Annotated in this window: 57 protein-coding genes (1 of these 57 only partly in view); 49 read left to right on the top strand and 8 right to left on the bottom strand. The window is 38.7% G+C overall.

Annotation, left to right across the window (positions count from 1 at the left end):
- Positions 1–126 precede the first annotated feature (126 nt).
- The 3 genes from IGJ50_RS14460 to IGJ50_RS14450 all read left to right on the top strand — a co-directional run bounded on the left by IGJ50_RS14460 (position 127) and on the right by IGJ50_RS14450 (position 4065).
- Positions 127–741, top strand: coding sequence for a YesL family protein (locus IGJ50_RS14460; RefSeq protein WP_207120398.1), 615 nt, complete (start codon positions 127–129; stop codon positions 739–741).
- Positions 734–2458, top strand: coding sequence for a sensor histidine kinase (locus IGJ50_RS14455; protein WP_429951052.1), 1725 nt, complete (start codon positions 734–736; stop codon positions 2456–2458). The genes IGJ50_RS14460 and IGJ50_RS14455 overlap by 8 nt, the downstream gene beginning before the upstream one ends.
- A gap of 110 nt (positions 2459–2568) precedes the next feature.
- Positions 2569–4065, top strand: a complete 1497-nt coding sequence (locus tag IGJ50_RS14450) for a response regulator transcription factor (RefSeq protein WP_429951051.1) — start codon at positions 2569–2571, stop codon at positions 4063–4065.
- A 57-nt stretch (positions 4066–4122) separates the two neighbouring features.
- Here the strand turns inward: IGJ50_RS14450 and IGJ50_RS14445 are convergent, their stop codons facing one another.
- Together IGJ50_RS14445 and IGJ50_RS14440 are read right to left on the bottom strand one after the other, a co-directional pair.
- Positions 4123–6264 carry a GH92 family glycosyl hydrolase gene (locus tag IGJ50_RS14445; RefSeq protein ID WP_429951049.1) on the bottom strand — a complete coding sequence of 714 codons (2142 nt, stop codon included), beginning with the start codon at positions 6262–6264 and terminating at the stop codon, positions 4123–4125.
- Positions 6265–7302, bottom strand: coding sequence for a GntR family transcriptional regulator (locus IGJ50_RS14440; protein ID WP_429951047.1), 1038 nt, complete (start codon positions 7300–7302; stop codon positions 6265–6267).
- A 161-nt stretch (positions 7303–7463) separates the two neighbouring features.
- Here IGJ50_RS14440 and IGJ50_RS14435 point away from each other — a divergent pair, with 161 nt between their 5' ends.
- The 4 genes from IGJ50_RS14435 (at position 7464) to IGJ50_RS14420 (ending at position 15338) form a co-directional block, all read left to right on the top strand.
- Positions 7464–8753, top strand: a complete 1290-nt coding sequence (locus IGJ50_RS14435) for a glycoside hydrolase family 125 protein (RefSeq protein ID WP_429951046.1) — start codon at positions 7464–7466, stop codon at positions 8751–8753.
- Positions 8754–8777: 24 nt separating this feature from the next.
- On the top strand, positions 8778–11468 hold the full coding sequence (locus tag IGJ50_RS14430; protein WP_429951044.1) for an alpha-mannosidase: 2691 nt from the start codon (positions 8778–8780) through the stop codon (positions 11466–11468).
- An 18-nt stretch (positions 11469–11486) separates the two neighbouring features.
- Positions 11487–12374, top strand: a complete 888-nt coding sequence (locus tag IGJ50_RS14425; protein WP_207120403.1) for an ROK family protein — start codon at positions 11487–11489, stop codon at positions 12372–12374.
- A 222-nt stretch (positions 12375–12596) separates the two neighbouring features.
- Positions 12597–15338: an endo-beta-N-acetylglucosaminidase gene (locus IGJ50_RS14420; RefSeq protein ID WP_429951042.1), complete on the top strand. Its 2742-nt coding sequence runs from the start codon at positions 12597–12599 to the stop codon at positions 15336–15338.
- A 76-nt stretch (positions 15339–15414) separates the two neighbouring features.
- Here IGJ50_RS14420 and add read toward each other — a convergent pair whose 3' ends face one another.
- Positions 15415–16422, bottom strand: a complete 1008-nt coding sequence (gene add / locus IGJ50_RS14415; protein ID WP_207120405.1) for an adenosine deaminase — start codon at positions 16420–16422, stop codon at positions 15415–15417.
- 193 nt (positions 16423–16615) lie between these two features.
- Between add and IGJ50_RS14410 the strand changes: the two genes are divergently transcribed.
- The 13 genes from IGJ50_RS14410 to IGJ50_RS14350 all read left to right on the top strand — a co-directional run bounded on the left by IGJ50_RS14410 (position 16616) and on the right by IGJ50_RS14350 (position 30283).
- Positions 16616–17101: an AmiS/UreI family transporter gene (locus tag IGJ50_RS14410; RefSeq protein ID WP_069641164.1), complete on the top strand. Its 486-nt coding sequence runs from the start codon at positions 16616–16618 to the stop codon at positions 17099–17101.
- A gap of 201 nt (positions 17102–17302) precedes the next feature.
- Complete coding sequence (locus IGJ50_RS14405; protein ID WP_429951041.1) at positions 17303–18316, top strand: LacI family DNA-binding transcriptional regulator; 1014 nt, start codon at positions 17303–17305, stop codon at positions 18314–18316.
- A 139-nt stretch (positions 18317–18455) separates the two neighbouring features.
- The gene (locus IGJ50_RS14400; protein ID WP_429951039.1) at positions 18456–19757 is read left to right on the top strand and encodes a pyrimidine-nucleoside phosphorylase; all 1302 of its coding nucleotides are present in this window, start codon (positions 18456–18458) and stop codon (positions 19755–19757) included.
- Positions 19758–19775: 18 nt separating this feature from the next.
- The gene (deoC, locus tag IGJ50_RS14395; RefSeq protein WP_069641167.1) at positions 19776–20438 is read left to right on the top strand and encodes a deoxyribose-phosphate aldolase; all 663 of its coding nucleotides are present in this window, start codon (positions 19776–19778) and stop codon (positions 20436–20438) included.
- A gap of 4 nt (positions 20439–20442) precedes the next feature.
- Complete coding sequence (locus IGJ50_RS14390; RefSeq protein ID WP_069641168.1) at positions 20443–20838, top strand: cytidine deaminase; 396 nt, start codon at positions 20443–20445, stop codon at positions 20836–20838.
- 185 nt (positions 20839–21023) lie between these two features.
- Positions 21024–22121, top strand: coding sequence for a BMP family lipoprotein (locus IGJ50_RS14385; RefSeq protein WP_069641169.1), 1098 nt, complete (start codon positions 21024–21026; stop codon positions 22119–22121).
- Between the two features lie 210 nt (positions 22122–22331).
- Positions 22332–23897, top strand: coding sequence for an ABC transporter ATP-binding protein (locus IGJ50_RS14380; protein WP_429951038.1), 1566 nt, complete (start codon positions 22332–22334; stop codon positions 23895–23897).
- Positions 23890–25023 (top strand): ABC transporter permease, encoded by a 1134-nt coding sequence (locus IGJ50_RS14375; RefSeq protein ID WP_069641171.1) that lies wholly within the window; start codon positions 23890–23892, stop codon positions 25021–25023. The genes IGJ50_RS14380 and IGJ50_RS14375 overlap by 8 nt, the downstream gene beginning before the upstream one ends.
- On the top strand, positions 25023–25985 hold the full coding sequence (locus IGJ50_RS14370) for an ABC transporter permease (RefSeq protein ID WP_069641172.1): 963 nt from the start codon (positions 25023–25025) through the stop codon (positions 25983–25985). The genes IGJ50_RS14375 and IGJ50_RS14370 overlap by 1 nt, the downstream gene beginning before the upstream one ends.
- Positions 25986–26113: 128 nt before the next feature.
- Positions 26114–27280: a phosphopentomutase gene (gene deoB, locus IGJ50_RS14365; RefSeq protein WP_069641173.1), complete on the top strand. Its 1167-nt coding sequence runs from the start codon at positions 26114–26116 to the stop codon at positions 27278–27280.
- A 10-nt stretch (positions 27281–27290) separates the two neighbouring features.
- Positions 27291–28109 (top strand): purine-nucleoside phosphorylase, encoded by an 819-nt coding sequence (locus IGJ50_RS14360; protein WP_429951036.1) that lies wholly within the window; start codon positions 27291–27293, stop codon positions 28107–28109.
- A gap of 26 nt (positions 28110–28135) precedes the next feature.
- Positions 28136–28843 carry a purine-nucleoside phosphorylase gene (gene deoD / locus IGJ50_RS14355; protein WP_010761702.1) on the top strand — a complete coding sequence of 236 codons (708 nt, stop codon included), beginning with the start codon at positions 28136–28138 and terminating at the stop codon, positions 28841–28843.
- A gap of 249 nt (positions 28844–29092) precedes the next feature.
- Positions 29093–30283, top strand: a complete 1191-nt coding sequence (locus IGJ50_RS14350; RefSeq protein ID WP_069641175.1) for an iron-containing alcohol dehydrogenase — start codon at positions 29093–29095, stop codon at positions 30281–30283.
- Between the two features lie 170 nt (positions 30284–30453).
- Here the strand turns inward: IGJ50_RS14350 and gpmA are convergent, their stop codons facing one another.
- The 3 genes from gpmA to rpiA all read right to left on the bottom strand — a co-directional run bounded on the left by gpmA (position 30454) and on the right by rpiA (position 32743).
- Positions 30454–31140: a 2,3-diphosphoglycerate-dependent phosphoglycerate mutase gene (gene gpmA, locus IGJ50_RS14345; RefSeq protein WP_069641176.1), complete on the bottom strand. Its 687-nt coding sequence runs from the start codon at positions 31138–31140 to the stop codon at positions 30454–30456.
- 207 nt (positions 31141–31347) lie between these two features.
- Positions 31348–31935, bottom strand: a complete 588-nt coding sequence (locus IGJ50_RS14340; protein ID WP_069641177.1) for a recombinase family protein — start codon at positions 31933–31935, stop codon at positions 31348–31350.
- 130 nt (positions 31936–32065) lie between these two features.
- The gene (rpiA, locus tag IGJ50_RS14335; RefSeq protein WP_207120413.1) at positions 32066–32743 is read right to left on the bottom strand and encodes a ribose-5-phosphate isomerase RpiA; all 678 of its coding nucleotides are present in this window, start codon (positions 32741–32743) and stop codon (positions 32066–32068) included.
- 375 nt (positions 32744–33118) lie between these two features.
- On the opposite strand from rpiA, the gene rpsL reads away from it, so the two are divergent.
- From rpsL to IGJ50_RS14305, 6 genes are all read left to right on the top strand, one after another.
- Complete coding sequence (gene rpsL, locus IGJ50_RS14330) at positions 33119–33538, top strand: 30S ribosomal protein S12 (RefSeq protein WP_429951033.1); 420 nt, start codon at positions 33119–33121, stop codon at positions 33536–33538.
- 56 nt (positions 33539–33594) lie between these two features.
- Positions 33595–34065, top strand: coding sequence for a 30S ribosomal protein S7 (gene rpsG / locus IGJ50_RS14325; protein WP_010761695.1), 471 nt, complete (start codon positions 33595–33597; stop codon positions 34063–34065).
- 82 nt (positions 34066–34147) lie between these two features.
- Complete coding sequence (gene fusA / locus IGJ50_RS14320; protein ID WP_069641180.1) at positions 34148–36235, top strand: elongation factor G; 2088 nt, start codon at positions 34148–34150, stop codon at positions 36233–36235.
- Positions 36236–36376: 141 nt separating this feature from the next.
- Complete coding sequence (gene tuf, locus IGJ50_RS14315) at positions 36377–37564, top strand: elongation factor Tu (RefSeq protein WP_069641181.1); 1188 nt, start codon at positions 36377–36379, stop codon at positions 37562–37564.
- A gap of 226 nt (positions 37565–37790) precedes the next feature.
- On the top strand, positions 37791–38117 hold the full coding sequence (locus IGJ50_RS14310) for a PadR family transcriptional regulator (protein ID WP_069641182.1): 327 nt from the start codon (positions 37791–37793) through the stop codon (positions 38115–38117).
- Positions 38107–38661: a DUF2812 domain-containing protein gene (locus IGJ50_RS14305; protein WP_069641183.1), complete on the top strand. Its 555-nt coding sequence runs from the start codon at positions 38107–38109 to the stop codon at positions 38659–38661. Before IGJ50_RS14310 ends, IGJ50_RS14305 begins: the two co-directional genes overlap by 11 nt.
- 288 nt (positions 38662–38949) lie before the next feature.
- On the opposite strand, the gene IGJ50_RS14300 is transcribed toward IGJ50_RS14305, so the two are convergent.
- Together IGJ50_RS14300 and IGJ50_RS14295 are read right to left on the bottom strand one after the other, a co-directional pair.
- The gene (locus IGJ50_RS14300) at positions 38950–39342 is read right to left on the bottom strand and encodes a tautomerase family protein (protein ID WP_429951030.1); all 393 of its coding nucleotides are present in this window, start codon (positions 39340–39342) and stop codon (positions 38950–38952) included.
- A 21-nt stretch (positions 39343–39363) separates the two neighbouring features.
- The gene (locus tag IGJ50_RS14295) at positions 39364–40119 is read right to left on the bottom strand and encodes a DeoR/GlpR family DNA-binding transcription regulator (RefSeq protein ID WP_207120415.1); all 756 of its coding nucleotides are present in this window, start codon (positions 40117–40119) and stop codon (positions 39364–39366) included.
- 284 nt (positions 40120–40403) lie between these two features.
- Between IGJ50_RS14295 and iolA the strand changes: the two genes are divergently transcribed.
- The 23 genes from iolA to rplE form a co-directional block, all read left to right on the top strand.
- Positions 40404–41864 carry a methylmalonate-semialdehyde dehydrogenase gene (iolA, locus tag IGJ50_RS14290; protein ID WP_069641186.1) on the top strand — a complete coding sequence of 487 codons (1461 nt, stop codon included), beginning with the start codon at positions 40404–40406 and terminating at the stop codon, positions 41862–41864.
- A 19-nt stretch (positions 41865–41883) separates the two neighbouring features.
- The gene (gene iolB / locus IGJ50_RS14285) at positions 41884–42702 is read left to right on the top strand and encodes a 5-deoxy-glucuronate isomerase (RefSeq protein WP_207120417.1); all 819 of its coding nucleotides are present in this window, start codon (positions 41884–41886) and stop codon (positions 42700–42702) included.
- 14 nt (positions 42703–42716) lie between these two features.
- Complete coding sequence (iolC, locus tag IGJ50_RS14280) at positions 42717–43676, top strand: 5-dehydro-2-deoxygluconokinase (protein WP_207120418.1); 960 nt, start codon at positions 42717–42719, stop codon at positions 43674–43676.
- Between the two features lie 21 nt (positions 43677–43697).
- Positions 43698–45611 (top strand): 3D-(3,5/4)-trihydroxycyclohexane-1,2-dione acylhydrolase (decyclizing), encoded by a 1914-nt coding sequence (gene iolD, locus IGJ50_RS14275; protein WP_207120419.1) that lies wholly within the window; start codon positions 43698–43700, stop codon positions 45609–45611.
- A 213-nt stretch (positions 45612–45824) separates the two neighbouring features.
- Positions 45825–46829, top strand: coding sequence for a Gfo/Idh/MocA family protein (locus IGJ50_RS14270; protein WP_207120420.1), 1005 nt, complete (start codon positions 45825–45827; stop codon positions 46827–46829).
- A 56-nt stretch (positions 46830–46885) separates the two neighbouring features.
- The gene (gene iolG, locus IGJ50_RS14265; RefSeq protein ID WP_207120421.1) at positions 46886–47914 is read left to right on the top strand and encodes an inositol 2-dehydrogenase; all 1029 of its coding nucleotides are present in this window, start codon (positions 46886–46888) and stop codon (positions 47912–47914) included.
- A 32-nt stretch (positions 47915–47946) separates the two neighbouring features.
- Entirely contained in the window at positions 47947–48840 is an 894-nt protein-coding gene (gene iolE / locus IGJ50_RS14260; protein WP_069641192.1) for a myo-inosose-2 dehydratase, read from the top strand.
- Between the two features lie 24 nt (positions 48841–48864).
- Entirely contained in the window at positions 48865–50466 is a 1602-nt protein-coding gene (locus IGJ50_RS14255) for a solute:sodium symporter family transporter (protein ID WP_207120422.1), read from the top strand.
- A gap of 50 nt (positions 50467–50516) precedes the next feature.
- The gene (locus IGJ50_RS14250; protein ID WP_207120423.1) at positions 50517–50822 is read left to right on the top strand and encodes a PTS sugar transporter subunit IIB; all 306 of its coding nucleotides are present in this window, start codon (positions 50517–50519) and stop codon (positions 50820–50822) included.
- A 415-nt stretch (positions 50823–51237) separates the two neighbouring features.
- Positions 51238–51546, top strand: a complete 309-nt coding sequence (gene rpsJ / locus IGJ50_RS14245; protein ID WP_002389727.1) for a 30S ribosomal protein S10 — start codon at positions 51238–51240, stop codon at positions 51544–51546.
- Between the two features lie 24 nt (positions 51547–51570).
- On the top strand, positions 51571–52200 hold the full coding sequence (gene rplC, locus IGJ50_RS14240) for a 50S ribosomal protein L3 (RefSeq protein ID WP_010766222.1): 630 nt from the start codon (positions 51571–51573) through the stop codon (positions 52198–52200).
- A gap of 25 nt (positions 52201–52225) precedes the next feature.
- On the top strand, positions 52226–52849 hold the full coding sequence (gene rplD, locus IGJ50_RS14235) for a 50S ribosomal protein L4 (protein WP_429951026.1): 624 nt from the start codon (positions 52226–52228) through the stop codon (positions 52847–52849).
- Positions 52849–53139 carry a 50S ribosomal protein L23 gene (gene rplW, locus IGJ50_RS14230; RefSeq protein WP_010761688.1) on the top strand — a complete coding sequence of 97 codons (291 nt, stop codon included), beginning with the start codon at positions 52849–52851 and terminating at the stop codon, positions 53137–53139. Before rplD ends, rplW begins: the two co-directional genes overlap by 1 nt.
- Positions 53140–53177: 38 nt before the next feature.
- The gene (gene rplB / locus IGJ50_RS14225; RefSeq protein WP_025869823.1) at positions 53178–54008 is read left to right on the top strand and encodes a 50S ribosomal protein L2; all 831 of its coding nucleotides are present in this window, start codon (positions 53178–53180) and stop codon (positions 54006–54008) included.
- Positions 54009–54050: 42 nt separating this feature from the next.
- A complete protein-coding gene (gene rpsS / locus IGJ50_RS14220; RefSeq protein WP_010761686.1) occupies positions 54051–54329 on the top strand; it encodes a 30S ribosomal protein S19 in 279 nt (92 codons plus the stop codon).
- A gap of 21 nt (positions 54330–54350) precedes the next feature.
- Entirely contained in the window at positions 54351–54698 is a 348-nt protein-coding gene (gene rplV / locus IGJ50_RS14215; RefSeq protein ID WP_010761685.1) for a 50S ribosomal protein L22, read from the top strand.
- A 211-nt stretch (positions 54699–54909) separates the two neighbouring features.
- The gene (rpsC, locus tag IGJ50_RS14210; protein WP_010766221.1) at positions 54910–55566 is read left to right on the top strand and encodes a 30S ribosomal protein S3; all 657 of its coding nucleotides are present in this window, start codon (positions 54910–54912) and stop codon (positions 55564–55566) included.
- Between the two features lie 2 nt (positions 55567–55568).
- The gene (gene rplP / locus IGJ50_RS14205; protein ID WP_002356208.1) at positions 55569–56003 is read left to right on the top strand and encodes a 50S ribosomal protein L16; all 435 of its coding nucleotides are present in this window, start codon (positions 55569–55571) and stop codon (positions 56001–56003) included.
- Entirely contained in the window at positions 55993–56181 is a 189-nt protein-coding gene (gene rpmC, locus IGJ50_RS14200; RefSeq protein ID WP_010761682.1) for a 50S ribosomal protein L29, read from the top strand. The genes rplP and rpmC overlap by 11 nt, the downstream gene beginning before the upstream one ends.
- Before the next feature lie 23 nt (positions 56182–56204).
- On the top strand, positions 56205–56471 hold the full coding sequence (gene rpsQ, locus IGJ50_RS14195; RefSeq protein ID WP_010761681.1) for a 30S ribosomal protein S17: 267 nt from the start codon (positions 56205–56207) through the stop codon (positions 56469–56471).
- A gap of 59 nt (positions 56472–56530) precedes the next feature.
- Positions 56531–56899: a 50S ribosomal protein L14 gene (rplN, locus tag IGJ50_RS14190; protein WP_010761680.1), complete on the top strand. Its 369-nt coding sequence runs from the start codon at positions 56531–56533 to the stop codon at positions 56897–56899.
- A 34-nt stretch (positions 56900–56933) separates the two neighbouring features.
- Entirely contained in the window at positions 56934–57242 is a 309-nt protein-coding gene (gene rplX, locus IGJ50_RS14185) for a 50S ribosomal protein L24 (RefSeq protein WP_010761679.1), read from the top strand.
- Positions 57243–57268: 26 nt separating this feature from the next.
- Positions 57269–57671: the 5' portion of a 50S ribosomal protein L5 gene (gene rplE / locus IGJ50_RS14180; RefSeq protein WP_429951022.1), read on the top strand. Its footprint extends 137 nt past the window's final position; the window shows 403 of its 540 coding nt (coding positions 1–403); it begins with the start codon at positions 57269–57271; its stop codon lies off the right edge, out of view.

Raw genomic sequence — 57671 nt, 5'->3', positions numbered from 1 at the left:
CTTGGTTCTTTTTTGAAAAAAAAAATTCAGCATAAACTGCGTAGTATATTAGAGACAGCAGTTTTTATATTTGGAATATCTTGAAGAGTTATTTATTATAGTAAAGAAGTAGAAAGGAAGAATTAGATGGTTGGAAAAGCGTTAGAAACGTTATTTATTAAAATTTGGGTCATTATAAAATTGAATTTATTCTTTTGGCTATTTAGTTGCTGTGGTTTACTCGTAGCAGGCATAGGACCAGCTTTGAAAACAGTGAATGAACTATTTGTCAGTCATGAATTTGAGTATAAAGATAGTACCTTGAAAGAAGGTTGGGATTGTTTTAAGCGGAATTTTATCAGAGGGAATGTCCTTTTTTATGGAGCTGTTTTGCTGTTAGTGACCTTGGCTTATAATTTGTTTTTATCTGTTCAAATCCAAGGACTGGCCTTTTTGATGATTGATTTTCTTTTGGTTTTTGCAATGGTTTACGCAGTTGTGACGTTTCAGTACACTTTGTTATTAGATAGTTATTATGAGATCGGATTAAAGAATTTGTTGAAGCTAGCTTTTATTTCAACGTTATCTAATTTTACCAATCTCTTGAAGATTGCACTTGGTCTTTGCTTGATTTTATTCATTACCTGGAAGTTCAAAGGACTGATTTTATTCGGAACGTTTTCTATGATTCAAATTTGGAGCTTTACGGCAACAAAATCATGGCGACAAACGATCGATCAACGATTGGAACTCCATGCGTAAACGAAAACCTTCTTTCTTTAATGAAAAAACGCTACTGAACCGATTACTCAAAAATTATGCATTGATCCTCGTTTCCTTGATTTTAGTCGGCATGTTCAGTATTGGGATGAATACCTATTGGCAATCGATGGGAAGAGGGAAAGTCACTGCGCAGGAAGCTGTTGATACAATTAGTCGTTCGATCAATGATAAGAATTTACAAGGAAAAACCATGCTGAATGAGCTGAAAGAAAATCAAGAGAAAATCAATAGCTTAAATCGTTATATGGATACTCCGATTTCAGATTATTTGACTTATTCATACGATCAACAATTAGAAACTGGAAATTATTTATTTTTACCTGGCCAAGTTAAAAATTTTTATACCATGTATGATAACATCGAATCGATCATCATTGTATTGAATAATTATAATGACTACTACCTTTCGACCGCACAAGATAAAAGCGGTAAGAAAATTAATGGAACACCTCGTCTAAATAATAAGTTTTATTTAGCCTATCCGATCACGAACCCAGTGACATTAGAAGTGCTAGGAAGTTTTTATGTTGAGTTTTCTCAAAAAGATATTCTTGATAGTTTGACTCATTTAACGACATTTGATGGATTATCAGCATATGTATTTTCAAGTACAGGAAATCCATTATTGACGTATACGGAAAAAAACAATACGTTAGATCAACAATTGATTCAGCAAAAAATGAAAGAAACCTCTGTCTTACCACTTCAAAAATTAATGGAAAATAATATTTTGGAACATATCCAAACAGCAAGTGAGTTTGAAATTTTAGTGACGATTTCTAAGGAAAAGATTCTGACACATGTTCTTTTTGAACTACGTATTTTGATGCTAGGCGGTTTAGTGCTGATTTTAATACTGTTATACTTACTTTATCGCACATTTACTAAGTATTCTCAGCAAGTTGATATTATTATGGGGGCAATGGCACTCGTTTCTGAAGGAGATTTAAATACCCGAATCAATGAACAGGAGACTCAGTTTGAATTAAAAGAGCTTTCTAAAGGTATCAACACGATGTTGGATAATATAGAACAATATATTTCAGATATTTATAAGTTGGAAATCAAGCAACAAGATGCGCATATGAGAGCATTACAGTCGCAAATCAGCCCCCATTTTTTATATAACACGTTAGAGTATATTCGTATGTATGCGTTAAGTGAAGGAAGCGAGGAGTTAGCGGACGTTGTATATGCATTCTCAACTTTATTACGGAACAATACCGATCAGGCTAAGACCACGACCCTAGAAAAAGAGCTAAGTTTTTGTGAAAAGTATGTATACTTGTATCAAATGAGGTATCCGGATCGAATTGCGTATCACTTTGAGATCGATGAGGCATTAAAGGATCTTGTTTTACCAAAATTCTCGGTTCAGCCCTTGATTGAAAATTATTTTGTTCACGGCATCGATTTTTCTAGAAATGACAATGCTATTAGTGTGAAAGCGCGTTTAGTTGATGGGCAAGTGAAGGTTTTGATTCGTGATAATGGTAAAGGAATCTCTTTGCAAAAGCTAGCGTTGATTCAAAGCAAATTGAAGAGTGAGCAAATCGAACTGCACGATTCGATTGGATTGCAGAATGTAAATGAACGTTTGCGAGCTTATTTCGGCCCTTCATTTTTGATGACGATTACGCCGAATGAAACAAAAGGTATTGCAATTATGCTATCTTTCAATGATCCCCTTTCTTGAAAATAGTTGATTTTAAAAGAAATCATAGAAATGATCACTTCAAATAAGTCCTCATATTTCACAGCAAAATCATGTTGCGACAAGTAGTCATAAAGTAAAGGAGCAATCGAATGAATTACAATGTTTTACTGGTTGATGATGAATATATGATCGTAAATGGATTAAAAAAAATTATTTCTTGGGAAGCAGAAGGCTTTTCCATCAAAGGGACGGCACGAAATGCAAAAGAAGCATTAACAATGATGGAGACAGAGGCTATCGATCTGGTGATCACTGATATTACAATGCCGGAAATGACAGGGTTAGAATTTATTGAAGCTGCCCAAAAAGAGGCTAGAGAGTTTGAGTTTATGATTCTCTCTGGCTATCAAAAATTTGACTTTTTAAAAGGCGGTCTGCAGTTAGGGGCAATCAATTATTTGATGAAGCCTGTTGATAAGGTCGAGCTTTTAAAAAGTGTTAAAAAGGCAAAGAAACGTTTAGATGACCGTAGTCAGCAAGAAACTAGAAATGGTTTGTATAGTGAAATTTTATTATCTCAATGGGTGAATGGTGAAATCGACAAGGACAGTTATGAAGAGTTGGACCGATTGGTCAATACGGCAGAAAAATCAGAGTGGACTGTTTTATTGATAGAGGTTAATCGTGAGAAAAAAATCACCGTTATTGACTGGCTGGAAAACCAGCTGCAATCTTTATTGTTTACTAGAAATTTAGGGGATAAAAGTCTGATTGTACATATATTTAGAGGTGGCAAGTATCAATTGAACCAACTGCTAACGGCAAATCCTTTAAAAGCAAATGAAGACGATAGTTGGTTGATAAGTGTCGGCGAGACGGTTGGTGATTGGGAAGATGTACCGGATAGCTATGAAAAAGCAAATCAGACGTTGCAACGCTATAAATTTTATGAAGCAAGTGGCAATAATGTGTTATATTCTGTTTTTTCAGATGATTTCGATCTTTCAGCAGATATTATTAATTTTAATAAAACGTTGATGGTTGGAGATTTCACTACGATCGAGAGCACGATTGCTGAAATTTTTGCTAAAACGCAAAAAATTGGTGCCCGCCCAGAAGATGTTCGCCATATTACGTTTATGCTGTTTATGGATATCTATCGCCGCTTTAATCATTTGGATGAAGGCGAGTATCAACAAGTTCTAGATGATATCAATCATTCATCGAATGCTGATGAACTGCACGATATTTTATCGACTACAGTGACTCAAATCACACGGGAAAAAATAGCATATGACTATTCAGAAAATGTGCAAAAAGTGATTGATAAAATTCGTTCTGAGTATACAAGTGAATTAACGTTGAAATGTGTAGCTCAATCATTGCATCTTAATGTAATGTACTTGGGGCAATTATTTAAAAAAGAAACTAAGAAGAGTTTCTCTCAATATTTGAACCAATATCGTATGAAAAAAGCACAAAATCTGTTACTCTATACGGACGATAATGTAAATGAAATCGCTGATAAAATCGGTTTTAACAACAGTACTTACTTCTCTCAAATTTTTAAAAAAATGAATGATCTAACCCCTAAAGAATTTCGAGAAAAATATAAACATCATTATGATTCGGTGGGTGAAGAATAATCAAGCAAGCACAAGAACAGAACTCTTGTGCTTGCTTTTTTCGTAAATCAAACGCAATTAAATGCTAAATGGACGTTGCTCTTCTTTGTATTGTCTCGGTCTAGGTACGGTCCCTAAAGTAAAGTCGATCGTACCTCCATTCATCAAGCTAGCATGAGTGAACACTAATCCCTCGTGTAAAGAATCATTGTAATGAATATGGTCCACAAATTGTTGCTGTTCTTGATTTGGACTAGTCGAAATAGTCAAGGTTTCACCAGTAGATAAATGAAGAATAGCTTTATCAAATAAAGGCATCCCGATCACATATTCACCTGAACCAGGACAAACAGGATAAAACCCTAATGAACTAAAAATATACCAACTAGCCATGCTGCCATTATCTTCGTCTCCTGGGAAACCAGTAGGACTATCATTAAATTCTTGGGTCATCAATTGTTTTAGCAATGGCTGAGCAAACTCTGGCTTTCCAATATAGCTAAATAAATAAGGAAAATGGAAGCTAGGCTGATTAGAAATGGCCAATTGACCAAACTCTGTGGCAGCCATTTCACTCATTTCATGAATTTCAAACCCGTATCCATCAGCAGAAAAGACAGGTGCTTGATTACATAAATCGATCAATTTCTCTTGGAATTTGTCTTGGCCGCCGAAAGCAGCAATCAAGCCCTTGAAATCATGATATACAGCAAAACTACTCTGCCAAGCGCTACCTTCAGCATAATCTTCGCCCCAACGATGGCTGTTGAAGGGTTCTTTGAACCTACCGTCTGTGTGTTTCGCCCGCATAAAGCCAGTGTTAGGATCGAAAATAGATAAATAATTCTTGGCTTGTTTTTCATAGTGTTCAGCAGTCGTATGCTCTGCCAAGCTTTTAGCAACTTGGCGAATACAAAAGTCACTGTAACAATAATCTAAGGTATGATTTACTGACTCGTGATAGTTAGCAGGCACATATCCATAGGTTAAATAATCGTTGGTTCCTTGTCTACCGTAGTTTGAATTCTCGCTTTGAATTGTTGCCCCTTTGATCATGGCCTCTAAAAATTCAGGCATCAGATCAGGACGGATATCTTTCACTGCGGCATCAGCTACTACCGCATCAATCAAGGTTCCGGGCATCAAGCCACGTTCATCAGGTGAAAGCCATTTAGGCAAATAGCCGCTTTCTCGATAACTATTTAAAAAACCTTCCAGCATTTCTGCATATTTTTCTTGAGCGATCAATGAATAGAGCGGATAAACAGTCTTATAAGTATCCCAAAAGCCGTTATTTGTATAAAGAAACCCTGGTTTTACTTCTTTAGCCAACGTATCATAATGAATAATTTTCTCGTTAGCATCTTTTTCATAAAAGGTTTGCGGGAATAAAAAAGCACGATATAAATTATGATAAAAAGTCGAGCGACGTTTGGTATTTTTATCTTGGATATCGATTTTACTTAAATAATGCGACCATTGTTCCTCAGAATTTTTGAGATAATCTTCAGGTTTCCAATGAATTTCACGAGATAAGTTCAGCTTGGCTTGATCGCAGCTTATAAAAGAAGTGCCAAATTGAACGGTTTGTTCTTGAATATCGCCAAAAGTAAAAGCAATACAGTCATCTTCTCCATTTTTTTTAATAGGAGTTTCAAAAGTTAATGGTTGCTGAAAGTGAAGCGTAAAATAAAATGAAAAATGAGAATCCTCACAACCTGCGTAGTTTATTATAGAGCCGGAAACTGTCTGGTCATCTTCTACCGTCAGTTGATATTTTCCAGGTAATGAAAGTAACAGATTTGCATTCGGCTGACTATAGCGAACAGTCAACACACCTCCGTACATACTAGGGATTATGCGTGTAGTCAATTGATATCGTTGTTCTTTAATTTCTAAATAGTCAGGTCTGAAAACGCTCTTATTTGGTCGGTAAGAAGATTGGGCATGAAAGAGTGTCTGTTCTTTCAATTGACCGTTAAAAGGTAATAGCACAAAGTAACTGAAATCCCCCATCCAGGGACTCGGCTGATGTGTTAGTCGAAATCCCTGAAAGACGGGGTCTCTGGGGTTGAACCACCAGCTGCCATTCTCTCCATTCGTTTGAGGGGCAAAATAATTCATGCCCCAAGGAACACCTGTATAAGGCAGGCAATTGCCATTGGAAAAAGAGTGCTGATTATCTGTTCCGTGTCTAGTATCGATCAATGTTGGGTTCATCTATTGATTCTCCTTTGTTGAGTGTCGAATGATTTGTTTTACAGGGATTTGCTGGTCAGTCGGGACTTTATGTTTTTCAATCCAGTCGATCAGCATTGTCCCAGCAAGTGTCCCCATGCCTTTAAAATCTTGTGCAATGGTTGTTAGTGATGGGTCGATCAATGAAGCTGCCTGAATGTTGTCGAAGCCGACAACTGACAATTGATTAGGTATATCAATATTCGCTCGTTTTGCCAGATTCATTAAAGAAATTGCCACTAAGTCATTCTCGCAGACCACTCCTGTAATGGCATTTTCGTGTAAATAGTGAATGACATCAGCATTAAAAAAAGATTGTTTATCCGTTAACGCAGTATGGAACGATAAATGTTGTTCTTTTGTTGCATGGATGTAGCCTAAATAGCGTTGACGTACCGATTGCGGCAAGGTAGTTTCACCAAAAATATAAGCAATTCGTTGATGCCCTAGCTCTGCTAAATAAGTTGTTGCCATCACACCACCTGAAAAATTATCCGATTGTACTGTTGGATAAGATAGATCATGAATTTTTTTATCTAAGATAATAACTGGAAACTCCTGAATGGATAGCTCAAACAGTGTGTCTAGAAAGTCTTCTGTATTATGAGCATAATAGATCATTCCGTCAAAGTCTTCGATAATATCAGCTGCTTTTTTATTGATCAAAAATTCGGATGAAGACATGATCACTTCATATTGATGCTTACTTGTGACAGGTGCTAGACCTTCATTGAAGTTGCCAAGTGAAAGGTCATTTACAAAGGGGATTAAAAATAAGATACGAGCTACTTTTTTCTTCATGGGTTTACGCTTTTGGACATAGCTGCCTCTTCCCTGTATACGGTAAATCAAGCCTTGATTCTCTAACTCTGTGAGTGCACGTTTAGAGGTAATACGGCTGACGTTATAGGTTTGAGATAATTCCTTTTCTGTAGGAAGTTGTGCATTTTCCTGCAAATTACCAGTTTCAATAGCATGTAATAAGTCATCGATAATTTTTTTATATAGTGGTTTAGACATAGTTGTTCTCCTAATCGTTAAATGATATATCATTAAAGGTAGTTTAACATAGAAAGAAAAAGAGTTCAATTCAAAAATAGTAGAAAAAACAGTGGACAAAACGCTTTCATTAGCATATACTTTCGTTGTTAAATGATATATCAACTGACAAGGAGGCTATTATGATTTATAACAAAATACCGAACTCTGTACAAGTTTTTATGGATAAGATGACTCAGTTGTGTGGAAAAGAGCATGCAGGTTGGGCTGAGAATTTTAATGCAGCGTTTGCGAATACTCTGACTACTACAGTTAAGAAGCAAGACGATGGAACAACCTTTTTGCTGACAGGAGACATTCCTGCGATGTGGCTGAGAGATTCAACGGCCCAAGTTCGCCCTTATTTAGTGGTTGCCAAAGAAGATGAAGAACTTGCAGAGATGATTTGTGGATTGGTTCAACGACAATTTTTCTATATCACGATTGATCCTTATGCGAATGCCTTTAATGAAATACCGAATAGTGCGGGGCATCAAACGGATCACACTAAGATGAATCCTTGGATCTGGGAGCGAAAGTATGAGATCGATTCACTGTGTTATCCAGTTCAATTAGCCTACTTATTGTTTAAAAATACTGGATACACAAAGCAATTTGATGAAAACTTCGTTGAAGGTGTGAAGCATATTTTGAACGTTTTCAAAACGGAGCAAGAACATAAACATTCCCCTTATACCTTTGAACGTGACACAACTCGATTAGAAGATACATTGCCGAATAAAGGGCGCGGCACTGAAGTTCATCTGACAGGGATGACTTGGTCAGGTTTTCGTCCTAGTGATGATTCGTGTCGCTATGGTTATTTAGTGCCGTCCAATATGTTTGCGGTCGTTATCTTAGGATATATTGAAGAAATCTTTACGGAAGTCTTGTCTGATGCAGAGATAGTGAAACAAGCTGCTATCTTGAAAAGAGAAATCGATGCTGGGATTCAAAGATATGGAAAAACCCACAACCAGCTTGGGGAGTCTGTGTACGCTTATGAAGTAGATGGTCTTGGTAACACGAGTATTATGGATGACAGCAATATCCCTAATCTACTTTCAGCTCCTTATTTAGGATATACAGAAATTACAGATGTAACGTATCAAATGACGCGCAAAACAATTTTAAGCAAGGAGAACCCTTATTTTTACGAAGGGAAATATGCAAAAGGGATCGGCAGCTCTCATACTCCAGAAAATTATATTTGGCCGATTGCATTAGCAATGGAAGGTATGACCACAAATGACAAGTCTGAGAAAGAAAGAATCTTAAATTCCTTAGTTGCAAATGATGGGGGTACTCATTTGATGCATGAGGGATTTGATGTGGATGATCCTTCTAAGTACACACGTGAATGGTTTTCTTGGGCAAATATGATGTTTTGTGAATTAGTGATGGATTATTTTGATATACGAGTTGAGCGATAAAAGAATGAAATGGAGCGTGAAATCATGAAGAAAAAAGTTTATATTATCTCGCATTCTCATTGGGATCGTGAATGGTATCTGCCTTATGAGCAGCATCACATGCGTCTAGTAGAATTAATGGATGATGTCTTAGAGTTGATCGAAACGGATTCTGCTTTTGATAGTTTTCATTTAGACGGGCAAACAATTATTTTAGATGACTATTTACAAGTAAGACCAGAAAAAAAAGCAGCAGTTCAAAAAGCCATTACAGAAGGGAAACTGCGGATTGGTCCGTTTTACATTTTACAAGATGGCTTTCTGATCAGCTCTGAATCGAATGTTCGAAATATGTTGATTGGCAAAAAAGAAAGCGATAGATGGGGAGCCGCTGTCAGATTAGGGTATTTCCCAGATACTTTTGGCAATATGGGTCAGACACCGCAAATGATGAAACAAGCAGGCTTAGATGCTGCTGCTTTTGGTAGAGGGGTAAAACCAGTCGGCTTTAATAACGAGGTGTTGGATGATGAAAACTATACTTCTCAATATTCAGAAATGTGGTGGCAAGGACCGGACGACAGTACAGTTTTAGGATTATTATTTGCAAATTGGTACAGCAACGGCAATGAGATACCAGCAGAAAAGGAAGCGGCGTTAGCCTTTTGGACGCAAAAATTAGCAGAAGTTGAAAAATTTGCATCAACGGATCATTTATTGATGATGAATGGTGTTGATCATCAACCTGTTCAAAAAGATATCACAAAAGCAATAGCTTTAGCAAATGAACTATTTCCAGAATATGAATTTATCCACTCGAATTTTGATACGTATTTAAAACAAATGCAGCAAGATTTATCGGAGAAAGTTGGTACAGTTTATGGTGAGTTGACGAGCCAGGAGACAGACGGCTGGTTTACTTTAGCTAATACAGCTTCGGCAAGAGTTTACCTGAAGCAATGGAATACAGCTGTGGAACGTCAATTAGAAAATAGAACAGAACCTTTGGCAGCAATGGCTTACGAATTGACTGGCAATTATCCTCATGACCAATTAGATTACGCATGGAAACTATTGCTGCAAAATCACCCTCATGATAGTATTTGCGGCTGTTCTGTAGATGAAGTTCATCGTGAAATGATTCCAAGGTTTGAAAAAGCCAATGAAGTTGGGAAATATTTGGCAGAGGAAGCGTTATCTCAATTAGTTATCGCAGTAAATACAGAAGATTTTCCAGAAAAAAGTCATCCATTTGTTGTGTTTAATACTTCTGGCTATCAAAAATCAGAGAGCATAAAAGTACGCATTGAGATTGAAAGAAAACCATTTAAAGAGGGAATTCCTCATGAACTATGGGAAGGGCTAGTTGATAGTGATACTCCTGCATTTGCAGTAATCAATACACAGGGACAACAAATTTCAGCGACTGTTTCAAAACCAGAGACTTGCTTTGGTTATGAGTTGCCAAAAGATCGTTTTAGAGTCCCTTATATGGCTAAATATGTTGAAGTAGAGCTGTTGATAAGTGATATGGCGCCTTTCTCATGGGCTACATTTGCATTACAGCCAACGGAAAACTTAGATGTGGAAATAGATTCTATGATCAAAGATTCAAAGAATTATGTTCTGGAAAATAGCTGTCTAACTGTAACAATCAATGAAGATGGAACCCTTGAAGTATTGGATAAGTCTTCAGAAAAGAGCTATGACAACTTATTGTTGATTGAAGATACAGGAGACATTGGGAATGAATATATCTTTAAACAACCAGAAGGAACAACGCCTATTTTGTCTAAGCATCATCCCGCAGAAATTTCAGTAGTAAAAGATGAATTATTCATAGCGCAAATTAAAATCGTTCAACAAATGTTAATCCCAGAAGCAGCAGAAGATTTACTAGAACAAGAGCAAAAGGCAGTTGTAGATTTCCGTTATCGCAAAGCTGGCCGTTCATCAAAGATGAAAGAATTAACGATTGAAACGCTAGTAACGATGGAAAAAGATTCTTCGCGCTTAAAATTTGAAACGACATTGGATAATCAAATGAAAGATCATCGTCTGCGGATATTGTTTCCTACAGGAATCGAAACACAGACCCATGAAGCTGATAGTATTTATGAAGTGGTTACTCGACCAAATCAAGTAAGCAAAAGCTGGGAAAATCCAACCAATCCCCAACATCAGCATGGGTTTGTTAATATCCATGATGAGGAATCTGGAATAACGGTTTCTAATTTTGGCTTGAATGAATATGAAGTATTACCGGAAAATAATACGATTGCATTGACTCTTTTAAGAGCAGTCGGAGAAATGGGAGATTGGGGGTACTTCCCAACACCAGAAGCACAATGTTTAGGGACACATACGTTCCACTATGGCATTGACTTTCATAGCGAAAAGGAAAGACGGTATGCTACGTATCAACGAGCTTATGCTGCGCAAATTCCCTTTAGTGTGAAACAAACGTCAAGACATGCAGGTTTATTAAACGCGAAGGATGCTTACTTAATGATTAAAGGGGAGACATTCGCAGTAACCGCAGTGAAAAATAGTGCGGATGATGATGCACTTGTTGTCAGAGGCTTCAATATGAGTGGGAACCAAGCTCAGATTGAAATAGAAAAAAATGGGAAAGAGGTGGCACACTTATTGAATTTGCTAGAAGAAAAGCAACATGAAGAAGTGGTGAAACAATTGAAGCCTTACGAAATTCGAACGATTGGTTTTGATCGCTAAGGACAGGAGGAAAGCTAGATGACGTACTATGGATCAATCGAAGCTGGCGGTACAAAATTTGTCTGTGCAGTCGCAGATGAGCAATTAAACATTATTGAACGAATCAACTTACCAACGAGGTCACCGAAAGTAACCTTGGATGAAGTTTTTGCATTTTTTGACGCGTATCCGTTAATAGCACTTGGGATAGGCTCGTTTGGACCTATTGATGTTAATAGTAAGTCTAGTACTTACGGATATATCACCTCTACACCGAAACCAGGCTGGCAAAATATCGATCTTTTAGGGTCCTTAAAAGAGCGCTATCAGGTTCCGGTTGCTTGGACGACGGATGTTAATGCAGCAGCGTATGGCGAAATGCATTTAGGTGCAGGGAAAGATACTGAAAGCTGTATCTACTTGACGGTAGGCACAGGTGTTGGTGGAGGTGCTGTTGTCAATGGAACCGTTCTGCAAGGATTTAGTCATCCAGAGATGGGGCATATCTCTGTTCAACGTTATCCAGGTGATACAGTAGAAAGTGCATGTCCGTACCATGATAATTGTTTAGAGGGATTAGCAGCAGGTCCAGCATTGGAGAAGAGGACCGGAATCAAAGGGCAGTTACTAGAAGCGACGCATGATATTTGGGAAATTGAAGCCTTTTATATTGCACAAGCGTTGATGAATTATACACTAACATTGTCGCCAGAAAAAATTATTTTAGGCGGCGGTGTTATGAAACAGACGCAACTGTTTCCAAAAATCCGCGCATCGTTAGAAAGGCAATTGGGCGGTTATGTAGCGTTGCCTGTGTTAGAGGACTATATCGTAGGGTGTGATTTAGGAGATAACAGCGGGACAATGGGTTGCTTGCTTTTAGCTAAAGAGAAATGTGAAATTAAATCAGATGAATTCGTAAGCTGATGCACAGGGAATTGTCTATATCTTGATTAAGTAAAACGATAGCTGGATTATTGGTCATAATATTCAATAGTCTAGCTGTCTTTTTTTTCTACAAAAAGAACCTATACTTTTTGATACAAATGCTATAGTTTCTCTATTTATAAAAAAGATGGAAAGCGTTATCATTTTCAGGAGGATGAATAATGCTGGAATTTAGGGAAAATGATTAAGGGGGTTCATTCATTGAAAAGAAAAACTTTGAAACATGTGTGTTGTAGTGCAGCTGTTGTGTTCACTCTATTAGGCGGTGCATCGGTATCAAGGGTTTATGCAGAATCGCTAGAATCAAGAAGTAATAAGGAAATAGCTATCCCGTTGTTTGATCAAGTACCAGAAGCGACAGCCTTATTTCCAGATACGTTACTCAGCTGGGATGCTAAAAACGATCCTGACGCACCATTTAATAGTTCTAAAGTTCCTTTAGCGACTCGTGTGCAAGGAAAGAAAATGAATGTAGATCAGAGTACAGAAGCCAAAGTTCTGTCAATCGCAATTGTTAATCGGCATACGAAAGGAACGCCATCACAAGGTGGTACAGATAAAGCGGTCTACAATTTTACAAATTGGCAGTATGTGGATACATTAGTTGCTTGGGCGGGTTCTTCTGGTGAAGGAATCATAGTTCCACCAAGCGGTGATATCACGGATGTAGCCCATAGAAATGGCGTGCCGATTGTTGGAACTGTTTTCTTTCCGCCAGAAGCTTATGGTGGTAAAAGTGAATGGGTAGAGCAATTCGTACAAAAAGATCGCACAGGAAAATTTCCAATGGCAGATAAGTTGTTAGAAATGTCGGCAGCCTATGGTTTTGATGGATGGTTTATCAATCAAGAAACCAATGTTGATGCACAAACAGCGACTGCTATGAAAGAATGTATGAGCTATTTACAAGCTCGTAAACCCAAAAAACAGCAGGTTATTTGGTATGACTCGATGATTCCAACTGGTGCTGTTGATTGGCAAGGTGCCCTAAATGAACAAAATCAAGGATACTTCCAAGAAGGGAAAAAACGTGTTTCGGATAAAATGTTTGTTGATTTCCGCTGGCAGAATCTTGAAACATCAAGAGCAAAGGCGGTTCAGCTGAAGCGTGACCCATATGATTTATTTGCAGGCATCGACGTTCAAGCGAACGGCATAAATAGCCGGCGAAAACCAAGTAGCATTTTAGGGGAAAATGGACAACCACTTCTCTCACTAGGACTGTACTGTCCAGATTGGACACTACGTGATGGCGGTCAGTACGATGTTGATCGTTATTGGGAAAACGAAACATTACTTTGGATAAATTCACAAGGAGATCCTCGCTCGGTAGAAAGTGCTAAAAGTGAGTGGCAGGGCGTTTCTAGATATTACGTGGAGAAAACACCCATTACAAGTGTACCGTTTTTAACAAATTTTAATGTTGGAAATGGGGATGGTTTTTATTTAGATGGTACAAAAGTCAAAGAAGGAAGCTTTAATAATCGTAGTATTCAAGACGTTATGCCTACCTATCGCTGGGTTATTGACAATGAAGCAGGCAATCAACTTGAAGCAACAATCGATTATAAAGATGCATTTAATGGTGGTTCGTCGATCAATTTATCTGGAACGATGACCGCTGACAAACGAACGTTTATTCAATTATATGCTTCTCAATTGAAAGTGAGCGCCTCTGAGACAGCCGCTGTCGTGACAAAAGGAGCAGACAACGTATCTTTAGTTTTAGAACTTAAGGGAAAAGAAAAACCAGTGACGATTCAAGGTGAACAACAAATGTTGGCAAATGGCTGGGTACAAACGACATATTCCTTAAAAGCAGCAAGCGGCAAAGCAATTACGGCTATTGGCTTGGATATCAAGAATAATCAGACAGGTCCGGCTTCAATTCGTTTGGGGCAATTAAGAATTGGAAAAGAAAAAAAAGTATCAATCAGTCCAGTCAGCAAACTTACCTTTTCAGGAAAAACAGTTATTGATGATTTAACAGAAAGTATTCGTATACGTTGGGAGACGAAGGGGAAAAACACTAACTCTTATCGCATTTACCGAAAAGTGGCTGGGACATGGCAGTTTGAAGGAGAAACAGCAAACAACTCCTATACATTATTAAATCAAGAACGAATAGAAGATACTGCGAATTATCGTGTAGTTCCAGTTGATCATTATGGTCGAGAACAGCAAAGTAAAGGGACCACAGCTGTTTATCCATTTGAAGTGCTAAAAAAACCTGAGATAGCGATTAATGCTAGCAGCACATTAGTTTCTGTAGGAGAAACAATCACTCTAGATGCAACGGTTTCTAAATCTACAGAAACCGTGAACTGGGAAGTGGTTGGTGCAACACCAGAAACTGCTTCTGGACAAGAAATGACACTATCCTTTGCCAAAGCAGGTACGTATTCTGTAAGAGCAACGGCAGTTAATGCTTCAGGTGAGACTGAGATCATCAAGGAAAAGTATCTTTACGTTTATGATCAAAATACTGGGATTAAAATAGAGAATCTATCAGTATTACCAACAACTACTGCGGACCAAGGCTCTGGTTATACAAATGAAGGAGAAAGCTATCGCTTTGCTTTAGACGGGAACTTGAAAACGAAATGGTGTGATAATAGCAGTGACAAACCTTGGATGATTGCTGATTTAGGCACAGTAAAAACAATTGCTGGATTTGAATTATTCCATGCTGGCGCAGGTGGCGAAAGTTCAGAATGGAATACGAGGGAGTATGATATTTCAGTAAGTGATGACGGAAGCAATTGGAGAACTGTTGTGCAAAAAAGAGGGAATATCTTAGATCATAGCAAAGATGCAATTGGCTTAGTGGAAGCAAGATATGTCAAGCTAGTTTTAGAAAAGGCAGAAAAAAATGGGAAGACAGCTAGAATTTATGATTGGCAAATCATTGGTGTTGACCAAACAGGTATTGTTAAACCGTAGTATTGGTATTTCATTAACTTAAGAAAAAAATAGGCAGAAGAATTGAGTAGCGGTTCTTTCTGCCTATTTAGGTTAGCTAATAATTGTTCGTCAATTGTTCATGCAAAGTTCTTTTTTCTTCATCAGAGATGAAAGCACCATTGATCGCATTATGATTCAATTGTTCCATGTCCGCGTATGTGATACCGTACCATTCATAAAGCTTCATAAATTCGTCGGTCAATGTTGTATTCGAAACGGTGCGATTATCCGTATTGATACAAACCTTGATTCCTGCATCAAGAAACAAACGGAATGGGTAATCCGCTAATGTAGTAACAGTTTTAGTTTGAAAATTACTTGTGGGACACATTTCGATTAAAATATCTTTTTCTTTTAATAATGGAAAATAGTTCGGAGAATCTTTTACAGCAATCCCGTGTCCAATCCGTTTAGCGCCTAAATAAACAGCATCAGCGACATTTTGACCACATCCACATTCGCCAGCATGTAATGTTAAAGGAATCTTTAATTGCTCAACAAGACCTAATGTCTCTTCGAAGGTATAGGGCGGAAAATCTAATTCGTTGCCTGCCAGATCAAATCCCACGATGCCATCTGTTTTGAACGTATCGGCCAATTGAACGATTTTTGCGATATCAGACAACTCTTCATGGCGCATACCGCATAATAATGCATTACTTTTTACCCCAAATTGTTGTTGACCTTGCTCCAGACCAGCTAATACAGCGGTTATGACCTTAGGTAAAGAGAGACCTTTTTTTGTATGTAAGGAAGGAGCAAACCGAACTTCGATATAATAGATATTCTCTTCAGCGGCTTGACTGATCACGTCAAATGCAGCAGCTTTTAGCGCAGATTCTGTTTGCAGACAGGTCAAAACTAGATCGAAACGCTCTAAATAGTCGCTCAAATTTTGGCAATCTTGAGGAGCAACTAACAGATTTTTCAATTGGTCTTGTTCAGAAGGTAAATAAATGTTATGTTGAAGGGCTATTTTTCGTAAAGTTTCTGGGCGAATTGAGCCGTCTAAATGACAATGCAACTCTATTTTTGGTAGTTTTTTGACGCGTTCACGTTTCACAGTATCATCCTCTCTTTTTTGTTGAAATTTTGTGGTCTTCTTCAATCAGTATTTTGAAGACTTTAACACGCGTTGTACACTCTGTCAATAAGAGTCGTGGTATACTATAAAGACGAGTAGATTTTTCAGAGGATTTAAAGTACAAGGGGTTCTTAAAAACACTCTTTTTTATTATTTAGTTGGAGGGATTTTTTTGTTAGGAGTAGGGCTCTTATTTGTGGCGATTACCTTGATTAGTAATGGATATTGCGGCTTGGTTGGAGTAGATAAAAAATCGACTGGTCTATTAAATTTGCTGACAGGAAGTTTGTCTTTTATTATCAATACCCTTTATTTATCTCGAGGTGCTTATTATGACGCGGGGACTGGTTATTTATTTGCGTTCACTTACTTGATGGTCGGTCTGATTTATGTGTTTGATTTAGATATGCGGATTTATGGAATATTTGCTTTATTTGTTGCGATAAATACGATTCCAGCGGCATACATTTCGTTTACAGTAGATGGCGATTGGCGTTTTGCTTTGATTTGGTTGTCTTGGGGAATTTTATGGATGACAGGCTTTATTGAATATGTTTTGAAAAAGAAAATTGGAAAGCCAGTCTTGTATTTCGCGATTTTTGAAGGAATTGTTACCTGCTGGATTCCTGGTTTATTGATGTTGACGAATAATTGGTGAAAGTTGACTAGAAAATAATTGTTAAAGCGGAGAGGGGAGCAAAGCAACGCTCTCTTCGCAGTTATTTAGAGCAAAGATTGAGGTGTGTAAAAGAAGATAAGCTATTCTATTATATTAAGTTCTGCTAAACTAGAATTATTCGATAAGTAAAATGAAAACGTTGACATTCTTGGTAGGTGTGTCAACAAAGGGAGAATGAGTATGAAGTTGACCATTAAAGAAATTGCAGATATGGCAGGTGTATCAGTTACAACAGTGTCTCAAATCATCAACAATAAAGGTAGCCGCTTTAGTGAAAAAACGAGAAATAAAGTGTTGGCTGTGGTGGAAGAATACGATTATAAGCCAGATTATTTTGCTTCGAACATTATCACACGTCATTCAAAAACAATCGGGATGGTTGTGCCAGATGTAACTGATTTTTTCTTTGCTAAGGTGATCGAAGGGGTAGAAACCTATTTGAATTCTCTTGGTTACATGATTTTATTATGTAATTCAAAACATGATGAAGAAAAGGCGACGCAATATGTCACTGAACTTGTGCACCGTTCGGTAGATGGCATTATTTTTGCTACACCGAATATTTTACCAGCTAATCACATTTTGAGAAATAAAAGTAAACGGAAAGTTCCAGTTATTTTGGTCGATCGAGGAATCAATCCACGAGAAAGCGGCCGCTTGATCGTAAAAGAATATGAAGGTGCGTATCAAGCTGTCAGTTCGTTGATTGAACAAGGGCATCGGCATATCGGGATGTTGAAAGAAAACGACGGCTATTATCAGTTAACTGAAAGAGTGACTGCGTATCAGCATGCATTGAAAGATAACGGTATTTCTATACGGGAAGAATATATGTGCAGCGGGGACCTAAATTTAGGTGGTGGTTATACAGCAGCTAAAAAAGTTTTGAAAAATCAAAAAATTACAGCGATCTTTTGCGGCAATGATGAAATGGCTATGGGCGCTTATCAGGCAATCGAAGAGTGTGGAAAAAAAATTCCAGAAGATATTTCAGTGATTGGTTTTGATGGATTGGAGATCTCTGAATATTTGGTGCCAGGTTTAACGACTGTCTATCAACCAAGCTTTGATATTGGTTTTTATGCGGCGCAATTTTTAGTAGAGTCCATCAATGATTCAAAGAAAAAAATACCCAATAAAATTTTTGATACAACATTTATTTTAAGAAATAGCACGAAATCGATTGACAATTAGCGGGATTTGATTTAATGTTCGTGTTATAAGCGTTTTCAAAATATGAAAGCGTTAGTAAACTGTTTTACTAAAAGGTTTTAACCTGAACAATTTTAGTGTATAATACATCCTTGAGGATTGATTCGGAGGCAAAAAAAGCATGAGAATGGTAGATTTGATCGAAAAAAAACGAGATGGACAGGTCTTAACAGATGAAGAAATTCAATTCATTATTTCTGGTTATACCAAAGGGGATATTCCAGATTATCAGATGAGCGCCTTTTTAATGACTATTTTTTACAAAGATATGACAGATGAAGAAATTACGACCCTGACGTTGGCGATGGCTAACTCAGGTGAAATGATTGATCTTTCATCAATTAAAGGAATCAAAGTAGATAAGCATTCTACCGGTGGTGTAGGTGACACCACAACGCTGATTTTAGCGCCGCTAGTTGCCAGTGTTGGTGCTAGTGTGGCCAAAATGTCTGGGAGAGGTCTTGGTTATACAGGTGGAACATTGGATAAGTTAGAAGCGATACCAGGGTTTCATGTAGAAATACCTGATGCTGAATTTATTCGTTTTGTAAATGAAAGTCACGTAGCAGTAATTGGTCAGTCAGGTGATTTAGCGCCAGCAGATAAAAAATTATATGCATTACGCGATGTTACAGCGACGGTCAATTCGATCCCGCTGATTGCAAGTTCGATCATGAGTAAAAAAATCGCTGCGGGTGCGGATGCAATCGTATTGGATGTAACGACTGGTGAAGGTGCTTTTATGAAAAATATCGATGAAGCCCGCCGCTTAGCAGAAACAATGGTTCGGATCGGACATTTAGCGAATCGCCAGACAATGGCGGTGATTTCTGATATGTCTCAACCGTTAGGTGAAGCAATCGGCAATAGTTTAGAAGTTGTTGAAGCAATCGAGACACTGCAAGGCAAAGGACCAGAAGACTTGTTGGAAATGTGCTATATTTTAGGCAGTCAAATGGTCGTTCTAGCAAAAAAAGCAACTACATTAGACGATGCTCGTGAGATGTTGAAAGAGGCGTTGGAATCAGGTAAAGCATTGGAAAAATTCCGAGAAATGATCCGCAACCAAGGTGGAGATGACACCATCATCGATGCTCCTGAGCGTTTGTTAACAGCTAAATATCAAATAGAATTACCAGCTCAAACATCTGGTGTTGTTCAAAAGCTTGTAGCAAATGAAATCGGTATTGCTGCAATGCTCTTGGGGGCAGGGCGTGCAACGAAAGAAGATGAAGTGGATCATGCAGTAGGAATCAAACTGCATAAAAAAGTAGGGATGGCAGTGAGTTCTGGTGAGTCATTGCTGACTATTTATTCAAATTCAGATTCAATCGACCACGTAAAAGAACTTTTATATAAAAATATCGAAATCGGCAGTTCTGGCACTGAACCTGAGCTGATTCATGATATAATAACAGCATAAAGGATGTGTAAAAAAATAATGGAATTAAATCAAATGATTGACCACACTATTTTAAAAGCAGATGCAAAGGAAGAGGACGTTTTACGAATTATTGAAGAAGCTAAAAAATATGAATTCTTCTCAGTTTGTATTAATCCATGCTGGGTTGCGTTAGCAAAAGAACACTTAGCGGGAACTTCTGTGGCTGTTTGTACAGTAATTGGTTTTCCTTTAGGCGCTAATACATCAGAAGTAAAAGCCTATGAAGCAACAGATGCGATCAACAATGGTGCGACAGAGGTCGATATGGTCATTAACGTTGGTGCTCTTAAATCTAAGCAATACAAAAAAGTCTTGAAGGATATTCAAGCCGTTGTTGATGCAGCGAAGGGGCAAGCCTTAGTCAAGGTAATCATTGAGACAGCCTTACTAACAGATGAAGAAAAAATCAAAGTCTGTGAACTTGCTAAAGAAGCAGGTGCCGACTTTGTTAAAACATCAACTGGTTTTTCAACAGGGGGCGCTACAGTTGCAGATGTTAAATTAATGCGTGAAACAGTAGGACCAGACATGGGTGTCAAAGCGTCGGGTGGTATTCATAATGAAGCACAAGCCAAAGCGATGATCGATGCAGGTGCTACACGCATTGGAACAAGTGCAGGCGTTGCAATCATGGAAGGCTCAACTGGAGCAGGGTATTAAGCTAATGACAGCCAAACAAGAATGGTTAGCGATCGCAGATGATGCGTTAACAAAAGCATATGTACCGTATTCTCATTTTCCAGTGGGTGCATGCCTGATTACCAAAGAAGGTAAAACCTATCAAGGAGTCAATATCGAAAATGCTTCTTATGGATTGACCAATTGTGCAGAACGGACAGCACTATTCAAAGCTGTTTCAGAAGGTGAACGAGAATTTCACCATTTAGTAATTGCGGGAAATACACCAGAGCCAATCTCTCCGTGCGGCGCATGCCGACAAGTGATGGCTGAATTTTGTGCGCCTGATATGCCAGTTACCTTGGTAGGAGAACAAGGTGTTACCAAAGAAATGACCGTAGCTGAGCTTCTACCGTATGCTTTTACGGAAAAAGATCTGTAAGGTATTTTATTCGCTTCTCTTTGACTTTTTGAGAGTTATCTACACACAAGCTAAACCTGTCAACCTTTATCGTGCTATTGAAAAGTTTAAGGTACGCAAAGTACAGAAGTGTTTCATTATTATTTTGGTTCATTCAGTCATCTGACTGTTGAAAATATAAAACTATTTTAGGGGGCTTTACAGAGATGAAAAAAGCAAAATTATTTGGTTTTGGCTTGACTGCACTAGCATTGACTGTTGCATTAGCAGCATGTGGTGGAGGTAAAAAAGATTCAACAGATGGAAAATCAGCAGGCGGGGATGCAGATCACAGCGTTGTTATCGTTACTGATATTGGCGGGGTAGATGACCGTTCATTTAACCAATCAGCGTGGGAAGGTTTACAAGATTGGGGTAAAGAACATGATCTTAAAAAAGGAGCAGACGGATTTGATTACATTCAATCAAACGATGCTTCAGAATACGTAACAAATATTGATACAGCTGTTTCTAACGGATTCAAAACAGTCTTTGGTATTGGCTACTTACTAGCTGATTCAATCGGTACAGCAGCTGATGCAAATCCAGATACTCAATTTGGTATCGTTGATAGTGTTATTGAAGGAAAAGATAACGTAGTATCTGCAACATTCAAAGACCAAGAAGCTTCTTACTTAGCGGGTGTCGCTGCAGCACGCACGACGAAAACAAATACGGTTGGCTTTATTGGTGGTGAAGAAGGCGCGGTTATCGACCGTTTTGAAGCTGGATTCCATCAAGGTGTGATCGATACTGCTAAAGAGTTAGGCAAAGACATTAAAGTTGAAATCGAATATGCAGCATCATTTGGCGATCCTGCTAAAGGGAAAGCATTAGCAGCTTCTATGTATCAAAAAGGCGCAGACATTATCTTCCACGCTTCAGGTGGTACAGGGCAAGGTGTCTTCCAAGAAGCAAAAGATTTAAACGAAACTGGTTCAAAAGACAAAGTCTGGGTAATCGGTGTAGATAGTGACCAAGATAAAGAAGGCAAATACAAAACAAAAGACGGTAAAGAAGATAACTTCACTTTAACATCAACACTTAAAGGTGTTGGTGCTGCTGTACAAGATATTTCTAATCGTGCGTTAGAAGATAAATTCCCTGGTGGGGAGCACTTAGTATATGGATTGAAAGATGGCGGTGTTGATTTAACAGATGGCTATTTAACTGATGATACAAAAGCTGCTGTTGAAAAAGTAAAAGAAGAAATCATCGCTGAAAAAATCACTGTTCCAGAAGTTCCCAAAGATGTAAAAGAGTAATCATTATACTTGATGAGATGATTGTTAGAACAAAAGTTGCTGGACACTTTTGTTCTAACGCCATCAAGGGTTTGTTAAGCCTTTAAAGAAAGAAAATGAAGGGAGATACCACTCATTTTCTTTCTTTAAGAGCCTAAAAGCTACTTTATTTTTTAGAAGTACCGTGTTAATAAATGATATAAGTGATTAAATCGTTAGGATGTGAAAAATGTGGCTCAAGAAAACTATGTAATTGAGATGCGCAATATTACTAAGCAGTTCGGGACGTTTAAGGCTAATGACAATATCAACTTAACTGTCCGCCCTGGAGAAATCCATGCGTTGCTTGGAGAAAATGGTGCTGGGAAATCCACCTTGATGAATATTTTATCTGGTTTGTTAGAACCAACATCAGGTGAAATCTTTATGAATGGGTCAAAAGTATCAATCAATGGACCGACTACTGCAAACCACTTAGGAATCGGAATGGTCCACCAACACTTTATGCTAGTAGATGCATTTACAGTGACAGAAAATATCGTTCTGGGAAGTGAACCGACAAAAGTTGGTATACTAGACCGCAAAAAAGCAACAGCAGAAATCAAACGAGTTTCTGAGCAGTATGGATTGTCAGTAGATCCAGGTGCTTATATTCGGGATATCTCTGTGGGTGCCCAACAACGTGTGGAAATTTTGAAAACGTTGTATCGAGGCGCCGATGTTCTGATTTTCGATGAGCCAACCGCCGTATTGACACCTCAGGAGATCGATGAGTTGATCGACATCATGCGTGGTCTTGTTCAAGAAGGTAAATCAATTATTTTGATTACACATAAATTAGATGAAATCAAAAAAGTTGCAGATCGTTGTACAGTGATTCGCCGTGGTCAAAGTATTGACACGGTAAATGTTCGAGATGTTTCATCACAACAGTTGGCAGATATGATGGTTGGGCGTTCTGTTTCGTTTAAGACAGAAAAGAAAATTGCAGAGCCTAAGGAAGTCGTTCTTTCAATCAAAGATTTAGTTGTGAAAGAAAGTCGTGGGTTAGAAGCTGTGAAAGGTCTTAGCTTGGATGTACGAGCTGGTGAAGTAGTTGGTATTGCAGGAATCGATGGTAACGGTCAAACCGAATTGATTCAAGCATTAACTGGCTTACGTAAAGCAGAGAGCGGGTCAGTTGAACTAAGAGGAGAAGCCATTACAAATAAACACCCTCGTGCAATTACAGAAGCAGGCGTTGGGCATGTTCCAGAAGATCGTCATAAGTATGGCTTAATCTTAGATATGAGCTTGGCAGAAAATATTGCGTTACAAACTTACTATAAAAAGCCGTTAAGTAACACGGGCGTTTTAAACTATAATCAAATCAATTCATACGCACGTAGATTAATAGAAGAATATGATGTACGGACAGTAAATGAGTTGGTCCCAGCGAAGGCTTTATCAGGAGGGAATCAACAAAAAGCGATCATCGCTCGTGAAATCGATCGTGATCCAGATTTATTGATCGTGTCACAACCAACGCGTGGGTTAGATGTTGGTGCTATCGAGTATATCCATAAGCGCCTGATCGAACAACGAGATAAAGAGAAAGCAGTATTAGTTGTTAGCTTTGAATTAGATGAAATTTTGAATGTATCTGATCGAATTGCCGTTATTCACGCAGGTAAAATCGTAGGGATCGTTGATCCGAAAGAAACAACTGAAAATGAATTAGGTTTATTAATGGCAGGTTATTCATTAGAAGAAGCTAGAGCAGAATTAAGGCAAGAGGCAGGTGAGGCAGTTGAATAATCAAACAGAACGAATACGGAATATTTTAGTTCCTGTTTTATCCGTATTGATGGGCTTTATTCTTGGAGCAATTATTATGCTTATTTCGGGTCAGGACCCGATTGCAGGGTATCAAGCAATGCTGCAAACTGCTTTTCAAAGTCCGAAGAGTATCGGAGAAATATTCGTAACAGCGGGGCCGTTGATTTTCACAGCCTTAGGATTTGCAGTAGCAAATTCGGCTGGATTCTTTAACATCGGTCTTTCAGGTCAAGCACTGTGTGGTTGGGTAACAAGTATTTGGGTAGCTTTAACGATGGCAGATGCGCCACGTTTAGTTGTTTTACCCTTAGCTGTACTTGCGGGCGCTTTAGCCGGAGCATTAGCTGCAGCGATTCCTGGACTATTGCGGGCTTTCTTTGGGACAAGTGAAGTCATCGTTACAATCATGTTGAATTATGTTTTTCTTTATACAAGCACACATATTGTAAATAATGTGATGTCAAAAGACTTTATGAGTAACAAAGGTGTGACAAAAGTTATTGGAGAAAACGCAAGCTTACGAACGGGCTTCTTAAAAGAATTGAGTAGTGGCTCTCGTTTAAATATTGGGATTTTTCTAGCACTTATTTTCCTTGTTTTGATTTGGTTCCTGATGAAGAAAACAACTTTAGGCTATGAGATCCGTTCAGTTGGATTGAATCCTTTTGCTTCCGAATATGCTGGAATGAGTAGTAAACGGACGATCGTCATGTCCATGGTCATTTCAGGAACGTTAGCCGGTTTAGGCGGAGTAGTTCTTGGCTTAGGAACATTTGGTAATTTCTTCGTACAAGGCTCTTCATTGAGTATCGGATTTGATGGGATGGCGATTTCCTTGTTAGGTGCGGGCAGCTCTGTAGGGATTTTCCTATCTGCGATTCTCTTCAGTGTGCTGAAGCTTGGCGGACAAGGAATGCCGCTTCGTGCAGGGGTTCCAATCGAATTAGTAGATGTAGTTATTGCTGCAATCATTTTCTTTGTAGCAATCAGTTACTTGATCCGCTTCTTACTAGCTAAAGCTTCAGGCAGCAAAAAAGAAGTAGCAATCGTTGAAGAGTTAGATGGAAAAACAGACCCAACAAGTCAAGAAGGAGGGAAAATCTAATGGAAATTGCATTGATCGCTGCATTAGCGCCGATTATTACACAAACCTTGGTTTATTCTACTCCTTTAGTCTTTACGGCTTTGGGTGGGACATTTTCTGAGCGTAGTGGTATTGTAAACGTAGGACTTGAAGGAATCATGGTGATGGGTGCTTTCAGTTCAGTCGTTTTTAACTTAACTTTTGCCGAAACATATGGGGCAGCAACACCGTGGCTTGCTTGTTTAGTCGGCGGCTTAGTCGGGATGTTGTTCTCACTGCTTCATGCGGTAGCAACAATCAACCTAAGAGCTGATCATATTATTAGCGGGACCGTGGTTAACTTAATGGCACCAGCTTTAGGGATTTTCTTGATCAAGGTCATTTATGGTAAGGGTCAAACAGATACGATCACAGAATCATTTGGGTATTTTACATTTCCTGTTTTAAAGGATATCCCTATTTTAGGCGATTTATTCTTTAAACAAACAACGTTACCAGCTTTTGTGGCAATCTTAGTCGCAATCCTCTCTTGGTTCGTATTGTTCAAAACTCGTTTTGGCTTACGCCTTCGCTCAGTTGGTGAGAACCCTCAAGCAGCAGATACATTAGGGATCAACGTTTATGTAATGCGCTATGCTGGCGTGTTGATTTCTGGATTTTTAGGGGGGATTGGTGGAGCGGTTTTTGCTCAAACAATCGCTGGACGTTTTGCAGTAACGACGATTGCTGGGCAAGGGTTTATTTCAATGGCGGCGATGATTTTTGGTAAATGGAATCCACTTGGTGCGATGGGCGCTGCCTTATTCTTTGGTTTCGCGCAAAATATCAGTATTGCTGGATCGAATTTACCAGTTATTTCATCAATACCAGCGGTTTACTTACAAGCAGCACCTTATGTATTGACTATCATTGTGCTAGTTGTCTTCTTAGGCAAAGCTTCTGGACCAAAAGCAAATGGACAAAACTATATCAAATCAAAATAGAATAATTTAGTATAAAAAAGGGCGGGGCTATGGGACATTTTCTGAAGTCTTGCCCTTTTTATAAATAATTATCAGTCAAGTTTTACAGGATAAATTTCTAAAATAATCTCAAAGAAAGAAGGATGGTTATGTTTAAACGCGTGCATTTAATTGTAATGGATTCAGTCGGAATCGGGGAAGCACCTGATGCCGAAAAGTTTGGTGATGTAGGTAGTGATACATTAGGGCATATCGCAAAAGAAGCTGGGTTGACGATTCCTAACTTAGAAAAGCTTGGTTTAGGAACAATCGCTCCTCTTCATAATGTTGAAGCCGTATCTGACCATAAAGGCTATGCAACGAAATTAGAAGAAGTTTCTGTAGGGAAAGACACAATGACAGGGCACTGGGAAATCATGGGCTTGAATATTCAAAAACCATTCCGCGTATTTCCTGATGGTTTTCCAGAAGAATTGCTAAAACAAATCGAAGAATTTTCAGGACGTAAGATTGTCTGCAACAAACCATACAGCGGTACAGCCGTGATCGATGATTATGGACAACATCAAATGGAAACAGGAGATCTGATTGTTTATACATCTGCTGATCCAGTGTTACAAATAGCGGCTCATGAAGAAATCATTCCTTTGGAAGAATTATATCGGATTTGTCAATATGTTCGTGATATCACCAAAGATGAGCCATACATGATCGGTCGGATCATTGCACGTCCGTATCTTGGTGAACCAGGCAATTTTACTAGAACAAGTAACCGCCATGATTATGCGCTAGATCCATTTGGGCATACTGTTCTTGATTCATTGAAAGAAAATGGGAAAGACGTAATTGCAGTAGGGAAAATCAACGATATTTTCAACGGTCAGGGCATCACAGAATCTGTTCGTACGAAGAGTAATATGGATGGCGTAGACCAATTGCTTAAAGTGATGAAAAAAGAATTTGAAGGACTAAGCTTTACGAATTTAGTAGATTTTGATGCGCTATATGGTCATCGTCGGGATGTAGTCGGTTATGCGCATGCAATTGAAGCATTTGATTTAAGACTTCCTGAAATCATTGAGGCTATGGAAGAAGATGATCTACTGATGATAACCGCAGACCATGGGAATGATCCAACCTTCCCTGGGACAGATCATACAAGAGAATATGTTCCATTGTTGGTTTATAGTAAAAAAATGAATGGACAAGGTAGCTTGCCGCAAGGACATTATGCGGATATTTCAGCGACGGTAGCTGAGAATTTTGCAGTTCCAAAAACAGAAAATGGCGATAGCTTTTTAACTAAACTTGTATAGGAGAGAAACGATGACGAACTTAAGTGGAATGTTAAAAGAGACAACGAGCTTTTTAAAAGAAAAAGGCATTAAAGAAGTAGAATTTGGTTTGATCTTAGGCTCAGGTTTAGGCGAATTAGCAGATGAAATAGAAGATGCAATTGCTATTCCATTTGCTGAAATCCCTCATTTTGCAGTATCTGCTGTTGTGGGGCATGCTGGAAAATTAGTTTATGGGACTCTTTCAGGGCGAAAAGTCTTAGCAATGCAAGGGCGTTTTCACTATTATGAAGGTCATTCGATGCAAACTGTTACCTATCCAGTCCGCATGATGGCAGCGATAGGTGCCCATTCTATTATTGTGACAAATGCTGCAGGTGGCGTGAATGAAAGCTTCACACCTGGGAATTTGATGTTGATTACAGATCATATCAATTTCACAGGAGACAACCCATTGATCGGGGAAAATGATGACGAAATGGGGCCGCGTTTCCCAGATATGAGTCATGCGTACACGCCAGAATATGCTGAAATAGCTAGAAAAGTCGCTAAAGCACAAGATGTTCTATTACAAGAAGGGGTTTACATGGGCTATTCTGGACCTACCTATGAAACGCCTGCTGAAATTCGTATGTCCCGTGTGATGGGAGCTGATGCAGTTGGAATGTCAACCGTATCAGAAGTAATCGTTGCAGCGCATAGTGGGTTAAAAGTTTTGGGAATTTCTTGTATTACAAACTTAGCTGCTGGTATGCAAAGTAGTCTAAATCATGCAGAAGTAGTCGAAACAACTGAGCGTGTGAAGGGCCAATTTAAAGAGCTAGTCAAAGCGACATTAGCTGAATTATAAAAATGTACAGTTAAAGGAGAAAAAAGATGAGTGTTCATATCGAAGCGAAACAAGGCGAGATCGCAGATAAAATTTTGTTGCCTGGAGATCCATTACGCGCAAAATACATTGCTGAAACATTTTTAGAAAATCCGGTGTGTTACAATCAAGTCAGAGGAATGTTAGGCTATACTGGGACGTATAAAGGCGAACGAGTTTCTGTGCAAGGCACAGGAATGGGTATGCCCTCAGCGACGATCTATGCCCATGAATTGATCAATTCTTATGGCGTGAAAAAGCTGATTCGTGTTGGTACTTGCGGTTCGATTTCTGAAAAAGTCAGAGTGCGTGATTTAGTAATTGCTCAAGCAGCCGCGACCCCTTCTTCAATGATCCGTAACGATTTTCCCAAATATGACTTTCCACAAATCGCTGATTTTGATTTATTATTAAAATCATACACCACGGCCAAAGAAAAAGGCTTTGTGACACATGTAGGAAATGTCTTGTCTGACGATGTCTTTTACAAAGACAGCATGGACGGTGTTTTTGAACTAGGGAAATTAGGCGTATTAGCAATTGAAATGGAAGCCGCAGCATTATATTACTTAGCAGCTAAATTTGATGTGCAAGCGTTAGCCATCATGACAGTTAGTGATAGCTTAGTGACCGGCGAAGAAACAACTGCAGAAGAACGCCAAACAACATTCAATGATATGATCGAAGTTGGTTTAGAAACAGCGATCAACAGTTAATAGGAAAAGAGATTGAAATGAAAAACGTTCAATCTCTTTTTATTGCAAATCACAGCGATTGCTTGCAGAGCTGATGATGCGCAATACTTGGCGAGCGAAGCGAGAGAAGTTTCAAAGGATAAAATCACAGCGATTGCTTGCAGAGCTGATGATGCGCAATACTTGGCGAGCAAAGTAAGCGCAGTTTCAAGCTTTTTGGTCTATTATATATGTATATGCATGGCCCTTAACTTGAATGGAGGAAGAAAAATGGACAATTTTAAATTTTATGTACCAACAGATATTCGCTTTGGCAAGGATCGCTTGGCGGATGAGCTGCCGGAAGCATTGAATGTTTACGGTAAAAATGTACTGCTAGTTTATGGTGGCGGTAGTATCAAGAAAAATGGATTATATAATCAAGTAATCGATTTGCTTGGAAAAAATCAAAATATAGTGGTAGAGCTTAGTGGAGTAGAACCAAATCCTCGGATTGAGACTGTTCGTCGCGGTGTATCCTTATGTCGTGAGCATCAGGTAGATGTAATTTTAGCTGTAGGCGGAGGTTCAACGATTGATTGTGCGAAAGTAGTTGCAGCAGGTTTTTACAGTGAAGAAGATCCTTGGGCTATTATTTTAGGAAGGAAAGGCTATCAAGGTGAAGCATTACCAATCGTCACAATTTTAACTTTAGCTGCGACAGGTAGTGAAATGAATGCAGGGGCTGTGATTTCGAATCTGGCGACAAACCAAAAACTAGGTGTTGGTGGTCCATCGATGATTCCTAAGGTCTCTTTCCTCGATCCAGCTAATACGTTTACTGTTCCAACTTATCAAACAGCAGCTGGTTCTGCCGATATTTTGAGTCATCTATTTGAAAGTTATTTTAATGTAACGCCAGGAACGGATGTACAAGATTTTGTCTCAGAAGGCTTGATGCGTGCCGTTATCAAGAATTGTCCGATTGCGCTAAAATCGCCAGATAATTACGATGCGCGTGCGAACTTGATGTGGGCAAGCAGTTTAGCATTAAACGGTTTAACTCGAAATGGAAAACATGGTGTTTGGTCGTGTCATGCTATGGAACATGAATTAAGTGCTTTTTATGATATTACGCATGGAATTGGTTTAGCTATTTTAACGCCACGTTGGATGGAATATGTACTTTCTGAACAAACGGTCACTAAATTTGCTCAGTTTGCTCATAATGTTTGGGGAATCAAGGAAGAAGAGCCAATAATCGCTGCAAAAAAAGGAATTCAAGCAACCTATGATTTCTTCAAAACATGTGGCATTCCGATGACTTTGCCAGAAGTTGGTATTGATGATGAACGATTTGCGGAGATGGCCAAACAAGCGGTGGCACATAGCACAATCAAGGCAGATGCCTATGTACCTTTAGCTGAAGCAGATGTTGAAGCGATTTATCGTGAATGTTTGACTGAATCTAATTTTGTATAAGTGGCCGTAGCTATTTATTAAAGAAAGGTATGGTTGGGCGAGCTCTTCGGATAGAGTATGTTTTGTGATATAACAAGATAGGCTCAAGCATCAACAAGAAGTTTAGAGAAATAGAAAACCCCTGCAAGTTTCAGCCTATCAAAAGGAGAAACTTGCGGGGGTTAATTATCTTATAAGTAGTATTTTTTAGCTACAGTCAGGTCATCGTTTAATTCATAAACAAGTGGTTGACCAGTCGGGATTTCAAGATCCATGATATCTTCATCTGAAATTCCTTCGATATGTTTTGCTAAAGCACGTAAAGAGTTACCATGAGCTGCTACTAAGACTGTTTTGTTGTCTAATAAAGCAGGTGCGATTTGATCTTGCCAGAATGGTAAAGCACGTTCCAGCGTCACTTTTAAGTTTTCGCCGCCAGGAACATCGCGTTGGTCCAACATTGCATAACGACGATCGTTTGCAGCAGAACCTTCATCATTAGCGTCCATCAATGGAGGAAGCGTATCGTAAGAACGACGCCAAATGTGTACTTGGTCATCTCCATATTTTTCAGCAGTTTCTTTTTTGTTCAAGCCTTGTAATTTACCATAATGACGTTCGTTTAAACGCCAAGATTTGATTTGAGGAACCCATAATTGATCAGAATGTTCTAAAAGTAAGTTACAAGTTTTGATGGCACGAGTCAATACAGAAGTATAGGCTACATCAAATTCAATTCCAGCTTCTTTGATTTTGCGACCGCCTTCGATTGCTTCTTCAACACCTTGTGGTGCTAAATCTACGTCAGCCCAACCGGTAAATTGATTTAATGCATTCCATTCACTAAGTCCATGACGAGAAAATACTAATTTTGGCATGTATAGCTCTCCTTTGAGTTGTAGTTTCTGAAACTTTCATTTCCTTTTCTATTGTACACCGTTTTAAAATAGATTTCCATTGTAAATTAGTGGGAAATACTGAAACGAATGATTCGGTAGGTGGGCACCTTGGAGAAAATTGATAAACGCGAAATAGGTACAGTAGTTTAGCTGCAGTCTATTTCGCGTTTATCATTGAATAGAACGTTACCCCTGAGCGAGTTTAGTAACATCTGTGTCAGATAGATTGATATACTTATAACAAGTTCCCACAGAAACATTGCATTTTGAAGAGATGAATTGGATCGTTTCTTTTTTCTCATGATATAAATGACGGATTTTTTGAACAGTTCGTACATCTATTTTAGGGCGGCCGCCGATTTTCCCTTTTTTCCGAGCGTTATTCAAACCAACTAATGTTCGTTCTTGGATCAGGTCACACTCCATGGCAGCGAGTCCATTCATTAATTTGAAATAGATTTCTCCCATTGGATGACGAGTATCTATTTCTTCATCTAGACTAACTAAATGAATACCGGAACCTTTGAATGTCTGTGTCAATTCGGTTAGCTGACGAGTTGATCGACCAAGACGGTTCAATCGGCAGATTACTAAAGTATCACCAGCCCTTAAGCTAGTAAGAACTGTCTCAAGCTCAGAAATGAGGTGTTGGTCGTGGGTCACATCAAAAGACTCATGATAAACCTCATCACAGCCATAGTCAGACAATACTTTGATTTGTGTGTCTAAATCATCATCGATTATTGTTGTACGGGCATAGCCAATTATTTTCATCGTTCGTCCTTTCTAGTAAAAAAGTAAATAAGATACTAAAAATGTAGCATAAAAGCAGACGGAATGAAAGTTGTTTTTTTATCTTTTTTTAATGTTGCTCTTTGTTTTCCCATCGTATTCAAATAATTAGTTATTTTGGTACATGAATAGTTTTAGGTCCATTCTCGCCGCCGATGATCACCGTTGAAACGATGTTAAGGAATAAGCCATGTTCTACTACACCGACTAACTGATCCAAATAAGAACCTAAAGCAATTGGGTCAGCGATTTCATCTAAATGAAGATCGATGATATAGTGCCCACCATCCGTAACTAAAGTTTCTCCAGTTGCTGTTCTACGTAAAACTGGGGCAAAGTCTTTTTCTTTGAATAAACGAACTAACTGTTGGCTGCCGTATGGAACAACTTCAATTGGTAGTGGGAATTTGCCCAGTTTTTTTACAAGCTTAGATTCATCCACGATCCAAATACATTTTTTTGAATAAGTAGCAACGATTTTTTCGAACAATAAAGCCGCACCGCCGCCTTTGATCCCTTGGAAATCTTCACTAATTTCATCAGCTCCGTCAATTGTTAGATCGACAAATGGAACCTCATCGATCCCTTTTAAAGGAATCCCTAAGGCAAGAGCTTGGCGCTCTGTCTCTTTAGAAGTTGTTACGCCAGTGACAGATAACCCTTCCTCTTTTACACGTCGTCCGATTTCATCCACCATAAATTTTGCTGTCGATCCTGTCCCTAAACCGACGATCATACCGTCTTTTACATATTTTGCTGCTTCGATTCCTGCCATTTGTTTAAGATTCATTACACGTATCCTCTCCTTTTCAAGTCTCACCAAATATAATACATGCCTGCAATTAAAAAAGATAGCGGATCAAGTAGATTTGGATTGAATTTTAATTCTAAACTTATTTAATAGTAAACTTCTTTATAAAAGAATCTATAAAGTTATTTCCTTCATTTTTAAACAAAAAAGTCTATAGAACCAGTTGACAAATAAATCATGAGATGATATGCTATCAAAGGTGCTTTATCTACAGGTCTCTCGTTGGAGACGTGCTGACTGTCTATCGAAGCATATTTGATAATGAGTGCAGAGATTGCATTATTTTTTATCGCAAAAAAAGAACCACCTGGATGTGTGGAACTAGATGCGAAATGAGGAAGGAGGAAACAAGGAATGCCTACAATTAATCAATTAGTACGTAAACCTCGTAAATCAAAGGTGGAGAAATCTAATTCACCAGCGTTGAACAAAGGATATAATAGTTTTAAGAAAGCCCAAACGAACGTAAACTCACCACAAAAGCGTGGGGTTTGTACTCGTGTGGGAACAATGACACCTAAAAAACCTAACTCGGCTCTACGTAAATATGCCCGTGTTCGTTTGTCTAACTTAATCGAAGTAACAGCTTATATCCCAGGGATTGGTCATAACTTACAAGAACATAGCGTGGTACTATTACGCGGTGGACGTGTAAAAGATTTACCAGGGGTACGTTATCATATCGTACGTGGTGCGCTTGATACAGCCGGTGTTACAGATCGTAAACAAAGCCGCTCTAAATATGGTACTAAAATGCCTAAAGTAGCTAAATAATTTGACAATCACTAAGGTATTATACAATAAAGAATTTTCGGAAGGAGGAGTTACGGATGCCACGTAAAGGTCCTGTTACAAAACGCGATGTTTTACCAGATCCAATTTATAACTCAAAATTAGTAACTCGCTTGATCAACCGTGTAATGGTTGATGGAAAACGCGGGATTGCTGCTAATATTATCTATAATTCATTTGATATCATCAAAGAATCTACAGGTAACGATCCATTGGAAGTTTTCGAACAAGCAATGAAAAACGTTATGCCTGTCTTAGAAGTAAAAGCTCGCCGTGTTGGGGGTTCTAACTATCAAGTACCAGTTGAAGTTCGTCCAGAACGTCGTACAACTTTAGGTCTACGTTGGGTTGTTAACTATGCTCGCCTACGCGGTGAACATACAATGGAACAACGTCTAGCGAAAGAAATCATGGATGCTGCCAATAATACTGGTGCTTCTGTTAAGAAACGCGAAGACACACATAAAATGGCTGACGCTAACCGTGCGTTTGCACATTATCGTTGGTAAAATCCTCTCTGTATGTAAGTTAACACTACGACAGACAGTCACTTTACAATCGATTTAAATAAAGAGAGGAGAACACCCTAGAATGGCAAGAGAATTTTCGTTAGAAAACACTCGTAATATCGGTATTATGGCTCACGTTGATGCGGGTAAAACAACAACAACAGAGCGTATCCTTTACTACACTGGTAAAATCCATAAAATTGGTGAAACGCACGAAGGTGCATCACAAATGGACTGGATGGAACAAGAACAAGAACGTGGGATTACCATCACTTCTGCTGCAACAACTGCTGAGTGGAAAGGTTACCGTGTAAATATCATCGATACTCCTGGACACGTGGATTTCACTATTGAAGTTCAACGTTCATTACGTGTATTAGATGGTGCTGTAACCGTTCTTGATTCACAATCAGGTGTTGAACCTCAAACTGAAACAGTTTGGCGTCAAGCAACTGATTATAAAGTTCCACGTATTGTTTTCTGTAATAAAATGGATAAAATCGGTGCGGATTTCTTATACTCTGTAAACTCATTACATGATCGTTTACAAGCGAATGCTCATCCAATCCAATTACCAATTGGTTCAGAAGATAACTTCACAGGGATCATCGATTTAATTACGATGAAAGCTGAAATCTATACAAATGATTTAGGTACTGACATTCAAGAAACTGAAATTCCAGAAGAATATATGGAACAAGCAGTTGAATGGCGTGAAAAATTAGTTGAAGCTGTTGCTGAAACGGATGAAGACCTAATGATGAAATATCTTGACGGTGAAGAAATTACTATCGAAGAATTAAAAGCGGGTATCCGCCAAGCAACGATCAACGTTGAATTCTTCCCAGTAATGTGTGGATCTGCCTTTAAAAATAAAGGTGTTCAAATAATGCTTGATGCAGTACTTGATTACTTACCATCACCACTTGATATTGAAGCAATCAAGGGGATCGACGTTAAGACAGACGAAGAAACAACTCGTCCTGCTGATGACGAAGCACCTTTTGCTTCACTAGCATTTAAAGTAATGACTGACCCGTTTGTTGGTCGTCTAACTTTCTTCCGTGTCTATTCTGGTGTCCTTGAAAGTGGTTCATATGTATTGAACGCTTCTAAAGACAAAAAAGAACGTATCGGTCGTATTCTACAAATGCATGCAAATACACGTAAAGAAATCGATAAAGTCTACTCAGGCGATATCGCTGCAGCTGTTGGATTGAAAGATACAACAACTGGTGATACTTTATGTGCGATGGATGCACCAGTTATTCTTGAATCAATCGAGTTCCCAGAACCGGTTATCCAAGTAGCTGTTGAACCTAAATCAAAAGCCGACCAAGATAAAATGGGGATTGCTTTGCAAAAACTTGCAGAAGAAGATCCATCATTCCGCGTTGAAACAAACGTTGAAACTGGTGAAACAGTTATCTCTGGTATGGGTGAATTGCACTTAGACGTATTAGTAGACCGTATGAAACGTGAGTTCAAGGTTGAAGCCAACGTTGGTGCGCCACAAGTATCATACCGTGAAACTTTCCGTGCTCCTGTAACTCAGGCAGAAGGTAAGTTTGTACGTCAGTCTGGTGGTAAAGGTCAATACGGACATGTCTGGGTTGAATTTACACCAAACGAAGAAGGTAAAGGCTTCGAATTTGAAAATGCTATCGTCGGTGGTGTGGTTCCTCGTGAATACATTCCAGCAGTTGAAAAAGGCTTGGCAGAATCAATGAACAACGGTGTTCTTGCTGGTTATCCATTAGTGGATATCAAAGCAAAACTTTACGACGGTTCATACCATGATGTCGATTCAAATGAAACAGCCTTCCGTGTAGCTGCTTCTATGGCGCTACGTGCGGCTGCTAAAAAAGCAATGCCTGTAATTTTAGAACCAATGATGAAAGTAACGATCACTGTGCCAGAAGATTACTTAGGTGATATCATGGGACACGTTACAAGTCGTCGTGGACGTGTTGAAGGTATGGAAGCACACGGTAACTCACAAATCGTTAACGCGATGGTGCCTCTAGCTGAAATGTTTGGTTACGCTACAACATTACGTTCAGCAACACAAGGTCGCGGTACATTTATGATGGTCTTTGACCACTATGAAGACGTACCAAAATCTGTACAAGAAGAAATCATCAAGAAAAATGGCGGAAACAACGCATAATAGTTAAGAAATAAGTACAGGCTTATTTATGACTAGGATTTTCTATTGATTTCAGTTAGAATAATAAAAGATGATCAGGTAGCTGTAAAACTATCTATCAAATAAAAATAAAATTCATATATTTTAGGAGGAACATTTAAAATGGCTAAAGAAAAATTTGACCGTTCTAAACCCCATGTAAACATTGGTACTATTGGACACGTTGACCATGGTAAAACTACATTAACTGCTGCAATCGCAACTGTGTTATCTAAACACGGTGACGGTGAAGCTCAAAACTATGCTGATATCGATAACGCTCCAGAAGAAAAAGAACGTGGTATCACAATCAACACTTCTCACATCGAGTATGAAACTGATGCTCGTCACTATGCCCACGTGGATTGCCCAGGACACGCGGATTACGTTAAAAACATGATCACTGGTGCTGCACAAATGGATGGAGCTATCTTAGTAGTATCTGCTGCTGATGGTCCTATGCCTCAAACTCGTGAGCACATCTTGTTATCACGTAACGTTGGTGTACCATACATCGTTGTTTTCTTAAACAAAATGGATATGGTAGATGACGAAGAACTATTAGAATTAGTAGAAATGGAAGTTCGTGATTTATTATCTGAATATGACTTCCCAGGTGACGACACTCCTGTTATCGCTGGTTCTGCTTTGAAAGCTTTAGAAGGCGACGCTTCATACGAAGAAAAAATCTTAGAATTAATGGCTGCAGTTGACGAGTATATCCCAACTCCAACTCGTGACACTGACAAACCATTCATGATGCCAGTCGAAGACGTATTCTCAATCACTGGACGTGGTACAGTAGCTACTGGCCGTGTTGAACGTGGAGAAGTTCGCGTTGGTGATGAAATCGAAATCGTTGGTATCGCTGAAGATACTAAGAAAACAACTGTAACTGGTGTTGAAATGTTCCGTAAATTGTTAGACTACGCTGAAGCTGGCGATAACATCGGTGCTTTATTACGTGGTGTAGCCCGTGAAGATATCGAACGTGGACAAGTATTAGCAAAACCTGCTACTATCACTCCTCATACAAAATTTAAAGCTGAAGTTTATGTTTTATCAAAAGAAGAAGGCGGACGTCACACTCCATTCTTCACTAACTACCGTCCTCAGTTCTACTTCCGTACAACTGACGTAACTGGTGTAGTTGAATTACCAGAAGGTATCGAAATGGTAATGCCTGGTGATAACGTTGCAATGGACGTTGAATTAATCCACCCAATCGCTATCGAAGAAGGAACTCGTTTCTCTATTCGTGAAGGCGGACGTACTGTTGGTTCAGGCGTTGTTTCTGAAATTACTAAATAATTACAGCTCAATATAAAGCAATAAAACCGACGTGAAAAATCGGAGTACTCGGACGTAAGTCGAAGGGATTTCCCTTCGGCTTTTTTTGTGTTTTGAATTTTCGCTAGATTAATTTGAAACCTGCTCAAAAAAATTCAAAATGTTCTTGACATATATCGAGGTTCGATATAATATAGTGTTACGATGTATCGCACCTCGATATATAGATGGAGGAGTTGAATAATAAATGGAAGATAAGCTAAAAAGAATATACATACCAATGACAGAAACAGGTTTCTATATTTTATTTGCACTTAGAGAAGAACGTCATGGCTACAGTATTATTCAATACGTTAAAGAAATGACGAACCAAGAAATTATCATTAGTGCAGGTACGATGTATGGCAGTCTCAGTAAAATGGAAAAGGACGGATTAATTCAAGCGACAAAAGAAGAAAATAGACGGAAAAGCTATTTGATCACAGAGTTAGGAGAGGAAATATTAGTACATGAAATAAATCGAATTAAACGACTCTATAAAAATAGTATTGGGGAGACAATAAATGGAAAATAAAAAAATAAAGAAATACTTTGGGTTGGCAGATTATCTAGAAGAAGAACAATTTTTACAAGAACAACATAAGAATGGATGGAAAATGGTAGAGTTAAAATTACCTTTTAGCACATACACTTTTGAAAGATGTGAACCAGAAGAGTATATATACCAACTAGATTTCAAACAACAAGAGAATGACCTAGGAGAATATCTACAATTATTTGAAGATTGTGGGTGGGAGTACTTTTATAAATATGGGAACTGGTACTATTTTAGAAAGCTAAAATCTGAAATAGAAGAAGAAAATACTATTTTTAGTGATGCTCCGTCTCGTGCGGAAATGGCAAGAAAAGTGGTGAAGTTTCAAGGAATGATTGCACTAGTTGCATTATTTCCACTGAGTTATTTAATACCTGTATTACTAAATAGAAACGAAGGAAAAAATTATGTTTTACTTGTCTTACTCGGGCTAATTATAGGGATCACAGTTATTTTATTAGGTGTTCACTTAAGAAATTTTTGGAAACTTACTGAGATTCTTAAAAATGAAGAGCAAATTTGAAAATAATATTAGATTCTAGAATTTTATTTTACTCGTTAAATGTGTTCCTTTTTTTGCTGATATGAATTTCAGTTGATATCCACGAAATGATTAAATTTAAGAAACAAGTATAATAAGATTGTAGCAACAGCCGTTTAGGATCGGGCAATTACTGAAAACCGCACAATGCGCTTTATGGCATTGTGCGGTTTTCAGTAATTGCCAAAGAGCCTGACTTTTTCACACCGTTTACTCGGATTCACGGTGATGTTAATAAAACTTAAAGTGTTTTGTCTCAATTGCTTTACCTTAAAGTTTTCCGGTCATAAACTGCGCTTCCCCGAAACCAAAGCTCCAATCAGCATCATTATTGATGATGAAAGAAATAAGTAAGTTCTCAGGTGCGATCCCACATAACTCGTCCAACTGTTGTGCAAGTAGCTGATAAAATATTTCTTTTTGATCGGTTGTTCGTTCTCTGCTAATAACGGTTAGTGAAATCATTTTAGCAGGATCTCTTTTAAAACCTAGCCCTGTATCTTCTAGTACCATTTCAAAAGGTTGGTGCTGCGTAACAATCTGATATCTATCACCTGTTGGAACATCAAAAGATGCTAAGACTGCGGAATGGGCAATATCGAGTATCGTTTGTATTTCTTCCTGGCTGCGTCCTTCGACCAAATCAAATTTTAGTAGTGGCAAGTTGAGTCCTCCTTTTTTTATTTAGTTGCTATATAGAAGTTCGACTGTATGTAAGTCGCAAAACTCTACGTATTTTTCAGGTATCTCTCTTGTTGTGACAATTCCTTTAATGCTTTCTAAAGGAGCGTACGTGAGTAAAGTAGAATGATCGAATTTTGAACTATCTGCCAGTAGGTAAATATCTTTGCTTCTTTGGACGATCATTTTTTTTATCCGATATTCCATTAAATCTGAATTAGTCAAACCACTCGTGATTGAGACGCCAGTTGCTGCCATAAAGGCTTTACTTATATTATATCTTGTCACAACAGCTTCATCTTCAATTCCTACAAAAGAACGCGTTTTTCTTTTATAACTATTACCAATAAGAATAAGTTGAACATTTTTCATTGCCGCAGCAAGGTTGATAATATCAAGATTGTTTGTTAATAAGGTAAATGGTAAGTCTGGATCAATGTGATTTAAAATTTGACTAGTAGTTGTTCCGGAATCGATATAGATTAAATCATCCTCTTTAATCAATGTAGCAGCTCTTTTACCAATTTGCTCTTTCTCTATTTGATTATGGATAGTGCGATTTTCAAAAGAAACTAAGCTATTCTCTACATAAACAACACCACCATAGACTTTCTTCAAAGTTCCTCTTTTTTCCAATTCATTGATATCTCGACGGATCGTATTTTTAGAGACGTTGAAAACACGGCATAATTCGTCGAGAGAAATACTGCCTTGTTGTTGTATGTAATTTTCAATTTGCTGAATTCGTTGTAATTTCATATTCTGTAACCTTTCTACTTCGTGTGATTAGATTCACTATAACACATGACCTTAATGTGTTCAACATATAACCAATTGTTTGCGGATTTAGCACTTTTTGAATCAATGAATTTTGTTTTTTTATAAAGAGTTTGGCAAGATATGATCAAAAAAGAAAATATTTCACCAAAAATGGGTTGACTATCGGAAATTGGAATTGTACAATGTAATCAAAAGTTAACCAAAGAACATCAAGATATAACCATCGTGTTGATTTTTAATAGAGAACAAGGAGGACGTTATAGATGGTAGAGGTACGAAAGTTAAAAAATTACATTGGTGGCAAATGGGTATCTAGTCGTACAGAAACGTATGAAGCAGTTTATAATCCGGCTACGAAAGAAATGTTGTGTGAAGTACCACTTTCTACAAAAGAAGATTTGGAAGAAGCGGTCACGATTGCTAGAGAAGCTTTTGAAACATGGAAAGAGATGGCAGTACCGAGACGTGCAAGGATTCTCTTTAACTATCAACAACTTTTAATCAAACATAAAGCGGAATTAGCTCGTCTAATCACACTTGAGAATGGGAAAAATCTCAACGAGGCTTTAGGTGAAGTACAACGAGGCGTTGAAAATGTAGAATTTGCTGCAGGAGCTCCAACGTTAATGATGGGAGATTCATTATCTTCGATTGCAACAGATGTAGAAGTTGCTAACTATCGTTACCCGATTGGGGTGGTCGCGGGAATTTCGCCTTTTAACTTTCCGATGATGGTTCCTTGCTGGATGTTTCCGATGGCAATCGCTTGTGGAAATAGTTTCGTTTTAAAACCGTCGGAAAGAACGCCTTTGCTAACTGAACGATTGGCTGAATTATTTACAGAGGCCGGGTTACCAGCTGGCGTATTTAATATTGTATATGGCGCACATGATGTTGTGAATGGGATTTTAGAACATCCAGAAGTGAAAGCGATTTCCTTTGTTGGCTCGAAACCAGTTGGTGAGTATGTTTACACTCAAGGGAGTAAGCACTTGAAACGAGTGCAAGCATTGACCGGTGCTAAAAACCATTCCATTGTCCTAAAAGATGCGGACCTAGATGATGCTGTGACCAATATTGTATCAGCCGCTTTTGGTTCCGCTGGTGAGCGCTGTATGGCGTGTGCAGTTGTAACGGTTGAAAATGAAATAGCAGATGCGTTTATCAATAAATTACAAGAAAAAGCATCAGGTATCAAAGTCGGAAATGGCTTGGATGACGGTGTCTTTTTAGGACCAGTTATTCGCGAAGAAAATCAAAAAAGAACACTAGCTTATATTGAAAAAGGAATCGAAGAAGGAGCCCGTTTGATTGCAGATGGTAGGGAGAATATTCCAGACAATGGTTATTTTGTTGGTCCAACTATTTTTGATGGTGTGACAACGGATATGACGATTTGGCGGGATGAAATTTTCGCTCCAGTATTGTCGATCATCAGAGTAGAAAACTTGCAAGAAGCCGTTACGACAGCTAATCAATCTGAATTCGCAAATGGAGCTTGTCTGTTCACTAATAATGCCTCTGCGATTCGTTATTTTAGAGAAAATATTGATGCAGGCATGCTAGGGATTAATTTAGGCGTACCCGCGCCGATGGCATTCTTTCCGTTTTCAGGTTGGAAGTCCTCGTTTTACGGGACGCTTCATGCAAATGGCAAAGACAGTGTAGATTTCTACACGCGTAAAAAAGTAGTGACAGCACGGTATCCTAAGACAAATATTTAATGGGAAAGAAGGTGTAAGGATGGTTCATTTAAAGTATAAACCTGTCCCGCAAGAGTTAGCGCAAGGCATCACGTTACTTCAACATATCAATAAAAATAATGCAGCTTTACAGTACATTGAATTGAAAGTCATAAAAATGACGAGTGGAAGTAAATTTCAAGAATCATTAGGAAAGCAAGAAGTGTGTATCGTTGCCCTAACAGGGAAAATTACAGTAACGGATGGAGAACAAACCTTTAAGACAATCGGCACGCGAAAAAATGTCTTTGAAAAAATCCCAACGGATAGTGTCTATATCTCGATAGAGCAAATGTTTGATATTACAGCGATAACCGAAGCCACGGTGATTCTATGTTACTCACCATCTGATAAGAAAAAGACAACTACTCTGATTAAAGCCTCAGATAATACCATTGAACGCAGAGGGAAATATCAGAATAAACGTTTGGTGCATAATATTTTACCAGATACAAGTCCAATTGCTGATCGTTTGTTAGTTGTTGAAGTGTTTACTGATGGTGGTAACTGGTCTAGTTATCCACCTCATAAGCACGATCAAGATAATTTACCTCTAGAATCGAAATTAGAAGAAACGTATTATCACGAAATGAATCCCAGACAAGGGTTTGTTTTTCAGCGAGTGTATACAGATGATCGCTTACTGGATGAAACGATGGCTATAGAAAATGGTGATGTCGTCGTTGTTCCAAAAGGCTATCACCCAGTAGGTGTACCGGATGGTTACGATTCTTATTACTTGAACGTAATGGCAGGTCCAACTAGAAAGTGGCAGTTTCATAATGATCCTGACCACGAATGGATTTTAAACAGAGAATAGAAGGAGTGACAAGGATGACGAAAACATTTGATATGATCGCCCTTGGTCGAGCATGTATTGATTTGAATGCAGTGGAATATGATCGACCGATGGAAGAAACGATGACCTTTAAAAAATATGTAGGTGGTTCACCAGCAAATATCGCAATTGGCAGTGCAAAGTTAGGTGTAAAAGTTGGTTTTATTGGGAAAATTTCAGATGACCAGCATGGGCGTTTCATTAAAGAATACATGAGCGAAGCTGGAATCGATACGAGCCAACTGTTCACTGATCAAAAAGGACACAAAACAGGATTGGCATTTACGGAGATCAAAAGCCCAGAAGAATGCAGCATTTTGATGTATCGAGATCAAGTGGCAGACTTGTACCTAGCGCCGGAAGAAATCGATGAAGAATACATCAAACAAACAGATCTCTTGTTGGTATCTGGAACGGCACTTGCGCAAAGTCCTTCCAGAGAGGCGGTATTAAAAGCAATTGCTTATGCTAGAAAAAATCAGGTGAAAGTTGCGTTTGAACTAGATTATCGTCCGTACACATGGCAATCACCAGAAGACGTTTCCGTTTATTATTCAATCGTTGCTGAAAATGCTGATATCGTGATCGGTACAAGAGATGAATATGATGAACTAGAAGGCAAAAAAGGTGGAACAAATCAAGCGACCACAGACTATCTATTTCTGCATCGCCCTGAGTTGATTGTGATCAAGCATGGCGTAAAAGGTTCGTATGCCTATACCAAAAAGGGGGAAACCTATCAAGCGGGTTCGTATAAGACCAAAGTCTTGAAAACGTTCGGTGCAGGTGATTCTTATGCAGCAGCCTTTTTATATGCATTAAATACAGGGAAAGACATTGAAACCGCATTGAAATATGGAAGTGCATCGGCGGCTATTGTTGTTAGTAAACATAGTTCATCCGAAGCAATGCCAACAGCCAAAGAAATCGAACAATTAATTGCAGATCAATCTTGATTAAAGTAAGGCGGGAAAGTAATGGCTAAAAAAATTCGATTAACCACAGCACAAGCACTGATTAAATTTTTGAATCAACAATATATTCAAGTTGATGGTGAAGAATGCCCTTTTGTTGAAGGTATTTTTAATGTCTTTGGCCATGGGAATGTCTTAGGAATCGGTCAAGCACTTGAAGAAAATCCAGGGCATTTGAAGGTAATTCAAGGGAAAAATGAACAAGGGATGACACATGCAGCAGTAGCCTATAGTCGGCAGAAATTAAGACAGAAAATTTTTGCTGTTACAGCTTCAGCTGGTCCAGGATCTGCCAACATGCTCACAGCGGCGGCAACTGCGTTTGCCAACAACATTCCAGTGCTGATCTTACCGGCAGATACGTTTGCTACACGTCAGCCTGATCCAGTTTTACAACAATTAGAACACGAAACCAGTGCGGCAATCACAACGAATGATGCCTTTAAAGCGGTCTCTAAATATTGGGATCGTGTTCAACGGCCAGAACAATTGATGAGTAGTCTGCTACGAGCGTTTGAAGTCATGACGAATCCAGCGAGCTGTGGTCCGGCAACGATTTGTATTGCTCAAGATACTGAAGCAGAAGCGTATGATTACGATGAAGAATTTTTTAAAAAGAGGGTGCATTACGTTGATCGGCAAGTTCCTACAGAGCGTGAACTAAATGGTGCCGTAGAAAGAATCACGACAAGTAAGAAACCAGTCATTATCGTTGGAGGTGGAGCAAAGTTTTCCCAGGCACGGGAAGCATTGATTCATTTGTCTACACAATGTGGGATTCCGTTAGTTGAAACACCTGCAGGTAAATCAACTGTAGAAGCAGACTTTAAAAATAACTTAGGAGGTACGGGTGTTTTAGGAACTTTGGCTGCTAATAAGGCAATTCGACAAGCTGATTTGGTTATTGGAATCGGTACAAGGTATACGGATTTCACCACGTCTTCTAAAACCGCTTTTAATTATGACCAAACGAAATTTTTGAATATCAATGTCAATCGCATGCAGGCCTATAAGTTTGATGCGTTCCAGCTTATCGGCGATGCAAAAGAGACAGTAGAGAATCTGATCCCGATGTTGGCAGACTATCAAACGTCATTTGGTGAAATTATCAAGGATCTGAAAGAAGAATGGGCTGTTGAAAGGAAGCGTCTAGGTGATATTTCTTTTTCGAGGGAGAACTTTTCTCCAGAGATTAAAGACCAATTCACGCAAGAAATTCTAAATGAATATTCGGATATGCTACAGACTGAATTGGCTCAAACTAGTGCATTTCTTACAGTTAATAATAACGTAGCTAAAGACAGTATTGTCATTGCATCAGCTGGCTCTTTACCTGGTGATATGCAGCGTTTATGGAATCCACTCGTGCCGAATACGTATCATCTTGAATATGGTTATTCTTGTATGGGGTATGAAATCAGTGGTGCTTTAGGTGTGAAATTAGCCAGTCCAACACAAGAAGTCTATGCCATGGTAGGTGACGGGAGTTTCTTGATGCTTCATTCAGAACTAATCACGGCATTGCAATATGGGCAAAAGATCAATATTTTGTTATTCGATAATTCTGGATTTGGCTGTATCAATAATTTACAAATGGGTAATGGTAGCAGTAGCTATAAGTGTGAATTTAGAGATCATCGTGAGCAAATCATGAATATAGATTATGCGAAAGTTGCGGAAGGGTATGGCGCCAAAAGTTATCGTGCTAATACAAAAGAAGAACTGATTGCAGCGCTAGAAGATGCTAAAAAACAAGAAAAATCTACTCTGATTGAAATGAAGGTTTTACCAAAAACAATGTCAGATGGGTATGACAGTTGGTGGCACGTTGGGGTTGCAGAAGTTTCAAAAAGTCTGGCAGTTCAAGAGTCGTATGAGCGTAGTCAAAAAATGTTGGAAAAAGCCAAAGAGTATTAGCATGACAATAGGTTGGATCGGGAGCGTTTCACTTCACGAAATAAGAAGGAGTTGTTTCTGATCTTACCGTGTATTCAAATTCTAGGTCTATAGGCTATGGCTTAACGAGTTATAGTCCATATGCAAATAAGCATTTTTTGAAAGCGCATACGTTACAGTGTGGCTAAGGAAGTTGTCCAGCAGGTTTGTAAAAAAGAAAATGGAGGCAAAACAATGGATTTAAAAGTTGGCGTCATTGGGACAGGTGCAATCGGCATCGAACATATTAAACGAATCAATGAAAAAGTGCAAGGCGCGTACGTGACTGCGGTATCAGATATAAACGTAGAACAAGCTCAGCGTTTAGCAAATCAGATTGATGCTGTCTTTTTTGAAACAGGAGAAGAATTGATTGCTTCACCTGATGTGGCTATTGTTGTGGTAACTTCTTGGGATCCAACCCATGAAAAATATGTTTTAGAAGCAATTAAACATGGAAAATATGTTTTCTGTGAAAAACCTTTAGCGACAGATAGCGCAGGTTGTAAACGAATCGTTGATGCTGAAGTAAAAGCAGGAAAGAAACTAGTTCAAGTCGGCTTTATGAGACGATACGATCGAGGTTATATTGAATTGAAAGAAGCCATCGAAACCAAAAAATTCGGGGAGCCTTTGATGCTTCATTGCGCCCATAGAAACCCAACGGCAGATGAAAACTATTTAACGCCAATGGCGATCATTAACACAGGGATCCATGAAATCGATGCTTTGCGTTGGTTGCTTCAAGAAGATTATGTTTCAGCTCAAATGATTTTGCCTAAACAAACGAGTTTCACACATGAAAAACTGCATGATCCACAGATGTTGATCTTGGAAACAGTTTCCGGTGTCCATATCGATTTAGAGATTTTCGTTAATTGTCAGTTTGGTTATGATATCAAATGCGATGTTGTCTGTGAAACGGGAGAGATTGGGCTAGAAGATCCAGCCTACACACATGTGAAGGCAAAAGGAAAAAACTACACAAAGATAGCACCAGATTGGCAAACTCGTTTTGTTGAAGCGTATGACTATGAATTTGAATTATGGGTTCGTTCGATTCAAACGGGTAATCTAACTGGACCGACTGCTTGGGATGGTTATGCGGCGGCCGTTACGATGGATGCTTGTGGTAAGGCAAGAGATACAGGTGAGCGAACATTGATTCAATTACCTGAATGTCCAGCATTATATAAATGAAGCAACTTTATTAAATAAATCAACATTTAACTTTTAATTATAGGAGGAAGTAAAGAGTGGAAAAAATCAAGGTTGGAATTGTTGGCTTAGGCCGTTTAGGGAAAGTTCATGCAAAAAATTTAGCTGAAAATGTTCAAGGGTGTCAATTAATTGCCGCTTGTAGTTTTGTAAAAGAAGAATTGGATTATGCAGTCAGGGAATTAGGGGTAGAAGAAACCTATCAAGACTATGAAGAAATGGTCAAAAGTCCAACAATTGATGCGGTGTTTATCGTTTCCCCTTCTGGGTTTCATTGCGAGCAGATTCAATTGGCGATGGAACATGGTAAACACGTCTTCAGTGAAAAACCGATTGGCTTGGATTTAGCTGAAATCAAAGCGACAGAGCGGGTAATTCAAAGTCGTTCGGAACAAGTATTTATGTTGGGATTCATGCGTCGTTATGACGATTCGTACCGCTATGCCAAACAATTAGTAGAAGATGGGAAATTAGGGGAACTGACTCTGATGCGCTGTTATAGTATCGATCCTAGTTCAGGTATGGAAAGCTTTGTAAAATTTGCGGGCGCCAGTGATAGTGGAGGGATTTTCATGGATATGTCAATTCACGATATCGATTTAGTCCGTTGGTTTACAGAAAAAGAAGTAAGCAAAGTATGGGCGTTAGGGAAAAATGCTGCTTATCCTGAATTGGATAAAGTAGGAGAATTGGAAACAGGAGCGGCCATGATGCAATTGGAAAACCAAGCGATGGCGATCTTAGTTGCAGGTCGTAATTGTCATCATGGGTATCATGTAGAAACTGAGCTGATTGGAACGAAAGGGATGCTTAGAGTAGCAGCGGCGCCAGAGAAAAATCTTGTTACGATCATGGATGAAAAAGGCGTTGTACGAGCTTGCTCACAAGATTTTCCAGAACGCTTTCGTGAAGCTTTCGTTAATGAAGCGAAAGAGTTTATTGCATGTATCAAAGAAAAACGTCAACCGCAAGTTTCAGCTTATGATGGGCTGCAGTCAACTAAAATCGCACTAGCGTGTAAACAATCATTTGAAACAAATGAATTGATCACAATTGAAAATCTATAGATAGCAGTCCTTTGAAAGGGGAGAAAAATAAAATGAATGAGTCAAAAATCCGTTTGGGCATTGCGCCGATTGCTTGGACAAATGATGATATGCCAGAGTTAGGGAAAGAAAATACGTTTGAGCAGTGTATTAGTGAGATGGCTTTGTCCGGCTATGTAGGGACTGAAATTGGGAATAAGTACCCGAAAGATCCAGATGTCTTACGACCGTATCTTGATATTCGAGGGTTGTCAGTCGCAAGTGCTTGGTTTAGTGCCTTTTTAACAACGAAACCGTATGAAGAGACAGAGCAAGCGTTTATTGAACATATGAATTTTCTCCATGCTATGGGGGCCAAAGTGATTGTTGTGTCGGAACAAGGACATAGCATTCAGGGTCAGATGGATCTAGCAATTTTCAAAGAAAAGCCGGTGTTTTCTGCGTCAGATTGGCAAGCATTAGCAACTGGTTTGGAACGCTTGGGTGCGTTGGCAAATGCGAAAGGAATGACGATTGTTTATCATCATCATATGGGGACAGGTGTGCAAACGACAGAAGAAATCACTCGTTTGATGGACTTGACAGATCCTGAAAAAGTTTCTTTGCTATTTGATACCGGACATTTGGTCTTTTCTGGCGAAGACCCAATTGAAATTTATCAAAAATATCAAGAGCGTATCAAACACATTCATTTTAAAGATATACGAGAGCAGATAGCAAGACAAGTCAGCACAACGGAGCAAAGTTTTTTAAATGCAGTTAAGTCAGGAGTATTTACTGTTCCAGGAGACGGGATGATCGATTTTGCACCGATTTGGGAAGTTATCAAGAGTAGTGATTACGAAGGGTGGATTGTTGTTGAAGCCGAACAAGATCCGGCGCAGGCTAATCCTTTTGAATACGCAGTGAAAGCGAGAGACTACATTCACGAAATCACGAGTATTTAAAAACAAAAAAAGGAGCGGAATTCTATGAATCTATTTTCTCTTATTAGTTTTGTCGTAATCGTGGCTTGTGTTTGGATTTTTGCGTACAGTCGTGCGAAAGGTGTAGATACTTCTGGATCAGAAGGGTTCTTTATGGGAGGGAGAAGCCTGACCGCTTTGCCGATTGCAGGTTCTATTATCATGACGAATTTATCCACTGAACAAATCGTTGGTCAGAACGGGCAAAGTTATCACGCTGGTATGGAAGTTATGGCGTGGGAAGTAACGGCTGCGATTGCAATTGTTGCCTTAGCCGTCATCTTTTTACCGAAATATTTTAAGTATGGTATCAATACCGTTTCAGATTTTATTGAAATTCGCTATGATACAGTAACGAAACGAATTATTTCGATTCTATTTATCGTGACGTATATGATTTCATTTTTACCGGTTGTTTTATACTCAGGTTCACTCGTTTTTAATAAAATTTTTCATATAGATGAATTGTTAGGTGTTCGTCCGATTGTCGCAATTATTTTAGTTGCCTTGATCATCGGCGTGATCGGAATTCTCTATTTATTGATTGGTGGATTATCATTAAGTGCCAATAGTGATACCGTATATGGTGTTGGGTTGTTGATTTGTGGTTTATTGATTCCGATTTTAGGCGTAATGAAACTAGGTGATGGAAACTTTATTGGTGGAGTAGATTATATTGTCGACCATACGCCGTGGCTGCTAAACTCTGTTGGTGCAATTGATTCAGCGATTGTCCCTTGGCCAACGTTGATCACGGGAATGTTGTTCAATAATTTATATTTCTGGTGTACGAATCAAATGATCGTGCAAAAAGCGTTATCTGGGAAGAATCTAGCAGAAGCGCAAAAGGGGACCTTTATTGTAGGGCTTTTCAAAGTATTTGGCGCATTGTTCTTAGTATTTCCAGGTATTGTTGCACGTAATATTTTTGGGGATGCACTGATGAGCAATCCCGACAATGCATATCCATATCTCGTGACAGAGGTTTTACCTCAAGCGTTGTTTGGTGTATTTGCAGCTGTGATTTTTGGGGCGATCCTGTCTTCTTTTGCCGGGGCTTTGAATGCGACAGCGACTCTGTTTTCGTTAGATTTCTACAAACCTGTGATTAATAAACAAGCGGATGATAAGCAAATTGCTCGGGCTGGGAAAATCGTTACTATAATAGTTGGTGTAATATCTGTGGTTGTTGCACCGTTCATTTCTTTCGCTCCAGCAGGGTTGTATCAATTTGTTCAAGAGTTCAACGGATTATACAATATGCCGTTATTGGTCATTATCCTGTTTGCTTTCTATTCGAAAAAAGCGACAGCTATCGCAGCGAAGTCAACAATTGCGATTCATATTGTGTTATATGCATTATCAAAAGTCTTTTTGAAAGATATTCATTTCTTGTATGTGTTGAGTCTGCTATTTTTCTTAGATATTTTGATCATGTTGGCGATTTCTAAGTGGAAACCAGATGGAAATTTTGTGTTGGAGTCCTTCGATACGAAAGTAGACATCAAACCTTGGCGCTATACTAAAGTTGTTTCGGTTGTGTTGGTGGTCATTGTCATTTTGACTTATGTTGCTTTTTCTCCAATAGGTTTAGCGAGCTTGCAATAAGGTGAGTTTAGTGTCTGGGGAAAGGAATATCGATTAACAGGAGGGTTGATATGGAAAAAACAATTTTGATTATCTGTGAATCTGGAATTAGTGCTTCATTATTAGTTTCAAAAATTCTAGGGTCACTCAGGGAAAAAAAGTTAGAATACGCAATCGATTATGCACCTGTAAGTCGTGTTCAAGAGAAACTTACGTTTAAAAATTATGATGTATTACTTTTAACACCTCAAGTTGCAAGATATGAGGATAAAATACAGGCAATCGTTGACCAGGAAAAATGCACATCTAAAATCATATTCATCAAACCAGAAGATTTTCAGTATATGAATGTTGAACGAATGATTGGCCAATTGTAAAGAAGTCTTTAATATGAAAAAAAGATAGAGTGAAACGAAAATGTTTTACTCTATTTTTTTTGACCCACATAAAACGATTCTTGCATTGGCAGACAAAGTCAGTTTTTCTTCTATTATATAGTTCTCAAATAGATAATTTGATTGGTAACACATAAGAAAATGAAAGGTGAGAAAATCCTTGCAATAAAAAACTGACTTTTTTCTGAAAAAATCCTTGCTATTACTATGTTTCTATAATATAATTACAAAGGTGCTGTTTACAGAAGTGTAAAAGCATTGGTAAATCAAGCTTTTGATCTACCGGCTAAGAAACGAGAGGTTGCGACACGCCCGGACGCTTTGCCACGAACGAGCGTGACGGAAAAATTTTCGTGGAGCTATGTCTACTTTCAAAATAGGCGAAGGAGGGAACAAGATGGCAAAACAAAAAATTCGTATCCGTTTAAAAGCGTATGAACACCGTATTTTAGATCAATCAGCGGATAAAATTGTGGAAACAGCAAAAAGAACTGGAGCTGACGTGTCAGGACCAATTCCATTACCAACAGAACGCTCGCTTTACACAGTTATTCGTGCGACTCATAAATACAAAGATTCACGCGAACAATTCGAAATGCGTACGCACAAACGTCTAATCGACATTGTGAACCCAACACCAAAAACAGTTGATGCTTTAATGAAGCTTGACTTACCATCTGGTGTGAATATTGAAATCAAACTATAAAATCAAGATGATGGAGGTGTACTCATGACCAAAGGAATCTTAGGAAAAAAAGTGGGAATGACACAAATCTTTACTGAGTCTGGTGAATTAATTCCAGTAACAGTAGTTGAAGCTACGCCAAACGTAGTTTTACAAGTAAAAACTGTTGAGACTGACGGATACGAAGCTATCCAAATCGGTTACCAAGACAAACGTGAAGTATTAGCGAACAAACCTGCGAAAGGTCATGTTGCAAAAGCAAACACGGCTCCTAAGCGCTTCATTAAGGAATTCAAAAATGTTGAGCTAGGAGAATATGAAGTAGGTAAAGAAATTAAGGTAGATGTTTTCCAAGCAGGAGACATTATTGATGTTACAGGAACTTCGAAAGGTAAAGGATTCCAAGGCGTTATCAAACGTCACGGACAAAGCCGCGGACCAATGAGTCACGGATCTCGTTACCACCGTCGTCCTGGGTCAATGGGTCCAGTTGCACCTAACCGTGTATTTAAAAATAAAAAACTTGCCGGCCGTATGGGTGGTAACCGCGTAACAATTCAAAACCTTGAAATTGTTAAAGTGGACGCTGAAAGAAATGTAATCATGATCAAAGGGAACATTCCTGGAGCGAAAAAATCATTAATCACAATCAAATCAGCTGTGAAAGCTAAATAAGCGTAGGGAAAGGAGGAACTAAGGAATGCCGAATGTAGCATTATTTAAACAAGATGGAACTCAAAATGGTGAAATCACTTTAAACGAAGAGATTTTCGGAATCGAACCAAATGAAACTGTTATCTACGATGCAATCATCATGCAACGTGCTTCATTAAGACAAGGTACACACTCAGTAAAACACCGCGGAGAAGTTCGTGGCGGTGGCCGTAAACCATGGCGTCAAAAAGGAACTGGTCGTGCTCGTCAAGGTTCAATTCGTTCACCACAATGGCGTGGAGGTGGCGTAGTCTTCGGACCAACACCACGTTCTTACAGCTACAAACTTCCTAAAAAAGTTCGTCGTTTAGCAATGAAATCTGTATTATCAGATAAAGTTGCTGAAAACAACTTGGTAGCCGTTGAAGCTTTAGGCTTTGATGCACCAAAAACAAAAGAATTCAAACAAGTTCTAACAAACTTATCTATTGATGCGAAAGTATTAGTTGTTTTAGAAACAGGAAATGATTTTGCAGCATTGTCTGCACGTAATCTACCAAACGTTTCTGTAGTAACTTCTGATAACGTAAGTGTTTTAGATATCGTTTCTAATACTAAAGTATTGGCAACACAAACTGCTCTTACTCAAATTGAGGAGGTGCTTGCATAATGAACTTACTAGACGTAATCAAACGCCCAGTGATCACTGAAAAATCCATGCTAGCTATGGACGAAAAGAAATACACTTTCGAAGTGGACACTCGCGCAAATAAAACTTTAGTAAAACAAGCTGTTGTAGCAGCATTTGATGTTAAAGTTAAAAACGTAAACATCATTAACGTGCGCCCTAAATTTAAACGTATGGGCAAACACGCTGGCTACACAAAAAAACGTCGCAAAGCTGTTGTGACATTAACAGATGATTCAAAAGAAATTCAAATTTTCGATGCTGCTGAATAAGCAGTCCATGTTAACTATTAAATGGGAGGGAAAAAGACGTGGCGATTAAAAAGTATAAACCTACCACAAATGGCCGTCGTAATATGACAGCATCTGATTTTGCTGAAATCACGACATCAACACCTGAAAAATCGTTGTTGGCGCCATTAAAAAACCATGCCGGTCGTAACAACAACGGTCGTATTACAGTTCGTCATCAAGGTGGCGGTCACAAACGTCAATACCGTATGATCGACTTCAAACGTAATAAAGATAACGTTGTAGCGGTTGTCAAAACTATCGAGTATGATCCAAACCGTTCTGCTAACATCGCGTTAGTACATTACGAAGATGGAATCAAAGCATACATTCTAGCACCAAAAGGATTGGAAGTAGGCATGCGCCTTGTTTCCGGTACAGATGCAGATATTAAAGTAGGGAACGCATTACCATTGGAAAACATTCCAGTCGGTACTGTTGTCCACAACATTGAAATGAAACCTGGTAAAGGCGGTCAATTGATCCGTTCTGCTGGAACAAGTGCTCAAGTACTTGGTAAAGAAGGCAAATACGTATTAATCCGTTTGAACTCTGGTGAAGTTCGTATGATCTTAGCAACTTGCCGTGCAACTATCGGTTCTGTTGGTAACGAACAACACGAATTAATCAACATTGGTAAAGCAGGCCGCTCTCGTTGGATGCGTAAACGCCCAACAGTTCGTGGTAGCGTAATGAACCCGAACGATCACCCACACGGTGGTGGTGAAGGGAAACAACCGATTGGACGTAAAGCTCCTGTATCACCTTGGGGTCAACCAGCTATCGGCTTGAAAACTCGTAATAAAAGAGCTAAATCCGACAAATTTATCGTTCGTCGTCGTACTAAATAATTTTTTTGACCATGTGTCGTACATTTTGAGAGGAGGTTCACCATGGGTCGTAGTTTGAAAAAAGGACCTTTCGCTGATGAGCATTTAATGAAAAAAGTTGAAGCTCAACAAGGTGCCGAAAAGAAGAAAGTAATTAAAACTTGGTCTCGCCGTTCTACAATTTTTCCAACATTCGTTGGATTTACAATTGCCGTATATGATGGACGTAAACACGTTCCAGTATATATCCAAGAAGATATGGTAGGACATAAATTAGGTGAATTTGCACCAACTAGAACTTATCGTGGCCACGGAGCCGACGATAAGAAAACTAGACGTTAATTTTGAGGGGAGGAAATGCAAATGTCAGAACAAATTACATCAGCTAAGGCAACTGCTAAAACAGTTCGCACTTCACCTCGTAAAGCCCGTTTAGTAATCGATCTTATCAGAGGTAAAAGCGTTGCGGATGCAATTTCTATCTTGAAATTCATGCCAAACAAATCTGCTGGAATCATTGAAAAAGTTTTAATGTCAGCAGTTGCTAACGCAGAAAATAACTTTGACTTAGACGTTGAAAACTTAGTAGTATCTGAAGCATTTGTCAACGAAGGACCAACAATGAAACGCTTCCGTCCACGTGCAAAAGGTTCAGCATCACCAATTAACAAACGTACAAGTCATCTTACAGTAGTAGTATCAGAAAAATAATCTGTTTTAAACAGATGTCACTTGATAAGAGGAGGACCATTATTCTTAATGCTTTAGCATTTTGAAATAGTGGCTGCCGAACCTTAAAAGATTAAGAGGAGGACCATTATTTTTAGTGCTTTAGCACTTAGAGTTAATGGATACCGGACCTCAAGATGAAACCTATTTATTTTAATAAATAGGTGTCAAAAGATAAGAGGAGGGACAATCAGTGGGTCAAAAAGTACATCCAATTGGAATGCGTGTAGGCATCATCCGCGACTGGGATGCAAAATGGTATGCTGAAAAAGAGTATGCTGAGTTCTTACACGAAGATTTAAGAATCCGTAAATTTATCGCGACAAAACTTGCTGATGCCGCTGTGTCTACAATTGAGATCGAGCGCGCTGCAAATCGTGTGAATATTTCAATCCACACAGCTAAACCAGGTATGGTTATCGGTAAAGGCGGATCTGAAGTCGAAAACCTAAGAAAATCATTGAATTCACTAACTGGTAAAAGAGTTCATATCAACATCATTGAAATCAAAAAACCAGATTTAGATGCAAAATTAGTAGGCGAAGGAATTGCACGTCAATTAGAAAACCGTGTTGCTTTCCGTCGTGCTCAAAAACAAGCGATCCAACGCACTATGCGTTCAGGCGCTAAAGGAATCAAAACACAAGTATCAGGTCGTTTAAACGGTGCTGATATCGCTCGTTCAGAAGGTTACTCTGAAGGTACAGTTCCACTTCACACTTTGCGTGCTGATATTGATTACGCATGGGAAGAAGCAGACACAACTTACGGAAAATTAGGAGTTAAAGTGTGGATTTACCGTGGAGAAATTCTTCCAACGAAAAAAAACACTGAGAAAGGAGGGAAATAATCATGTTAGTACCTAAACGTGTAAAACACCGTCGTGAATTTAGAGGTAAAATGCGTGGTGAAGCCAAAGGCGGAAAAGAAGTAGCATTTGGTGAATGGGGTTTACAAGCAACTGAATCTCACTGGATTACTAACCGTCAAATCGAAGCTGCCCGTATTGCTATGACTCGTTATATGAAACGTGGCGGGAAAGTATGGATTAAAATTTTCCCTCATAAATCATATACAAGTAAAGCTATCGGTGTTCGTATGGGTAAAGGTAAAGGGGCACCTGAAGGCTGGGTATCACCAGTTAAACGTGGTAAAATCATGTTTGAAATCGCAGGCGTACCTGAAGAAGTAGCTCGTGAAGCACTTCGCCTTGCATCCCACAAATTACCGGTGAAAACCAAAATTGTAAAACGTGAGGAAATGGGTGGTGAATCGAATGAAGGTTAAAGAAATCAGAGAATTAACCACTGCCGAAATGCTTGAAAAAGAAAAGCAATTCAAAGAAGAATTATTTAATCTTAGATTCCAACTAGCAACAGGTCAATTAGAAAACACTGCACGTATTCAAGAAGTACGTCAATCGATTGCACGCATCAAAACAGTATTGCGTGAACAAGCTAACTAATAGTGGAAGGAGGCCAAACGCGTATGACTGAAGAAAGAAATCAACGCAAAGTTTACCAAGGTCGTGTTGTTTCAGATAAGATGGATAAAACTATCACTGTTGTCGTAGAAACAAAGAAAAACCATCCTATTTATGGTAAACGTATGAAATATTCTAAGAAATACAAAGCTCATGATGAAAACAACACTGCAAAAGTTGGAGACATCGTAAGAATCATGGAAACTCGTCCATTATCAGCTACAAAACGTTTCCGTTTACTAGAGGTAGTCGAAGAAGCAGTTATTATCTAATAAAAACGAGATTTTCCTATATAGATTGAAACATAAAATCTGAAAGGGGGATACACATCGTGATCCAACAAGAAAGCCGATTAAAAGTCGCAGATAACTCAGGTGCTCGTGAAATCTTAACGATTAAAGTACTAGGTGGTTCTGGACGTAAAACTGCTAATATTGGTGACGTGATTGTTGCTACGGTTAAACATGCAACGCCAGGTGGGGTTGTCAAAAAAGGTGAAGTCGTAAAAGCCGTTATCGTTCGTACTAAATCAGGAGCTCGTCGTACAGACGGTTCATACATTAAATTTGATGAAAATGCTGCTGTAATTATTCGTGATGATAAGAGCCCGCGTGGAACTCGTATCTTCGGTCCTGTTGCACGTGAATTACGTGAAAACAACTTCATGAAGATCGTTTCTCTAGCACCAGAAGTATTATAATCAGGACACGTATCAAAGGAGGTGCGAAACAGTAATGTTTGTTAAAAAAGGCGATAAAGTGAAAATTATCACTGGCAAAGACAAAAATAAAGAAGGCGTTGTATTAGCAGCGTTTCCTAAAAAAGACAAAGTCATCGTTGAAGGTGTTAACATCATGAAAAAACACCAAAAACCAAATCAAGCAGCGCCGCAAGGCGGAATCCTAGAAGTCGAAGCGCCGATTCATGTTTCTAATGTAATGGTGATTGACGGAACAGGTGTAGCTGGTCGTGTAGGTTACAAAGAAGTCGATGGTAAAAAAGTCCGTGTTTCTAAAAAAACCGGTGAAGTCTTAGATAAATAGATTAAAAGGAAGGAGGGGCTTACTAAATGAACCGCCTGAAAGAAAAATATATTAAAGAAATTACTCCAGCATTAGTGGAAAAATTTAATTATAATTCAGTTATGCAAACACCAAAAGTTGATAAGATCGTTATTAACATGGGTGTGGGTGACGCTGTATCTAACGCAAAAAACTTAGATAAAGCAGTTGAAGAATTAGCATTGATCACAGGTCAAAAACCTCTAATCACTAAAGCTAAGAAATCAATCGCTGGTTTCCGTTTACGTGAAGGCATGCCAATCGGTGCGAAAGTTACTTTACGCGGAGAAAAAATGTACGAATTTTTAGATAAATTAGTATCTGTTTCTCTACCTCGTGTACGTGACTTCCACGGAGTAAGCAAAAAAGCTTTTGACGGACGTGGTAACTATACTTTAGGTGTTAAAGAAC

Source organism: Enterococcus sp. AZ101 (assembly GCF_050499005.1).
Taxonomy (GTDB): Bacteria; Bacillota; Bacilli; order Lactobacillales; family Enterococcaceae; genus Enterococcus_L; species Enterococcus_L ureilyticus.
The sequence above is the reverse complement of the archived record's forward strand: the minus strand, read 5'-3'. Positions and strand labels throughout refer to the sequence as shown.

Bases quoted from the DNA above. Each gene is read 5' to 3' on its own strand.
- IGJ50_RS14435 (WP_429951046.1), top strand. From the start codon at position 7,464: ATGATTTATAACAAAATACCGAACTCTGTACAAGTTTTTATGGATAAG.
- IGJ50_RS14305 (WP_069641183.1), top strand. From the start codon at position 38,107: ATGGAAAATAAAAAAATAAAGAAATACTTTGGGTTGGCAGATTATCTA.
- IGJ50_RS14360 (WP_429951036.1), top strand. From the start codon at position 27,291: ATGACGAACTTAAGTGGAATGTTAAAAGAGACAACGAGCTTTTTAAAA.
- IGJ50_RS14385 (WP_069641169.1), top strand. From the start codon at position 21,024: ATGAAAAAAGCAAAATTATTTGGTTTTGGCTTGACTGCACTAGCATTG.
- rpsL (WP_429951033.1), top strand. From the start codon at position 33,119: ATGCCTACAATTAATCAATTAGTACGTAAACCTCGTAAATCAAAGGTG.
- fusA (WP_069641180.1), top strand. From the start codon at position 34,148: ATGGCAAGAGAATTTTCGTTAGAAAACACTCGTAATATCGGTATTATG.
- gpmA (WP_069641176.1), bottom strand. From the start codon at position 31,140: ATGCCAAAATTAGTATTTTCTCGTCATGGACTTAGTGAATGGAATGCA.
- IGJ50_RS14455 (WP_429951052.1), top strand. From the start codon at position 734: ATGCGTAAACGAAAACCTTCTTTCTTTAATGAAAAAACGCTACTGAAC.
- IGJ50_RS14295 (WP_207120415.1), bottom strand. From the start codon at position 40,119: ATGAAATTACAACGAATTCAGCAAATTGAAAATTACATACAACAACAA.
- rpsQ (WP_010761681.1), top strand. From the start codon at position 56,205: ATGACTGAAGAAAGAAATCAACGCAAAGTTTACCAAGGTCGTGTTGTT.
- rplV (WP_010761685.1), top strand. From the start codon at position 54,351: ATGTCAGAACAAATTACATCAGCTAAGGCAACTGCTAAAACAGTTCGC.
- rpmC (WP_010761682.1), top strand. From the start codon at position 55,993: ATGAAGGTTAAAGAAATCAGAGAATTAACCACTGCCGAAATGCTTGAA.
- rpsJ (WP_002389727.1), top strand. From the start codon at position 51,238: ATGGCAAAACAAAAAATTCGTATCCGTTTAAAAGCGTATGAACACCGT.
- IGJ50_RS14270 (WP_207120420.1), top strand. From the start codon at position 45,825: ATGGATTTAAAAGTTGGCGTCATTGGGACAGGTGCAATCGGCATCGAA.
- rplX (WP_010761679.1), top strand. From the start codon at position 56,934: ATGTTTGTTAAAAAAGGCGATAAAGTGAAAATTATCACTGGCAAAGAC.
- IGJ50_RS14310 (WP_069641182.1), top strand. From the start codon at position 37,791: ATGGAAGATAAGCTAAAAAGAATATACATACCAATGACAGAAACAGGT.
- IGJ50_RS14460 (WP_207120398.1), top strand. From the start codon at position 127: ATGGTTGGAAAAGCGTTAGAAACGTTATTTATTAAAATTTGGGTCATT.
- iolD (WP_207120419.1), top strand. From the start codon at position 43,698: ATGGCTAAAAAAATTCGATTAACCACAGCACAAGCACTGATTAAATTT.
- IGJ50_RS14430 (WP_429951044.1), top strand. From the start codon at position 8,778: ATGAAGAAAAAAGTTTATATTATCTCGCATTCTCATTGGGATCGTGAA.
- IGJ50_RS14255 (WP_207120422.1), top strand. From the start codon at position 48,865: ATGAATCTATTTTCTCTTATTAGTTTTGTCGTAATCGTGGCTTGTGTT.
- rpsG (WP_010761695.1), top strand. From the start codon at position 33,595: ATGCCACGTAAAGGTCCTGTTACAAAACGCGATGTTTTACCAGATCCA.
- iolA (WP_069641186.1), top strand. From the start codon at position 40,404: ATGGTAGAGGTACGAAAGTTAAAAAATTACATTGGTGGCAAATGGGTA.
- IGJ50_RS14390 (WP_069641168.1), top strand. From the start codon at position 20,443: ATGACAGCCAAACAAGAATGGTTAGCGATCGCAGATGATGCGTTAACA.
- tuf (WP_069641181.1), top strand. From the start codon at position 36,377: ATGGCTAAAGAAAAATTTGACCGTTCTAAACCCCATGTAAACATTGGT.
- IGJ50_RS14350 (WP_069641175.1), top strand. From the start codon at position 29,093: ATGGACAATTTTAAATTTTATGTACCAACAGATATTCGCTTTGGCAAG.
- iolE (WP_069641192.1), top strand. From the start codon at position 47,947: ATGAATGAGTCAAAAATCCGTTTGGGCATTGCGCCGATTGCTTGGACA.
- deoB (WP_069641173.1), top strand. From the start codon at position 26,114: ATGTTTAAACGCGTGCATTTAATTGTAATGGATTCAGTCGGAATCGGG.
- iolB (WP_207120417.1), top strand. From the start codon at position 41,884: ATGGTTCATTTAAAGTATAAACCTGTCCCGCAAGAGTTAGCGCAAGGC.
- IGJ50_RS14405 (WP_429951041.1), top strand. From the start codon at position 17,303: ATGAAGTTGACCATTAAAGAAATTGCAGATATGGCAGGTGTATCAGTT.
- rplC (WP_010766222.1), top strand. From the start codon at position 51,571: ATGACCAAAGGAATCTTAGGAAAAAAAGTGGGAATGACACAAATCTTT.
- iolC (WP_207120418.1), top strand. From the start codon at position 42,717: ATGACGAAAACATTTGATATGATCGCCCTTGGTCGAGCATGTATTGAT.
- IGJ50_RS14450 (WP_429951051.1), top strand. From the start codon at position 2,569: ATGAATTACAATGTTTTACTGGTTGATGATGAATATATGATCGTAAAT.
- rplD (WP_429951026.1), top strand. From the start codon at position 52,226: ATGCCGAATGTAGCATTATTTAAACAAGATGGAACTCAAAATGGTGAA.
- IGJ50_RS14250 (WP_207120423.1), top strand. From the start codon at position 50,517: ATGGAAAAAACAATTTTGATTATCTGTGAATCTGGAATTAGTGCTTCA.
- rpsS (WP_010761686.1), top strand. From the start codon at position 54,051: ATGGGTCGTAGTTTGAAAAAAGGACCTTTCGCTGATGAGCATTTAATG.
- rplW (WP_010761688.1), top strand. From the start codon at position 52,849: ATGAACTTACTAGACGTAATCAAACGCCCAGTGATCACTGAAAAATCC.
- rpiA (WP_207120413.1), bottom strand. From the start codon at position 32,743: ATGAATCTTAAACAAATGGCAGGAATCGAAGCAGCAAAATATGTAAAA.
- IGJ50_RS14400 (WP_429951039.1), top strand. From the start codon at position 18,456: ATGAGAATGGTAGATTTGATCGAAAAAAAACGAGATGGACAGGTCTTA.
- IGJ50_RS14440 (WP_429951047.1), bottom strand. From the start codon at position 7,302: ATGTCTAAACCACTATATAAAAAAATTATCGATGACTTATTACATGCT.
- rplP (WP_002356208.1), top strand. From the start codon at position 55,569: ATGTTAGTACCTAAACGTGTAAAACACCGTCGTGAATTTAGAGGTAAA.
- deoD (WP_010761702.1), top strand. From the start codon at position 28,136: ATGAGTGTTCATATCGAAGCGAAACAAGGCGAGATCGCAGATAAAATT.
- IGJ50_RS14425 (WP_207120403.1), top strand. From the start codon at position 11,487: ATGACGTACTATGGATCAATCGAAGCTGGCGGTACAAAATTTGTCTGT.
- IGJ50_RS14445 (WP_429951049.1), bottom strand. From the start codon at position 6,264: ATGAACCCAACATTGATCGATACTAGACACGGAACAGATAATCAGCAC.
- deoC (WP_069641167.1), top strand. From the start codon at position 19,776: ATGGAATTAAATCAAATGATTGACCACACTATTTTAAAAGCAGATGCA.
- IGJ50_RS14340 (WP_069641177.1), bottom strand. From the start codon at position 31,935: ATGAAAATAATTGGCTATGCCCGTACAACAATAATCGATGATGATTTA.
- IGJ50_RS14370 (WP_069641172.1), top strand. From the start codon at position 25,023: ATGGAAATTGCATTGATCGCTGCATTAGCGCCGATTATTACACAAACC.